A 40733-nucleotide genomic window follows, 5' to 3' on the forward strand; every position below is an offset into this window, starting at 1 on the left:
TCATCCTTCCATGCCCCTTCAGCTAGTGCCTCTAGATAACTTCTCATGGTTGTAAGAGGTGTACGCAGTTCATGAGAAACATTAGCGACAAACTCCCGCCTTTCTTGTTCGATCTTTTCTTGTTCAGTAATATCATATAAAACTGCAATTAACCCATTTATTAACCCAGTATCCTTCTGAATTGCAGAAAAACTAACTTTTATAATATAAGGCTTTGTACTTGTACTAAAGTCCAAAATAAGAGAATCTGTCTCATTTAATAGATCTTCAAGTGCATATTCATCTTCAATTCCTAGAACTTCAAGGATCGATTCAGACAAGACGGTTTCACGTGGAACATTCAACATTTCACACGCAGGGTCATTAACAAGAATGATCCTCCCTTTGCGATCTGTTGCAATCACACCATCTGTCATATGAGTTAAAACAGAACTTAATTTTCTTTTCTCACCTTCAGTAGTTGCATGAGCTTCTTGAAGTTTTTTTGTTAGATTGTTAAAGGTCAGTGCTAATTGCCCAATTTCATCATGACCATAAACCTTTACCTTACGAGAGAAATTTCCTTTGGCCATTTCTAATGCTTGTTTGCGCATATCAGACATCGGTCTTGTTATGGTCTGCGCTAAGAATATACCTAATACAGCCGTTATGGCTAGTGCAATAACTGTTCCAGTAACAAAAATCTGATTAATTTGCTTCATCTGGTCATAGACTTCTTCCATTGATGATTGTAAGTCTATTACCCCTAATACATTATCGTTATTTTTAATCGGAACAGTTAATACGAGCATTCGACCAATTTGGTTATCCAGCATAATCTTATCTGCAGCTCTTGAACCCGCTACTAACGCTTGTTTTACTGGTATATCAGTAATTCTTTTGCCTACAAGCTGCTGATTTTCTAAGTCTGACGTAGCTATAACACGACTATTACTGTCAATGACCTTAACTGTTGTTAACTCCTCTGAAAAGAAATCGTTGAGGATTGAATTCACTTCCTCTGCCAATTTCGGCATACTTTCATCTCGTTCAATTAACATTTCTTGACCAATGTTATATGCAATTAAGTCAACTCGTTCATTTATCGAATCAGAAAAGTTCGTCACAAGCTGTTCTTCAAGTTGACGTACAAAGTATACTCCGATAATTTGCATCGCAATTAAAATTAGAAGAACATATATGAGAACAAACTTAAAATGGATCGATTTAAAAAAACCGACTTTCTTCATTATTGTTTACTCCTGCTCTGCATTTCTTAGGTAATACCCGACACCTCTGCGTGTAACAATCCATATAGGATGACTCGGACTATCCTCAATTTTTTCACGTAATCTACGGACGGTTACATCAACCGTTCGAACATCACCATAATAGTCGTAACCCCAAACAGTTTGCAGTAAATGCTCTCTCGTCATCACTTGTCCGATATGCTTCGCTAAGTAATGCAATAATTCAAACTCCCGGTGAGTTAATTCAATTTCCTCTCCTCGTTTTGTTACAGAATAAGCATCTGGATGAATGATAAGTGAGCCAATTGAAATTTCATTTGTTTCAATAGCTGTTTCTGCAGAACTATTGGTATGATGCCTTCTCAAATTCGCCTTTACTCTAGCTAATAGCTCCCTAGAACTGAACGGTTTCGTAACATAATCGTCTGCACCAAGTTCAAGGCCTAACACCTTATCGATTTCAGAATCCTTCGCTGTTAGCATAATAATGGGCATGTCATACTTTTTTCTAACTTCACGACATACCTCCATTCCATCTTTTAAAGGAAGCATAATATCTAACAGCAGAAGATCAGGTTGGATTTCCTCTACTTTTTGAATAGCATCCAGGCCATCATATGCGCAGTAAACTTCATAGCCTTCTTTTTGTAAATTAAATTTCAAAATATCTGCAATTGGTTTTTCATCATCAACAACTAGTATTTTCTTTTCCATGGTCATGCTCCTCACATTTAATATAGAAAAGCTGTAGTTTCACCTTGTAGTCTACTATAACTTTACCATTTCCAACATATTAAATCATCTAATCTTAGTAGGGTGTTCTTACCATATTATTGAATATACGCTTTTTAAATTCCACTTTTATAATGCTTGCATTGAATTCTAAAAAATCCTCTAGCATGTATACTAGAGGATTTCATTCTTTATCTTAAATAGTTTCTAGGATTCACAAGGTTTCCGTTATGATATACCTCAAAATGCAGATGTACTCCTGTAGAGCTACCTGTTCTCCCCATAATACCAATACTTTGACCTTTCGTTACCGTTTGACCAACACTTACACTCATGGAAGCTAAGTGAGAATAGGTTGTCTTAAGTCCATTATTGTGATTAATAACGATGCGGTTACCATAACCACCATCATAACTAGCTGATACTACTGTACCGTTATCAGCTGCTAATATACTTCGATTGCTCGGTCTAGCAATATCAATACCTTTATGCATTCTTCCCCAACGTTGACCCATTTCACTTGAAACATAACCACCAACTGCTGGCCATCCTAATACTCCGGAACCACGGGATGGAATAACCTTTGTACCTTTTTCAACAATTTCATTTACAGGTTGTTTTACAACCTCTGAAGATACAATCTCTTGATTCGAAACTTGACCATTAACCTTAGTAATTAAGGAGTTTACTAGTTTCTCACCATTTTCCCCTTTTTGCTTTATCTTCTTATCGCCTTTATTCATCTCTTTATTTTCTACAATTTCACGTGAGAAAGTAATGCTTTCGCGTTTATATACTTCCTCTTGAATTGCTACATGTAAGTAAGACGTAAGTGCAGTAACATTTAGTTCATCACCAGGCTTGATTGTTGACTCATCTGTCATTCCTGGATTTATTGATAGAAGGTCTTGTAAAGCTAAACCATGCTTTTCTGCAATACTTCCTAGTACATCACCATTTTGTACCTGATATTTTTTTTCTTCTAATGTACCTTTAGATAAGTATGTAACTGCATCTTCCACAGTAAACAGTCTATCTGGAGTAACATGTTCTTTATTTATTGAAACTTTTTCAGTAAATGTAACGTCTAATATACGAGATTGACCTTCTTCAAGTGGTGGAAGTGTCGCTTCAGGATCTCTTTGTTCTATTTCAGTAAGGACTTCCTCTGAAACATATTTCAGTTTCATTTGTCTTAGTACGTCTTCTGCTTTTTCCTTTTTGTCAACATATGCTATTGCTTCATCATTTATGATAATTGAATAAGCTTCTGCAACTATTTCTAGATTTTCAGAGAGTTTGTTTAGAACCTCTTTGTTATCTACAACAGGTCTGAATACTTTTTCTGAAATGTACACGACATTATCATCTAAACTAACAGTTATGTCTGGTTGTGCAGCCAGTAATTGATTTTGTCTTTTTTCTATGTAGTCTTCTACGACCTTCTTGCTATCAATGGTACCTAATCGTTCCCCGTTTACGTATACGTGGTATACCGTATTAATTCCGCTTTCTGCTGACACCGTACCAATTGCTAATGATGATACAACTGCTGCCCCGATAGCTGTTCTTTTCATAAACCTCATCACGTCTTCATAACGTGATCGTAACTTATTATTCCCATGAATCACTGTTCTTCCTCCTAAACAAGGCTTCCTTTTATAGGGCCCTACTGTATATAAGTGTAACAGTCTCTATTAGTACATATAGACTAGCAAACTATTATTACGACTCTATTGAAAAAGATTATATATTCTTTTCCCTTTATTACTTTATCATAAAGTGATAGATATTAGGAGAAAAAATAGAAATATGTAATACAACTGTATCATTACTGTTATATTATGGTAACCACTTTGCGGGTAGTAGTGCTTTTATCACACGAAAAAAGACATACCTTTTTAGGTATGTCTTGGATGGCTCGGGACGGAATCGAACCGCCGACACAAGGATTTTCAGTCCTTTGCTCTACCGACTGAGCTACCGAGCCATATCATATATGTCCTTACCCATTATACTTGTACCTTTTATTTCTTACCGCATAGCATTCTCGAACTAGCTGTTGCGCTATAATTGCAATTTGTAACATCCTTGTTACATAATTGAAAAATTAAAGTAGTAATAAGTTAATCTTTCGACAATAGTTATGTATGTCCATTTTCCTAAAATGGCGGTCCCGACGGGAATCGAACCCGCGATCTCCTGCGTGACAGGCAGGCATGTTAACCGCTACACCACGGGACCATTATAATTAATTAAGCTATTACTATGCATCATGTTCCATCGTAAAACTAACTGTCCCTTCCTCTGAAAGAATATTCAGTGATGTTAATGCGTCGGGACAACTCGAAGCGTATCCATAGATGTGTTGCTCGTCCTACACCACGGGACCAGGATATATATTAGGAAATGGTGACCCATACGGGATTCGAACCCGTGTTACCGCCGTGAAAGGGCGGTGTCTTAACCGCTTGACCAATGGGCCACTTAAATTAAGTGGTGAGCCATGAAGGACTCGAACCTTCGACCCTCTGATTAAAAGTCAGATGCTCTACCGACTGAGCTAATGGCTCGTTATAATATTTCTCTAACGCACTCTGGTTTATCTTGACTAAAGACATACCAATCTCAGGAAGTTTACTCAAGATACACCTGAATTGGTATACTGATGTGAATTCAATGATGCATATTCTGTCGTGTTCTACCGACTGAACTAGTTATTTATCTAACAGACAAGTTATATAATAACATGGACAAATAAATTTATGCAATACTTTTTATATATTTTTTCAACCCTACTCACCATAAATTAAAAAGATTATATAAAGAAATAAAAAGCCCTTGTATCACCTAATACAAGGGCTCTAGAACAGCTTTTATTGTGGTCCATATACACTTCTTACTAAATTCGTTTGTGCGCGATCTGGACCCACTGAGAAGATTGATAATGGAATACCAGTTAATTGTGAAATACGTTCAATATAATGACGTGCATTTGCCGGTAGCTCATGCAAACTTTTCACTCCTGTTATATCTTCTGTCCAACCAGGAAATTCTTCATATACAGGTTCACATTGTGCCAATACTTTTAAGCTAGCTGGGAATTCTTCAATAATTTCACCATTATACTGATAGGCAACACATATCTTTAATTTCTCAATTCCTGTTAATACGTCAATTGAATTTAATGATAAATCTGTAATTCCACTAACTCTTCTAGCATGTCTCACAACAACACTGTCAAACCATCCTACTCTCCTTGGTCTACCAGTAGTTGTACCATATTCACGGCCAACTTCTCTAATTTGATTCCCAATTTCATCATGTAATTCAGTTGGGAATGGACCATCACCTACACGTGTTGTATAGGCTTTTGACACGCCCACTACATGCTTAATCTTTGAAGGACCTACGCCATTACCGATGGTTACACCACCTGCTATTGGGTTAGAAGATGTTACAAACGGATAAGTACCTTGGTCAATATCTAACATTACTCCTTGAGCACCCTCAAACAACACTCGTCTACCTTCATCTAACGCATCATTTAAGACGACTGACGTATCGACAACGTATTTCGCAATTTGTTGTCCATACTCATAATACTCATCTAATATATCTTCAATCTTTAACCCTTCAACTTCATAAAACTTTTCAAATAAGCGATTTTTTTCATTTAGGTTGTGAGCAAGCTTTACCTCAAATTCTTCACGATCTAATAAATCTGCAATACGAATCCCAGTTCTTGCCGCCTTATCCATGTAGGCTGGTCCAATCCCCTTTTTCGTAGTTCCAATTTTATTAGCACCTTTTCGTTCTTCTTCTACTTCATCCAACTTTAAATGATACGGTAAAATTACATGGGCTCTGTTACTTATACGTAAATTATCTGTACTTACGCCTAAGTCATGCAAATACTTAATTTCTTGAACTAATGCCTTAGGATCAATAACCATTCCATTTCCTAGCACACAAATCTTATCATGATAAAAAATACCAGATGGGATTAGGTGAAGTTTGTATTTCTGTCCATCAAATACAATTGTATGACCAGCGTTATTACCACCTTGATAACGAGCAACAACCTCTGCATTTTCTGAAAGATAATCTGTTATCTTTCCTTTTCCTTCGTCTCCCCATTGTGTTCCGACTACTACAACTGATGACATAAGCGCACCTCCATGTTTTTACCATATGTAACACATCTTCTTTCAACCATATGTAAGTATACTGACAAAAACTTAAAAAGTCAATTAAAACACGAACGTTTTGTTTATAATTTCACGTTTTGTTCGTTTTATACAAGTGAATCTGTTTTTATCTTTTCCAAAACAGCTAGAAAACTTGCTTATAAAACAAAAAGCTTATGGCGCACCGTTTAGCCCTAACAGCAAATGCGACCCGAGAGAATAAAAAGATGCACTTCCCTTTTCTTCTCTCCGGGTATTGACCTCTATGGACTGGTGCATGAGTTGGATTAAGAATACACAAATATATAAGATATACTCAAAAAATTTTATTTTACTTCTTAAACCTGCAAAAAACCACAGTTGGATAAACTGTGGTTAAAAATTATTAGGCACCCGCTGGTACACCAGAATCATCAAATCTTCGTTCTAAGTTTACGAATTTATTAAACTCTTTAACAAAAGCCAATTCTACTGTTCCAACAGGACCATTACGTTGTTTCGCAATAATGATTTCTATAATGTTCTTATTCTCTGATTCTTTATCATAATAATCATCACGATATAAGAATGCTACAATATCAGCATCCTGCTCAATTGATCCTGATTCACGAATATCAGACATCATCGGACGTTTGTCTTGACGTTGTTCCACACCACGGGAAAGCTGTGATAGTGCAATAACAGGGACTTGTAACTCACGGGCTAGTTGCTTAAGTGAACGAGAAATTTCAGAAACTTCCTGTTGACGGTTTTCACCAGAACGGCCGCTACCTTGAATTAACTGTAAGTAGTCGATTAAGATCATTCCCAGGCCACTTTCTTGCTTTAATCTTCTACATTTAGATTGAATTTCGTTAATTTTTACACCTGGAGTATCATCAATATAAATGCCGGCATTTGATAAACTCCCCATTGCCATCGTTAGCTTACCCCAATCTTCTGGTGTTAAACTACCCGTACGTAAGTTTTGTGCATTAATATTTCCTTCTGCACATAGCATACGCATGACAAGCTGTTGAGCACCCATCTCAAGACTAAATATCGCCACATTTTCCTCTGTTTTTGTTGCAACGTTTTGCGCAATATTTAAGGCAAAGGCCGTTTTACCTACAGAAGGTCTGGCTGCCACAATAATTAAGTCGTTTCGTTGGAAGCCTGCTGTCATTCGATCCAGCTCTTTGAATCCTGTCGGGATACCAGTAATATCTCCAACACGATTATTTAACTGCTCTATGTTATCATACGCTTCTACCAGAACATCTTTAATGTTTTGGAAGGCTCCACTGTTTTTCCTTCTAGATACGTCTAAAATGCTTTTCTCTGCTTCATTTAATAAAGCCTCTACTTCTTCATCTTGAGAATAACCTTCCGTTACAATAGTCGTTGCAGTACGAATCAAACGACGCAATAAAGATTTCTCTTCTACGATTTTTGCATAATATTCAATATTAGCAGCAGTAGGTACAGAGTTTGCTAGATCACTTAAATAAGAGACTCCACCTATTTCCTCTAATAGCTTCAAATCTGCTAATTCTGAAGTAACCGTAACAAGGTCAACCGGTTCACCTTTTTCTGATAATATAATCATGACATTAAAAATACGTTGGTGAGATGCACGGTAAAAATCTTCTGGAATTAATATCTCAGAGGCTTGTACAAGTGATGATGGCTCTAAAAATATGGCACCGAGAACCGCCTGCTCTGCCTCAATATTTTGAGGAGGGGTACGATCTGCAAAATAGTCTGTCATTCCTGAATTCCTCCTTACTAGTTGTCCATTAAATAGAAGGAGCAGCTAATGAAAGCTGCTTTGATCTATTGTTCTTTTACATGAACTTTTAAAGTTGCTATTACTTCAGTGTGTAGTTTAACGGGAACATTTGTAACACCTAATGAACGAATCGGTTCTTCTAGTTCCATCTTACGCTTATCAATTTTGATTTTATGTTTCTTTTGAAGCTCATCTGCTATTTGTTTCGTTGTAATCGATCCGAATAAGCGGCCGCCTTCACCAGACTTGGCTAGTAATTGAACCGTTAGCGCTTCAAGATTACCCTTTAATTTCTTAGCTTCCTCTAGTTCTGATTCAGCTTCTTTTTCAGCTTTTTTCTTTTGAGCTTCTAATGTATTAATGGCTGTATTATTAGCTTCAACAGCTAAGCCTTGTTTCAATAGGAAGTTATGTGCATAACCATCTGCTACATTTTTAACTTCGCCTTTTTTCCCTTTACCTTTAACATCTTTTAAGAAAATTACTTTCATGATTCATTTCTCCCTTCGAAGTACTCGTCAATAGCTCCTTTAAGCATTTCTTCAGCTTCTTCAATTGTTGCTTCCGTAATTTGGGTTGCTGCATTGGTCAAGTGTCCTCCACCACCTAAAGCCTCCATAATTACTTGAACATTAAATTCACCTAATGAACGAGCACTAATTCCAATTATGCCATCCTGACGATGTGCAATCGCAAATGAAGCAGTTACACCACTCATCGATAATAAAGCATCCGCCGATTGAGCAATAAGAATTTGTTCATAACGTTCCGTTTCTTCACCTTTAGCAATCGCAATTCCATTTTTATATAAATAAGTACTCTCTACAATTTTAGACCTTTTTACATATACATCAATATCTTCTTTAAGGAACTTTTGGACAAGTATGGTATCTGCACCATGTGCTCGTAAATAGGAAGCTGCATCAAATGTTCTAGAACCAGTACGTAGTGTAAAGCTTTTTGTATCTACGATGATACCAGCTAGTAGCGCTGTTGATTCTAACATATCAAGCTTCGAACGTTTTGGCTGATATTCAAGTAACTCTGTCACTAATTCAGCTGTTGAAGACGCATATGGCTCCATATATACAAGTAGCGGATTATAAATAAATTCTTCTCCTCGGCGATGATGATCAATAACCACAACACGTTCTAATCTTGATAATAACCGTTCTTCTATGACTAATGACGGCTTATGTGTGTCAACGACGACTAATAACGTGTCATCTGAAGCTATTTCCAACGCTTGTTCTGGTGTAATAAACCTTGACCAAAGCTCCGGGTATTGTTTAATTTCATGTATTAGACGTTGTACACCAGTGTCTAATTCATCTTTATCAATCACAATAAATCCTTCACGCTGATTTGCTTGAGCAACTTTTAAGATTCCAATTGAGGCACCGATTGCATCCATATCAGGATACTTATGACCCATAATGATTACCTTATCACTTTCAATCACTAGTTCTCTTAATGCATGTGATATCACTCGCGCTCTAACTCTCGTACGTTTTTCCATCGGATTCGTCTTTCCACCAAAGAACTTTACTTTTCCATTTTGTTGTTTAATGGCAACTTGGTCTCCTCCACGTCCTAATGCTAAGTCTAAGCCTGATTGAGCTAATGAACCTAACTCAGGAAGTAAAGATGAACCAATTCCAATTCCAATACTTAATGTTAAAGGAATGCTCTGTTTTGATGTACTTTCACGTACTTGATCTAGTATATCAAATTTGTTTTTTTCTAGTTGGTGGAGAATTTGCTCATTAAATACAGCAAGTAAACGCTCCGAGGACGTTCTCTTTAAGTACACACCGTTGTCAGTAGCCCATTTATTTAAAATGGATGTTACTTGACTGTTGATGTTACTTTTTACTTGATCATCCATTCCTTGTGTCACTTCATCGTAATTATCTAAGAAAATAACTCCAAGTACAGTACGTTCATCCTCATATTTCTTTTCAATTTCAGATTGCTCAGTAATATCCGTGAGATATATAAGTCTTTCTTCTCGTTTGTTTAAAATTTTTAATTTACGGCTATGAATGGTGACTGTGTCAGCTTCGATTTCTTGTTTAATAATAGGTATGAATGACTCAGCAAAATCTTGAAGAGAGTGTCCAATCACTGTTTCTTCCTTAAAAAAGGCAGTCATATATGGATTTGCCCACTCCACCTGGAATTCTTCATTGTATAGGATAATTCCAATCGGCATCTCCATTAATGCCTCTTCTCCGACCTTTTTAACCCGGTGTGACAATGTTGCAACATATTGTTCTAATTCATGCCTCATTAACATTTCAGCACGGAGTAAAAAGTAAAGGATAACTCCAAGAATAACAAAGCCAATAACCCCAAAAATCCATTGGAAATATCCAATAATTCCTATGAGAAAGGCTGTCACTCCTACTAGCGTATAAATAGGATAACGGAAAATTCGTTTCCGATAAAAGTTAGGCATGTTTTCAGCTCCTAAACATGTCTTCAAATTTCATGTAAATTTAACTACTCTTTTTCACTTCTTCTCTAATATTAAACCCTAAGTCAATTATACCTATAATCCGTACAATATAAAGTAGAAAAGGAAGGAAGAGTGATAGGATTAATATGGTAATTGGTATTCCGTTTGATAATTTTTTATGATAACTAAAGAAAAAGATGAACGAAAGACCTTGTATAACCATCAATAATTCTAATACAAAAAATAGATTGATGACCCCAACATAGAGAACAGATTCCTTATCAATAACCTGTGTCATCATTAAAATCATAACAATTAAATAGTACCAAATAATACTTCTAGGAAGCTTTATCTCTCTAAATGGTGGCCATTTTTCCACCTTGAAATTAAATCTTTTAAGTATAGGTGTTGAGATTAACTGTGTTACAAAAGCTAAAAAAGTAGCAAGTATTACTAATACTGTCGGAATAAGTAAAGGCGCTAATTCAAATGCTTCCTCGAATTGTTTAATTTGGTTTTCATTCAACGTTTGCCCCCAAACAGACATTTTGTCTTGAAAAGTTTGGAGAGAGTGTTGTGCACTCACGTTAAACTGTTCAATCGGCTTTATACCCATAAAGGAAACTAATATGCCATATAAAAGAAGCAAATTGACTATAAAGGCAATTGTACCAATTGCTAATATCTCATATCTTGATTTGTTTAGTTTATATAAGTATCCTATGATGACTCCGCTTGTTCCAAATAAGATTACAATAGGAATTGAGATCAATGAACCAATAAGAACAGTAAGAATGGTTGCTGCTATGAATAAGACTGACCCATTTTTCCAACCTCTTCTTGCTGTATAAACAACAAAAGGCAAAGCTAAAAGAAAAAAAGTAATAAGACCTAATATGGGCACGTACAAACTCATAAGTAATAATATGGAATATAGTGCCAGCGTCACTGCACTTTCCGTTAAAACACGGGTATTACCCAATACTTCTCACCTCATAAACATTCAGTTTCTGTTAGGTATTATAGCATATTCGAAATTTCGCTCCCACTTATATACCCTTTATTAAGTATCACTATAATTAGTTCCTATTAAACTTGTCATAGTGATAATCAGGCAAAATAAAAAAGCAGCAAGGAAATCCCTGCTGCATTTATCTATTACTCACCAGCTACATATGGAAGCAATGCCATTTGACGAGCACGCTTGATAGCAACTGTTAATTTACGTTGGTACTTTGCACTTGTACCTGTTACACGACGAGGTAAAATTTTACCACGCTCGGATACGAAACGCTTTAAAAGGTCAGTATCTTTATAATCAATAGTAGTAATACCATTAGAAGTAAAGAAACATACCTTTTTACGCTTAGCACCACGACCACCTTTACGGAATCCAGCCATGATATACCCTCCCTTCTTACTTGGAATTTTTAATTCCGGTCTATTTTAGAACGGCAAGTCATCGTCTGAAATGTCAATCGGTTGGCCATCATTAGCAAACGGATCTTCATCCACACGAGTGAATCCTTCGTTACGTTGGTTTTGATTTTGATTTTGGTTTCGTTGTCCAAAAGATGAACCTTCTTGTCCACCTTGTGAATATCCACCACGGTCACCACCGGCATTGCGTGGCTCCAAGAATTGAACGCTTTCTGCTAACACTTCTGTTACATATACACGTTTTCCATCTTGTCCTTCATAGCTACGAGTTTGGATTCTACCATCGACTCCTGCTAAACTTCCCTTTTTTAGGAAGTTCGCAACATTTTCTGCTGGCTTTCTCCAAATTACACAGTTGATGAAATCAGCCTCGCGCTCACCTTGTTGATTCGTGAAAGTACGATTTACAGCCAATGTAAATGTCGCAATTGCAACTCCACTTGGCGTATAGCGTAATTCTGGATCCTTCGTTAAACGGCCAACAAGAACAACACGATTCATCATATCAATACCCAACTCCCTTAAGATTACCTATTATCTATCTTACTTATCTTCTACATTTACAACCATATGACGGATGATGTCTTCGTTAATCTTAGCAAGACGATCAAACTCCTGAACAGCTACTGCTGGAGCATTAACATTTACAAGCATGTAGTAACCGTCACGGAAATCGTTGATTTCATATGCAAGACGACGCTTACCCCATTCCTTAACATTTGCTAATTCCGCACCATTTTCAGTTAAAACACCGTTGAAACGTTCAACTAGCGCTTTTTGAGCTTCTTCTTCAATGTTTGGACGAATGATGTACATAATTTCGTACTTTCTCATTTCTGTCACCTCCTTTTGGACTAAACGGCCCTAAATAGGGCAAGGAGCAATTAATAATTACTCACAATTATACATTATAGCAGAGATATTAGCCCTCTGCAAGGCAACTCGAGATAATGGTTATTTTTATACATTAAAACGGAAGTGAATGACATCTCCGTCTTGTACAAAGTATTCTTTACCTTCTAACCGTACTTTCCCCGCTTCTCTTGCAGCTCCCATTGTTCCTCCAGCAAGAAGATCGTCGTATGAAACAGTTTCTGCACGAATAAATCCACGTTCAAAGTCTGTATGAATAATTCCTGCACACTGAGGTGCTTTCATTCCTTTTCTAAACGTCCATGCACGAACTTCCTGCACTCCTGCTGTGAAGTATGTTGCTAAACCTAGTAAATGATAGGCAGCACGAATTAATTGATCAAGTCCAGATTCTTCGATCCCTAATTCTTCTAAAAATGCTTTCTTCTCTTCTGAATCTAATTCTGCAATTTCAGATTCAATCTTTGCACATACAACAATTACTTCTGCATTATCTGCCTTTGCAAATTCTTTTACCTTTGCAACATATTCATTACCTGAAGGATCTACAATATCATCTTCACTCACGTTCGCTACATATAGTACAGGTTTAATCGTTAAAAGGTGTAACCCTTTTACAATCTTCATTTGTTCATCTGTAAATTCAACTGTTCTAGCAGGCTTTTCATTTTCGAATGCTTCTTTTAACATAACGAGAATTTCATGTTCAGCAATTGCTTCTTTATCTTTTGATTTTAATAATTTCCCAACTCGTTCAATTCTTTTATCAACAGACTCTAAGTCAGCAAGAATTAGTTCAAGGTTGATTGTTTCAATATCATCAATTGGATCTACTTTTCCTGATACATGAGTAATATTCTCATCAGCAAAGCAACGTACAACGTGACAGATTGCATCTACTTGACGGATATGTGCTAAGAACTTATTTCCTAGCCCTTCACCTTTACTTGCACCTTTTACAATCCCTGCAATATCTGTAAATTCAAATGCAGTAGGAACTGTCTTCTTTGGCTTTACTAATTCAGTTAGCTTTGTTAAACGATGATCTGGAACTTCAACAATCCCTACATTTGGATCTATAGTACAGAACGGATAGTTCGCAGATTCTGCTCCCGCTTGTGTAATTGCATTAAATAATGTTGACTTCCCAACGTTAGGAAGACCTACGATACCAGCTGTTAATGCCATTTTCTTCACTCCTCTTTCCTAAAAACATAAATACTTCCGTAAACATATTAACCTTTCACAATTATAGATAGAACCACATAAAAAGACAAGCAATACTGTTAGGTAGTTGCTATAAAAAAGACACCTTTACAGGTGCCTTAGCATTTCTCAATATTGACTAAACAATCATATAATGTACTACCTAAACCATTATCAGATACTTCATCTGACGTTAACACATTGACACTTCCACCGAACGCCTTCCAATTCCCTTCATCTACATTAATGACTTTAGAATGAGATGTCTTTAAGATTTTGACAACCCCTGTTAGTTCTCCTCGATCATTAAAAATCTTTGCAGTATCATTTTCCTGAAGTCCCTTTTCTAGTGCGATATCCGTTGATACCTCAATTTTGTTTTGTTGCAGACCAGGAATGATGTGGTAATGCTGTGAATGGTTTGACCTTAATGGATGAATCGATAATAGGGTATATGGATATTCCTCGCCTAAAGGGCGGTTTGTGTGCATAGATTCCCTCGGTAACGATAAAGTTAGTTTTCCATTTTGACCTTTTTTCTCTGCTTTTTGAGAAGTGAATTCATATTTACCACTTGGTGTTTTAAACTGGTAGCTTGCCCAAGGAACATCTTTTACTTCTGGTAATTTCATATGTCCCTTTTGTTTAATCTGATCAAACGTCACGTTATTCCCAATTAATGAAGTAAGTCCCATTTTAATAAATTGTTCTCTTGTATATGAAAACTCGTCACCAAACCCAAGTCTATTTGCAAGCTCTGACCATATTTCAAAATCTGATTTTACTTCGCCCGGTGCCTCAACCAGTTTTGGACCATAATTCACATACCCATGATACATGGATGAATAATAAACATCTTCCACTTCAAAAGATGTTGTGGTTGGAAGGACATAGTCAGCTACCACAGCTGTATCTGTCATATATTGATCAATAACCACAATTGTGTCTACACGTTCAAAGGCCTGTTTTACTTTATTCGTGTCAGGTACTTGTGTTAAAGGATTTCCACATGTTACAAATATCATCTTTATTGGCGGTTCTTCAGCTGTTAAAATCCCTTCTGCTTGCTTCATCATTGTAAACGATCGAGTTGCTGTCTTTTTATCTGATAAAGTAAGGTTTCCTACATTAAAGCTTTGACCAACTTGAAGATTTCCATAGTTGGCTCCACCACCAGGAATTCCTACATTACCACTCATTGCTACTAATGCATCAATTGAACGGATTGTATTGCCTCCATTTTTATATCGCTGCATTCCTAGACCCATGTATGTCATAACAGGGCCATTACCATAAACATGAGCTAATTCAGTTATAATCTCTTCTTCTACCTCTGTGTATGCTACAATTTGTTCCATAGATATGGAAGAAAGTAGTTCTATAACATCATCAAATCCTATTGAATGATTTTGTATAAAACTTATATCTTCTAGTTTTAATCGTAAAATTTCTTTCATAATTCCGAACGCTAAAAATGCATCCATTCCAGGCTTTATTGAAACATAACGATTCGCAATTTTTGCTGTAGCATTGTGAATTGGATCAATAACCGAAATCGTCGCACCGTTACGCTTTGCCTCTTGCAATTTTTCGTATAAATGCATGTTTGTTCTCGCTACATTTCTTCCCCATATCACAATATGATTACTATTTAATACATCCTCTGGAGAATGGCTGTACGAGTCACCAAAGTCCCACATCTGTGCTTCAATTCCAGCTCCCCAACAAATACTTCCAGTAAGTTCTGTAACTCCACCAAAACAGTTGAAAAAGCGGCTATCTAAATTAATCAATAAACCACCATTAGCATAATCATGACTGTGTAAAACAGAAGTTGAACCAAATTCCTCTTTGACACTCTTCATCTTACCTGCAATTTCATCCAAGGCTTGTTGCCAAGAAATCGGATGAAATTGACCATCTATTTTCTTTAACGGTTGTGTGAGGCGATTAGCATTATTCGTTCTCTCTTCCAATAACCTTCCTCTCCCACAAATTTTACCTTTCGTAATCGGATGGTCTTTATCTCCCTCAATCTTACTAATTTTGCCGTCATTAATTGTGACTGTAAAACCACAGCTATCCCAACAATTTAAAGGGCATGCAGATTTCTTTATCTCTAGTGCCAACTCTCATCTCTCCTACTCTAGTTCATTCCCCTTCGTGTCTCACTAATACTTTTTTCATTTTCCGTGCAAATTCTCGTCTAGGAATCATGACACTATGGTCACAACCCTCACATTTAATTCGAATATCCATCCCCATTCGAATTACTTTCCAACGATTTGTGCCACATGGGTGCTGTTTCTTCATCTCAACAATATCGTTTAATCTAAACACTTTTTCCTCCATACGTCACCAATCCCTTATCCCTTCTGTTGCACATTTTCTGTGCCATCCAAACTTTCCTGTCTTGTATATGTTACGAGTTTCGGATATGGAATTTCAATACCATTTTCATCTAATGCTACTTTAATTTCTTTACGAAGTAACCTCGCTACTGCAAAATGTCTCATTGGTTTTACTTCTGATATGACACGTATGACAACCTCTGAAGCTCCTAATGTTTGAACCCCTAAAACTTCCGGTTGTTTTACCATATCTTCATTTTTGGAGAAAGTTTCTTCTAATAGCTCTTGAATTACCTTTTCGGCCAGTTCAATATTACTTTCATAGGCAATACTTATATCTACTATTGCAACACTGTTAGATATAGAATAATTTGTTACCTCTACAATACTTCCATTTGGAATAATATGAATTTCTCCTCCAACACTTTTTACCTTTGTAATACGTAGACCTATTTCTTCTACAGTCCCTTCAAACGTTCCTGTACGGATATAATCTCCAACAGAAAACTGATCCTCAAAGATGATAAAGAAACCAGTTATAATATCTCTTACAAGGTTTTGTGCACCAAACCCTATTGCTAGGCCCGCTACTCCCGCACCAGCTAACAGTGCTGTTACATTAATAGTAAAGACCTCTAAAATCATAATAAACGAAATAAAATAAATGACATATGTCAAAATATTTATTAATAGCTTGACTAATGTTGCTTCTCGGCGCTCTGTCACCCTAAGTGGACTTTTCGTCCTTATCATAAAGAACTTTTGAATCGCGATCTTTCCAATACGAATTAAGATTGTAGACATAATCAAGATTAATATGATTTTTAGAAAACCTTGACCAATTGTAATCCAAACCAGTTCATTAGTAATAAATTCTAGTATTTTGTCGTACGCATCATTAATTTTATTCATTGAAACTCCTTCCTTATTTCATAATTGTAATTCCTATTTTAACAGTAAACTACTCCCATTTGTAGCGATTTGCAATTGGATAAACCATAATTGCAACGAGTAAATATAAGTTTAATACAGCAAAAATAGGGTACAAAACAGCAATCAAGAATGAGAAACCAAGTTTTGTTAAAGGGACAATAATGACTAACAATAACAGCGCAGTTAGCCAAAGTGGCAATTTTATATACTCTCGTATTCTTGCAGTTAATCCAAATAACCCTGAAGCAGCTGTAGATACAACAGCTAACCATAATAGAATGGACATAAGTATGATTGCGCTATACGGAAAGTCTTTAATAATCGCAAACAGTGGAATATCATATAAAACAAGCTCACTGGATACTTCAATTAGCACTTCATTGTATATAAATGAAACACCTCCAAGAATTAAACCACTACCAATACTCGCAATCCACGCTTCCCCTTTATTTTTAATCTCCTTTCCTATCGCTCCTATTACAGCAATTAATGATAATACGTTTAAGGCCGTAAAAGTAAAAGAAGATGGCCAGTTCGATTGTTTATTCCAATCTCTAAAACTCAAAATAGAATGCCCGTTCGAAATGAAAAATAATAATGTCACCGTAAGTCCAACTACTAAAATAGGAATTAAAATATAATTTAGCGATACAAGTCCTTTTATGTTCCAAATAAACACAATAACAAGGATAGCTGATATAAAAAGTATCCCCAATGTATATGGAATATGAAACAATTCCCCCGTTGATCCACCACCTGCCAGCATAATGACTGTTGTTGTAAACAAATAAAAAATAATAATAACATCATAATATGTTGCAATCTTTTTCCCTACTAACTTCTGAAGTATGGGTAGAAAATGCTCTGTTTTTTCTTCATAACCAATTTTCATTACAATGTAACTTGAAATAATAAATAAGACAGTAAAAATAATAATAGCAAGTCCACTTTCTTCACCAAAAAATTGCCATAACTCCCTACCAGAAGCATAGCCTGCACCAATCATTGCTCCTAATATAATAAACATCCATTTTATCCCCGATTTTAACAAAACAAACACCCTCCTACTAATAACATGTATAGAATCATCTATTTCTCCGTATACTGTTACTACTATTACTAAGGAGTGGAATCTATGAATCTTAGACCGAAAATTTTTGAAAAACTGAGCGTGGGATCTAGAATTCTTTTTGATGATGATGAAGCAACGAGGAAAATTGCCAGTCAGCTTATGTCTCTCTTTCCCACTCAGTTAGACAAACAAATCGCTGTTGTTTGTATCGGTACAGATCGGTCTACTGGGGATGCACTAGGTCCATTAATTGGAACAAAACTAGAAGAGTCAGGTATATCCTTTATTCATGTGTTTGGAACGTTAGAGAACCCTATACACGCTGTGAATTTAGAGGAACAATTAACATATATAAAAGACAAGCTAAATAACCCGTTTATTTTAGCCATAGACGCTTGTTTAGGCAGATTAAAGAACGTAGGGTGTGTAACAGTTGCAACTGGCCCTGTGAAGCCAGGAGCAGGCGTAAAAAAGGAATTACCTCCTGTGGGTGACATACATATTACAGGAATTGTGAATGTAAGTGGTTTTATGGAGTATTTTGTTCTTCAAAATACACGTTTAAATCTAGTGATGAAGATGGCGACAACTATTTCTGATGGAATCTTAGAGGCTGACCGTTTGTTAAAACGCAAACAGTTACTAGCTAGGTATTCTCTAAATAAATCGAAATCTATATAAAAGGCACTTTTTGTAAACTTTGTTACTAAATCAATCAAGTTCTACAAATAGGTAAACAAAGTAGAATCTCTTATCCTTGACAAAAAGGAAAACAGCGATCAAAAAAACAACCTGAAAGAAATGAGAGAACCTCTTTCTTTCAGGTTGTTGATCATGACAATTGGTGAACTACTGTTACAAGAATTGCCACAATAACAATACTTGGCAACAAATTGGCCACTTTAATTTTAGTAATACCTAATAAATTCAGACCAATTGCCAAAATCATTAATCCGCCAGTAGAAGTCATTTCAACAATAAAGGAATCCATAATAGCAGTTGGAACAAAACGTTCGATTTGCGTAGCAAACAGTGCGATTGAACCTTGATAGAGCATAACAGGAATCGCAGACAACATTACTCCGACACCTAGAGTTGTAGTTAATATTAAACTTGTAAATCCATCAATTAATGACTTTGTATATAAAACTTGATGATCTTGTCTAATTCCACTATCTAATGAGCCGATAATTGCCATAGCACCGATTACAAAGATTAATGTAGCTGTAACAAATCCTTTTGCAATATCCCCTTTCGCCCTTTTCCCTATTTTCTTTTCAATCCATAATCCTAATCGATTTAATTTATCCTCGAGGTCTATAAACTCACCAATGACAGCACCAATTACAATACTCATAATTACGATAAGAAATTGTTCACTTTTAAGTCCCATCTGTATACCCAAAAGTGAGACAGAGAGACCAATCCCTTGCATCACTGTATTTTTTACCTTTTCTGGTATTTTCGTTAGAAAGCTTCCGATGAATGTTCCTAAAACAATACAAATCCCGTTTACAATCGTCCCAAGTAAAACCATATCTTTTTCTCCTTTTTTCCGTACTTCGGATTATCAAAATTTGCTAACACCAAGCCTTGCAACGCTGGAAGTATGCTTGAACCTAAAAAAATAAACCACAAAAGTGGTTTTATTTATTCGATTGCACCCAGTAATTCAAGAATCCGATTCAAATCATCTGGGGACATAAATTCTATTTCTATTTTACCTTTTTTCTTCGTTTGTTTAATAGAAACCGATGTACCAAACCTCTCTCTGAGTACAGTTTCTCTTTCCCTAATAAAGATATCTTTCTCCTTTTTAGGCTTCAATGTTTCACGTGAAACATTTTCATTTAATTGATGCACTAAATGTTCTAGTTGTCTTACATTAAGTTGTTCTTTAATAATCTTTTCTACAACCGCATTCAATTTTTCTTTCTTTCTTAAGCCAAGTAACGCTCTCCCATGCCCCATTGAAAGTTTACCATCAGAGATATAACCTCTTACTACCTCAGGAAGAGATAATAAACGTATATGATTCGCTATGTGAGGACGACTTTTACCTAGACGCTTAGCTAATTGTTCTTGCGTAAGATTTAACTGTTCAATTAATGATTGATAAGCTTGGGCTTCTTCAATTGGTGTTAAATCTTCACGTTGAAGGTTCTCGAGTAATGCAAGCTCCATCATCTCTTGTTCAGAAAGTTCCTTTACAACAACAGGAGCAACTTCTAATCCTGCTGCTTTTGCTGCACGAAAACGTCTTTCCCCTACAACAATTTCATAACCCTTTATACTTTTACGAACAATAATAGGTTGCAAAATACCATGTTGAATAATTGATTCCTTTAGCTCTTCAATTGCTTCCTCTTCAAAGTACTTACGAGGTTGGTATGGATTAGGGCGAAGATCCTTTAACTTAATTTCTTGAATAATTTCTTCTTTATTTAAGTCAACATTCGGAAAAAATGCATTTATCCCTTTCCCTAGTCCTTTAGCCATTCATCATCACTTCCTTTGCAAGGTCTAAGTATACTTCAGCACCTCTTGATTTTGGGTCATAAATAATGATTGGTTTTCCATGACTTGGCGCTTCACTAAGTCTAATATTACGAGGAATAATGGACTGATAAACCTTTTCTTGGAAGTATTTTTTCACTTCATCTATCACTTGAATACCTAAATTCGTTCTTGCATCAAGCATTGTTAATAATACGCCCTCAATCATTAAATCTGTGTTTAAATGTTTTTGAACAAGACGGACCGTATTTAATAACTGGCTAAGTCCCTCAAGAGCATAATATTCACATTGTACAGGGATTAAAACAGAATTTGAGGCTGTAAGTGAATTGATTGTTAATAATCCAAGAGATGGAGGACAATCAATGATGATATAGTCATACGCAGCTTCCACTGTTTCTAATGCTCGTTTTAATCTAACTTCTCTCGAAATAGTTGGTACTAACTCAATTTCAGCACCAGCTAACTGAATCGTTGCAGGTATTATATATAAATTCTCCACATCAGTTGGCTTAATAACAGTCTTTGCTTCTGCGTCTTCTACTAATACATCATAAATACACGCATCAACATCGGCTTTATCAATACCAACACCACTTGTGGCATTTCCTTGAGGATCAATATCTACTAATAGTACTTTTTTTCCTAAGTATGCTAAGCAAGCTCCTAAATTTACAGATGTTGTTGTTTTCCCAACTCCACCTTTTTGGTTTGCTATGGAAATTATTCTTGCCACTGTGTCACCTACCTTCAAAAATCTAGCAAATTATCTATCAACTATATTATTTTAACACGAATCGAAAAAAAAAGAGTTTTTTTGCTAATTTTTTTAAAGAAAAAAATAAACCCCTACAAAATTATAGGGATTTGATGTCTTATTTCTTTGGAATTTTAATTGTAATTTGATAAAAATCATCAAATTCTTCTTCGGTAGAATTTAACTCGACCCCATTATCTTGGACCATAGTCAGTGACTGCCTAATTGTATTCATTGCAATTCTCATATCTTTACTAAATGCTTTACGCTTAGGTTTAGGCTTGTCCATTGTTTCTTCTAACAATCTATTAACACGGTTCTCTGTTTGCTTTACATTTAGTTGAAGTTCTATAATCTCTTTTAGAAGTTTCACTTGCTTATCAGCACTTTTTAAAGGAATAAGTGCTCTAGCATGTCTTTCTGTAATCTGTTTTTGAAGTAATGCATCTTGTACTTCTTCTGGTAACTTTAATAACCGTAATTTATTTGCTACAGTTGATTGCCCTTTACCTAAACGTTGTGCTAATGCTTCTTGAGTTAAATTATGAAGTTCTAATAACTTTGCATAAGCAATTGCCTCTTCAATAACGGATAATTCTTCACGTTGTAAGTTCTCTATTAAAGCAACAGAAGCTGTTTCTGCATCATTAAAGTCCTTTATGATTGCTGGTATCGTATCCCAACCAAGTTTTGTCACAGCTCTAAAACGACGTTCACCTGCAATGATTTCAAATTTCCCCGATTCATATTCACGAACTACGATTGGTTGAATAATACCATGAGTATGAATAGTCAATGATAATTCTTCAATTTTCTCATTATCAAAAACTGTACGTGGTTGATATCTGTTTGGAACGATATCAGAAAGTGGAATTTTTTTGATTTCATCTCGATCTGTTTTCTCAATAATTTCGGCTACCTCTTTTTCCCCAATACCGAAAATTCTAGAAAAAGGACTCTTCATCCTTTACCCACCACCTTTAGGAAACTCCTCTTATATATATTCGTTATTATCTGTGACTTTCCTTCTATGAAAATGTTCCACGTGAAACATTTTATCTAGAAAAGGATTACATTTGTACTAATCTCTTATTGTATCGGTGTTTTATTAGGTGTACCAGGCTTTCTTGGATATCTTTTTGGTGTTTTTTGTGTCTTTTTAATAATAAAGATAGAACGATTGCTTTCTTCAGTAGGTAATTGGAACTGGTGTTCTTCTTTTAGCTCACCACCAAGTACTTTCAATGCTTTTCTTCCTTCTTCTAATTCTTCCTTTGCAGAAGCACCTTTCATCGCAACAAATTGTCCATTTACTTTTACAAGTGGAATACACAATTCACTTAAAACAGATAAACGAGCAACTGCTCTTGCAGTCACAAGATCAAATGATTCACGAAACTCTGTTTTTTGACCAAACGTTTCTGCACGATCATGATAAAATGTTACATTTGACAAGTTTAATTCCTTTGCTAAATGATTTAAGAATGAAATTCTTTTTTGCAAGGAATCCACAATTGTTACATGAATGGATGGAAAACAAATTTTCAATGGGATGCTTGGAAATCCTGCTCCTGCTCCAACATCACAAACTTTTATTTCTTGATTAAAGTCTGTATAAAATGCAGCTGATATTGAATCATAGAAATGTTTTAAATACACTTCTTCTTTCTCAGTAATAGCTGTCAAATTCATCTTATCGTTCCATTCAACCAAGACTTGAAAGTAACGCTCAAACTGTTCTATCTGGACCGGAGAAAGAGAAATCCCCTTCTCCTTAAGTAAAGTTACGAATTGTTCTTGATTCATGTTTAATCCTTTCTCCTATCGATCATTTCTGATTGGATACTCGTGCGATCTTACCTTGCTCTAAATAGATTAAAAGAATAGATATATCTGATGGATTTACCCCCGAGACACGAGATGCCTGACCAACAGAAAGTGGTCTAACCTCTTTTAACTTTTGTCTCGCTTCATTTGCAATACTTGAAATAGCATCATAATCAATGTTTTCAGGGATTTTTTTCGTATCCATCTTTTTCATGCGTTCAACTTGCTGAAGTGACTTTTCAATATAACCTTCATATTTTACTTGAATTTCGACCTGCTCAGCAATCTCTGCCTGTAAATCAACCTCTGAAGGTACGATTTCCTTTATATGTTGATATGTCATTTCTGGGCGTTTTAAAAGATCTGAAGCTCTAATTCCATCTTTTAATTCACTTCCGCCTGCATCTTTAATCATTTGTTGAACTTGTAGCGATGGTTTAATAATTACTTGTTTTAACCGTTCTTTTTCTTTTTCGATTTCTTCTTTCTTTTTAGTAAAACGTGCATAACGTTCTTCTGAGATTAATCCAAGTTTGTATGCTTTATCTGTTAATCGTAAGTCTGCATTATCATGTCTTAATAGAAGGCGATACTCAGCTCTTGAAGTTAGTAATCGATACGGCTCATTCGTTCCTTTTGTAACTAAATCATCAATTAGTACGCCGATATATGCCTCTGATCGATCTAAAATAACTTCCTTCTGTCCTAACGCCTTTGCAGCTGCATTAATGCCAGCCATTAATCCTTGACCTGCTGCTTCTTCATAACCAGAGGTACCGTTAATCTGACCAGCAGTATAAAGATATGGAACATTTTTGGTTTCTAATGTTGGCCATAGTTGTGTTGGAACTACTGCATCATACTCAATCGCATAACCAGCTCTCATCATTTGTGCTTTTTCTAAACCTGGAATGGTAGCAAGCATTTTGAGTTGAACTTCCTCTGGTAAACTTGTAGAAAGTCCTTGTACATATACTTCTTGCGTATTTCTACCTTCTGGTTCAAGGAAAATTTGATGTCTAGGTTTATCATTAAAACGAACAATTTTATCTTCAATAGAAGGACAATATCTCGGACCTGTTCCTTTAATCATTCCGGAATACATAGGAGAGCGATGAAGATTGTCATCAATTAATTGATGTGTTTCAGGACTTGTGTAGGTTAACCAACAAGGAATTTGGTCTGTAATATATTCCGTTGTTTCATAAGAAAAAGCTCTAGGTATATCATCACCAGGTTGAATTTCAGTTTTGGAGTAATCGATTGTATTACTGTTTACTCTCGGAGGCGTTCCAGTTTTAAATCGTACTAAATCAAAACCTAATTCTTGTAAGTGCTCTGATAATTTAATAGATGGTTGTTGGTTATTTGGACCACTTGAATATTGTAAATCACCAATAATAATTTTACCTCTTAAAAATGTACCTGTAGTAATGACGACTGTTTTAGAGGAGTACTTCGCGCCTGTATTCGTAATAACCCCTCTACATTCTCCATCTTCAACGATTAAACGCTCCACCATTCCTTGTAACAACGTAAGATTAGGTGTATTTTCAATTGTTTTTTTCATTTCATGTTGATACGAAAATTTATCTGCTTGCGCTCTTAAAGCACGAACTGCAGGGCCTTTTCCTGTATTGAGCATACGCATTTGAATGTGCGTTTTATCAATATTTTTTCCCATTTCGCCGCCTAGTGCATCTATTTCACGAACGACAATTCCCTTTGCTGGTCCACCAACTGATGGATTACACGGCATAAAGGCAACCATATCTAAATTGATTGTAACCATTAATGTTTTAGCGCCCATTCTAGCTGCTGCAAGTCCAGCTTCACAGCCAGCATGACCTGCTCCAACGACTATGACATCATACTGTCCACCGTCATACTGTTGCATTAAAAAACCTCCTATTTACCTAAACAAAATTGTGAAAATAACTGATCAATTAAACTTTCATGAACAGCATCACCGATGATCTCACCTAATAATTCCCAAGTCCTCGTTAAGTCAATTTGCACTAAATCAATAGGAACTCCGGTTTCAATACCATTTATCGCTTCTTGTATTGATTTTTTCGCCTGTGTTAGCAATGCAATATGTCTTGAGTTTGATACATAGGTCATATCTTGTGATTCAATTGAACCTGAGAAAAATAAGGTAGCAATAGCATCCTCTAATTGTTCTATTCCTTGATCTTCTAGTAAGGAAGTTGTAACGAGTGAATATTCACCAGCTATTTCTTTTACCCGATTTATATCTAGCTTTTGAGGTAGATCCGTCTTATTGACAATTACTATTACATCCATACCGGCTACCGCTTCAAAAAGCCTCTCATCTTCAATCGTAAGTTCATCATTATAATTAAGAACTAAAAGAATTAAATCAGCTTCCTTTAATACTTGCCTAGAACGTTCAACACCTATTCTCTCAACTATATCTTCCGTTTCACGAATACCAGCCGTATCAAGAAGGCGAAGCGGAACACCTTTCACATTTACATACTCCTCAATCACGTCCCGTGTAGTACCTGGTATATCTGTAACAATCGCCTTATTCTCATGAACTAAACTATTTAATAAAGAGGATTTTCCTACGTTTGGTCTACCGACAATTACAGTTGATAATCCTTCTCTTAATATTTTCCCCTGGTTTGAGGTTTGTAGAAGCTTTTCAATCTCTTTTTGGACTGAACTTGCTTTTTCTATTAATAATGAATGTGTCATTTCTTCGACATCATCATACTCAGGATAATCAATGTTAACTTCAACATGAGCAAGTGTTTCTAATAACTCCTGACGCAAACGTTGTATTAACTTCGAGAGACGTCCTTCCATTTGACCAATCGCAACACTCATTGCACGGTCAGTTTTTGCTCGGATTAAATCCATTACTGCTTCAGCCTGAGATAAGTCAATCCGGCCATTCAAAAATGCTCTTTTCGTAAATTCCCCTGGTTCTGCTAAACGTGCACCATTTTCAAGCGTTAACTGTAACACTTTATTTACTGATACTAATCCACCATGACAATTAATTTCCACTACGTTTTCTCTCGTAAATGTTTTTGGAGCCTTCATAACAGAAATCATTACTTCCTCAACTGTATCTCCTGATTCAGGATCAAAAATATGACCATAGTGAATCGTATGAGATGGTACCTCTGTTAACGATTTACCCTTAAATATTTTATTTGCTATCGCTAAACTATCGTCTCCACTTAATCTAACAATCGCAATAGCTCCTTCTCCCATTGGAGTTGATATTGCCGCTATCGTATCAAAATCCATGATTATGGTCACTCTTCTTCCTCAATATACTTACGTCTCTTTTAAGACATCTGATTATCATATCAAAACTTTTTTAGCTTGTCCTATATTCATCCACATGTTTATAGTATTACCCAAAAGGATACAATCAATCTTATCCACTTGTGGATATCTTCTCCGTTCATATGATCTACTCTTATTTTAACTTATCCACAACCTAAATGACAACTACTTCATACTTGTGCACAAGACAGAAATACACAAAAATAGACAAAAAAATAAAAGGGTAATTATACTCTTACTGAATCTCGTTAAAAAGTATTGCTTTTGGTAGAAGAATCCTGCCAAATCTCTCTCCATAATAAGTGATTTTTTTATTTACCTGACCTCATAGAAAGTTCTTTCCAAGCTCGGCGGAAATATAACAAAAAAAGTCCTAGACTGATTCATTCAGTCTAGGACTTTTAACTACTTTTTTATAATTGGTGAGATCACAAGGTGACGATGAGGTTCTTCTCCTGCAGAATAGGTCTTTACCTCTTTATTTTTCAATAATACCGTATGAATAACTTTTCGTTCATAAGAAGGCATAGGTTCAAGTGACACCTCTTGTTTCGACTTAGCAGCTTTATATGCCAATCGATGTGCAAGCTGCTCAAGTGCTTCTCTTCTTCGTAAACGATAATTCTCTGCATCTACGATGATTGTACGATATTGATTAGTAGAACGATTAAAGACAAGCTGAGCTAGATATTGAATGGAATTTAAGGTTTGACCTCTTTTCCCTATTAATAATGCAATATCTTTTCCAGATAAATGATAGATCACTTCTCGATCTACTTCTTTACTCTCAATCTTCACATCTAAACCCATTTTTTTCGTTATATCATATAAAAATTGTTCTGTATCTTTTTTTGCATTTTTCTTTAATGTTACTTTTATAACATAGTTCCGAGCACCAAAAAGACCAAATAACCCTTTTTTTCCCTCTTCTACTACATCTATTTCTACTTCTTCTCTTGATGCATTCATCTGAGCTAGTGCTGAACTTACTGCCTCTTCAAAAGTTGAACCTATAGCAGTTACTTCTTTCACTTTTTTGCTCCTCCTGCATTGTTTTCTTTAATTTCTGGACCTTTAATTACATACGTTTGTACAATCATGAAAAGGTTACCCACTACCCAATATAATGAAAGTGCTGCAGGGAAGTTAAAAGCAAATACTACAATCATAATTGGCATAATCCAAAGCATCATTGTCATTTGAGGGTTCGGTGGTGAACCTGCCATCATAATTTTTTGCTGAATGAATGTTGTGATACCAGCAACGATTGGTAAAATAAAAAATGGATCTGGAGAACCTAAATCTACCCATAAAAAAGAATGAGTCTTAATTTCACTTGTCCTCATAATCGCATGGTAGAATGCAATTAAAATTGGCATTTGAATTAAAATTGGGAAACATCCTGCAAGTGGGTTTACTCCATGCTTTTGAAATAAAGCCATTGTTTCTTGTTGCAGCTTTTGTTGTGTTTTTTGATCTTTTGAGCTGTATTGCTCACGTAATCTCTGCATTTCCGGCTGCAAAGCTTGCATCGCCTTTGAGCTCTTTGTTTGTTTAATCATTAATGGTAAAAGAACTAAGCGAATGATTAAAGTTACGATAATAATAGAAAGGCCATAGTTTTCATTAAATAATTCAGCAAAATACGTAATTAGCATTGATAATGGATAAACAAAATATTGATTCCAAACTCCTGTACTTTCAGCTGTAATGTCTTGATTTACTTCCATACAGCCTGTTAGAGTTGCTAGAATTGCAAGTATTGCCACAAATAATAATAACCGCTTCTTCACTTCTGTTATATCCTCCTTTATTTTCAAATCGTAAATAAATACGATTTAATATCAAAAACAAAAAACTAGTAAAACTAGTAATCAATAACTGTATTGTATCATCTTTCAATTAAAAATTCTTTCTATATTCCGTATTAAATTCATGACAAATTCAGCATTTACTATCGATATATTCTAGAAAATTGTCGAAACATAGAACTCTCTACTTTTTTGATAGAATCTTTGCTAATTTACAAACATGCTCTAATGATGATTTAAATTGATAATAATCCATTTCAGCTGTCGGTTTTCTTGCAATAATAATAAAATCCTTGCCTGGTTTAAGCTGATCGCTAAATTCATGAAGAACTTGTCTTATTAACCTTTTGATTCGATTACGAGCTACAGCATTCCCAATTTTTTTACTAACAGATAAACCTACTCGAAATGTTGGTTGACCAGGATTGTCCAATACATATATCACAAACTGTCTATTGGCAGTTGAAATCCCCTTTTTAAAAATCTCTTGAAAATCTTCATTTTTCTTGATTCTATACGTTTTCTTCATAGTTACACTCCATTTGCTGCATAAAGAAATAAAGTTCATGCACCTTTAAAAGTAACGTTTTATTGCACATTACAATTCTCGATTATGTAATATACGTGCTACTCTTCTTACAGATTTTCCAATTATGGTACAAATAAAACATACACCAAAACGTAAAGATGGTCCTATTTTTCAAAATTAGGCCGAAAAAAGACCACTGATTATTCAGTGGTCTTATGCTGATAATACTTTTCTTCCTCTTAGACGACGACGAGCAAGAACTTTTCTTCCATTTGCGCTGCTCATACGGCTACGAAAACCATGAACTTTACTACGCTTACGCTTATTTGGTTGGTAAGTACGTTTCATTCCAATACACCTCCTCATAGGATACTACTTGTAGTAGATCCTACTTGAATCACTACTATTAATAGTAAACTTTACACTTCCCTATATCATCAGGAGCTTAGTTATTACTTTTTTCTTAATCACTAAAAAGCAATTTACTTTTATAGGGATCGCGTTAATGAACAATCAACATACTAAGGATATTGTTCAAAAATCCTATTTAAAAAAAATGTCCAAAGACAGTCTTTATAATTATAGTGAAGGATACTATTAAATGTCAACTTGATTTCAAAAAAACCAATATTTTCCCTAAAACATGACTTTTAACCACTTGTGGATAAGTTTTTTAGACATCTTTCAACTTTTTCTCCAGTTATCGACAAGTTTTACACAGTATCTTGTGTTGTGGACAAAAAAAACCCACAAGTTGTTGTACTTGTGGATAACCTTTAAAAAACCGTTGCAACACTTATTTTTATTTGTTATTATATTAATGTTTTCACACTTAATAATCTAACACCCTACATATCACTATCCACAGACTGTGGATAAAATGTGGATAGTTTATTAAGAGGCTGTGAAGAATTTTGTCCACAAACCGTGAATACTGTCGAAAAGTCACTTTTCTACTATAATATATAACTAGTAACATCAGTTGTGGAAATGTATATTTATACTATTGTATTCGGCCGACTGTACAAAGGTTGTACAACGCAAAGAAATAGGAAAAGGAGGGATAGGATTGGAAAATATCTCGGACTTATGGAATAAAGCCTTAAAAGAAATCGAGAAAAAGCTGAGTAAGCCTTCCTTTGAAACATGGCTAAAATCTACAAAGGCACATGCTCTCCAAAATAATACGTTAATTATCACAGCACCTAATGAATTTGCTAGAGATTGGCTAGAATCACGATATTCGTCACTTATTGCTGATACAATCTATGACATAACTGGTGCAGAACTAACAATTAAATTTATTATTCCTCAAAATCAGTCCGAAGTGGATTTTGACCTCGAGCCACCGAAGAAGCAAATCGTAAAGGCCGATGATGAACCACATGAATTACCTCAGAGTATGCTAAATCCAAAATACACATTCGATACGTTTGTTATTGGATCTGGTAATAGATTTGCTCATGCTGCTTCACTAGCTGTAGCAGAGGCTCCAGCTAAGGCCTACAATCCTCTATTTATTTACGGGGGTGTTGGACTAGGGAAAACTCACTTAATGCACGCAATTGGCCATTATGTAATAGATCATAATCCTTCTGCTAAAGTTGTCTACTTATCATCTGAAAAATTCACAAATGAATTTATTAACTCTATTCGTGACAACAAAGCTGTCGATTTTCGTAATAAATATCGCAGTGTAGATGTATTACTTATAGATGATATTCAGTTCCTAGCTGGAAAAGAACAAACACAAGAGGAATTTTTCCATACGTTTAATACTCTTCATGAGGAAAGTAAGCAAATTGTCATTTCAAGTGATAGACCTCCAAAGGAAATTCCTACACTTGAAGATCGTCTTCGCTCAAGATTTGAATGGGGCTTAATTACGGATATCACCCCTCCAGACTTAGAAACGAGAATTGCAATCTTGCGCAAGAAAGCAAAAGCTGAAGGACTAGATATCCCTAACGAAGTTATGCTTTATATCGCAAACCAAATTGATACGAATATTAGAGAGTTAGAAGGAGCATTAATTCGTGTTGTTGCATACTCTTCATTAATTAATAAAGATATTAATGCGGATTTAGCAGCAGAAGCATTAAAAGATATTATTCCAAGTTCTAAGCCCAAGGTGATAACAATCCTTGATATTCAACGTATCGTTGGTCAACACTACAACATAAAGTTAGAAGACTTTAAAGCGAAGAAACGTACGAAATCGATTGCTTTCCCTCGTCAAGTAGCTATGTACTTATCAAGGGAATTAACAGATTTCTCATTACCGAAAATTGGTGAAGAGTTTGGTGGACGAGATCATACAACGGTGATTCATGCCCATGAAAAGATCTCTACCCTTCTTCAAACAGATTCACAACTACAAAGTCAGTTAAAAGAGATCCAAGGACTTTTAAAAAATTAATTTTTATACCTTAATAGTGTGAATAACTTGAACATGATTACACACAGTCTATCCACATGTGGATAGACTGTGTTTCCTTTCACTTTTCATGCTTATCCACAAATCCACAGGCCCTATTACTATTACTACTATTTTTTTAAATAAATTATTATTATATGATTAGAAAATTTACTTATGACAAAAAGGAGATTTTTATAATGAAATTTTCGATTCAAAAAGATTATCTTGTTCAAGGTGTTCAAGATGTAATGAAGGCCGTCTCATCAAGAACAACAATTCCGATTTTAACGGGTATTAAAATTGTTGCGACAAGAGAAGGTGTTACTTTAACAGGAAGTGATTCAGATATTTCGATTGAATCGTTTATTCCAGTTGAAGAAGCTGGAGATGAAATTGTAGAAGTGAAAGAAACAGGAAGTATCGTATTGCAAGCACGATTCTTTAGCGAGATTGTAAAAAAGTTACCGCAAGACAATGTAGAAATTGAAGTGGTAAACCAATTACAAACAGTCATCCGATCAGGAAAAGCTGAGTTCAACTTAAATGCTATTGATGCAGAAGAATATCCACACCTACCACAATTAAGTGAAGAACATGTTTTTACATTACCTGCTGATTTGTTAAAACATATTATTCGTCAAACGGTGTTTGCCGTATCAACTTCTGAAACTAGACCAATCTTAACAGGTGTAAACTGGAAAATTGAAAATGATGAATTGCATTGTATTGCAACAGATAGTCACCGTTTAGCTTTTAGAAAGTGCTCGATTGATACAAACAATCAATTACCTACTGCCAACGTTGTTATTCCAGGGAAGAGTTTAAATGAATTAAGTAAAATTTTAGATGATACAACCGATCATGTGGAAATCGTTATGACAGAACAACAAGTACTATTTAAAATGAAAAATATCCTATTCTTCTCAAGATTATTAGACGGAAACTATCCTGATACTTCAAGACTAATACCGACAGAAAGCAAAACAGATATTTATTTAAATAGTAAAGAATTCTTACATGCAATTGACCGTGCTTCCCTACTTGCTAGAGAAGGAAGAAATAATGTTGTTAAATTCAGTACATTAGAACAAGGGACAATTGAGATTTCATCAGATTCACCAGAAATCGGAAAAGTCACAGAAGAGATTCAAAGTGAGAAGATTGAAGGGGAAGACTTAAAAATCTCCTTTAGTGCGAAGTTTATGATGGATGCATTAAAAGCAATTGATGGATCAGATGTAAAAATTAGTTTTACTGGTGCAATGAGACCTTTCTTTATCCAACCAGTTAATGATGATAAAACATTGCAGTTAATTCTACCTGTAAGAACATACTAATCAAATAAGATACCGGCAATAATGTCGGTATCTTATTTCGTATTCATATTAAGTATTTAGATGAATAGGATGACCTTCTTTTATTGTTTTCAATAATTTAGTACAATAAGAAATAGTGTATACATCCTTCTAAAAGTAAAAACTTTTAGAAATGAACGAGGAGATGTCAATGTCAAAAAGAATTGAAATAAATACAGAGTACATTACACTTGGACAATTTTTAAAATTAGCAGGTGTAATCGATACAGGTGGAATGGCAAAGTGGTTTTTGTCAGAATACGAAATTATCGTAAATGGAGAAAACGATAATCGTAGAGGGAGAAAACTTCGAGATGGAGATACAATCAAAATCGAAGGAAAAGGATCCTTTACGGTAGCTTCTGTACCTGAATCCGTAGAAGATTAAACGTGTGGGGGAATACCCTTGTATATTGAAAATTTAACTGTGACGAATTACAGAAATTACGAAAAAACTGCCGTTGAATTTGAGAATAAAGTAAATGTTATATTAGGTGAAAACGCTCAAGGTAAAACGAATCTTATGGAAGCCATCTACGTTTTAGCTATTGCAAAGTCGCATCGTACCTCGAATGATAAAGACATGATACGTTTTGAGGAAGAGTATGCTAAAATAGAAGGTAGAGTTCATAGAAAGAAGGGGCCGCTCTCACTTCAATTAGTGATTTCAACAAAAGGTAAAAAGGCAAAATTAAATCATCTGGAACAGCAAAGGTTAAGTCAATATATTGGAGCGATGAATATTGTCATGTTTGCTCCTGAGGATCTTAATTTAGTTAAAGGAAATCCTCAAGGTAGACGAAGATTCTTGGATATGGAGATTGGACAGGTATCTCCAATCTATATGCATGACTTAAGTTTGTACCAGAAGATTTTAAGTCAACGAAATCACTATTTAAAGCAGCTTTCAAGACAAAAAGAAAAAAATCTTACTATGCTAGATGTGCTTACAGCTCAGTTAATAGAAGTAGCTGCAAAGATTCTAAAGAAACGATTTGAATTCCTGGATTTACTTCAAAAATGGGCAGAACCAATCCATAAAGGAATAAGTAGAGATCTAGAAACGTTAGAAATTCAGTATAAAGCTTCGGTTGATGTATCAGAGAACATAGACTTGTCGAAAATGATAGAAAGCTATGAGCAAAAATTTGATAAAATAAGAGATAGAGAAATTGATCGAGGTATGACTCTTGCTGGTCCTCATCGTGACGATCTTATTTTCTTCGTAAATGGTAAGGACGTGCAAAACTTTGGATCACAAGGACAACAACGAACAACTGCCCTATCCTTAAAGCTAGCTGAGATTGAACTTATCCACTCAGAAATTGGAGAATATCCGATTCTTTTATTAGATGATGTATTATCTGAGTTAGATGATTTTAGACAATCCCATTTGCTTAATACCATTCAAGGGAAAGTCCAAACATTTGTAACAACAACAAGTGTAGAAGGTATTGATCATGATACATTGAAAGAAGCTGCTCAATATTATGTAACAGCTGGTTCAATAGAGAAGTTAAAATGAGGTGATGATAGTTGTTTATACATTTAGGAGAAAACGTCGTTGTACCAATAGACGAAATTATAGCAATTCTAGATGGACAACTATACCACTCTTCGACGATTGTTCAAGAGTTCATTTACGGTCAACGAAAATCCAAAGAAATTATTGAAATATCAACAACAATGAAAACAATTGTTGTAACGATACATGATATTTATTTTTCACCGTTAGCCTCTATGACGTTAAAAAAGAGAGCTAACCAATTATTTGACCCAGTAGTAAATATCGATTAGAAAATTTGTGGTTCTTATAACTAGAACTAGATTGCAGGTGATTTGAATGGCAATGGATCAAAAAGAAATGGATCAACAACCATCATATGATGAGAATCAGATACAGGTATTAGAAGGATTAGAAGCTGTTCGAAAGCGTCCGGGAATGTATATTGGTTCAACGAGCGCAAAAGGACTTCACCACCTTGTATGGGAAATCGTTGATAACAGTATTGACGAAGCTTTAGCGGGATATTGTTCTGAAATCAATGTAGCAATTGAAGAAGACAATAGTATTACGGTAAGGGATAATGGTCGTGGTATTCCAGTAGGGATTCATGAAAAAATGGGTAGACCTGCTGTAGAAGTTATCATGACAGTACTTCATGCCGGCGGTAAGTTCGGCGGTGGAGGTTATAAAGTTTCAGGTGGTCTTCATGGTGTTGGTGCTTCAGTTGTTAATGCCTTATCAACAGTGCTAGAAGTTTATGTACATCGTGATGGAAAAATCCATTATCAAAAGTTTTTACGTGGAGTACCAGATGGGGATTTAGAGATTATCGGTGAATCAGATGAAACTGGTACGATCGTTCACTTTAAACCAGATGGGGAGATTTTCACTGAAACGTTAGAGTATGACTACGATACATTGGCTAATCGTATCCGAGAACTAGCTTTCTTAAACCGTGGATTAAAAATCACGATTGAAGATAAGAGACCAGAGCGAGAGCGTTCAAATGAATATATGTATGAGGGCGGAATTAAATCATATGTTGAGCATTTAAACCGTTCTAGAGAAGCAGTTCATGAGGATGTTGTTTATGTAGAAGGCGAGAAGGATAATATCGCAGTTGAAATTGCCCTTCAATACAATGACAGTTTCACAAGTAATATATACTCATTTGCCAATAATATTCATACGTACGAAGGCGGAATGCATGAAGTTGGCTTTAAGACAGCTCTTACTCGTGTTATTAATGACTATGCAAAGAAAAATAGTCTGTTAAAGGATAGTGAAAGCAACTTAACAGGTGAAGATGTTCGTGAAGGACTAACCGCAATTGTCTCTATTAAACACCCAGACCCTCAATTTGAAGGGCAAACAAAAACGAAGCTTGGTAATAGTGAAGCAAGAACGATTACGGAAGCTACCTTTGGGGAAACTTTTGAGAAATTCATGCTAGAAAATCCTTCAGTTGCTAGAAAAATTATTGAAAAGGGAATTATGGCTTCACGCGCTCGTATGGCTGCTAAAAAAGCGAGAGAGTTAACACGACGCAAGAGTGCTCTAGAGGTTTCCAGTCTACCTGGTAAACTTGCTGACTGTTCTTCTAAAGATCCAGCTGCTAGTGAAATTTATATTGTTGAGGGTGACTCAGCGGGTGGATCTGCGAAGCAAGGTCGTGATCGCCATTTCCAAGCAATTCTTCCATTACGTGGTAAAATATTAAATGTTGAAAAGGCGAGATTAGATAAAATTTTATCTAACAATGAAATAAGAGCTATGATCACAGCATTTGGTACGGGTATTGGTGGGGATTTCGATATTACAAGAGCTCGTTATCACAAAGTTGTAATTATGACAGATGCCGATGTAGACGGTGCCCATATTAGAACGTTATTACTAACTTTCTTCTATCGCTACATGAGACCAATCATTGAACATGGATATATATATATTGCTCAGCCACCTCTATATAAAATTCAACAAGGTAAGCGTATTGAGTATGCTTATAATGATCGTGAATTGGAAGAAACATTAGGAAGCATGTCTAGTCAACCTAAACCTGGCATTCAGCGTTATAAGGGTCTTGGGGAAATGAACCCTACTCAATTATGGGAAACAACAATGGACCCAGACACAAGAACATTACTTCAAGTAACTTTACAAGATGCAATCGAAGCGGATGAAACGTTTGAAATGTTAATGGGAGATAAGGTTGATCCAAGACGTAATTTTATCGAAGAAAATGCACAGTACGTTAAAAACTTAGATATCTAATATATGGATGAACATGAAACTCCTCAAGGAGGATTAATATGACTGAGAGTCGTAAATCACAAGTAAAAGAAATTAATATAAGTCATGAAATGAAAACTTCATTTCTAGATTATGCAATGAGTGTAATTGTTTCACGTGCCCTTCCTGATGTTAGGGATGGGCTCAAGCCTGTACATAGACGTATTTTATATGCTATGAACGACCTTGGAATGACGGCTGATAAAGCATATAAGAAGTCAGCACGTATCGTAGGTGAAGTAATTGGTAAGTATCACCCGCATGGTGACTCTGCTGTTTACGAAACGATGGTACGTATGGCTCAAGATTTTAACTATCGCTATATGTTAATTGATGGTCACGGAAACTTCGGATCTGTCGATGGAGATGCGGCAGCAGCAATGCGTTATACAGAAGCTCGTATGTCCAAAATTGCAATGGAAATCATTCGTGATATTAACAAAAACACGATTGATTACAAAGACAATTATGATGGTTCGGAAAGAGAACCTGTAGTTCTACCGGCACGTTTCCCGAATCTTTTAGTAAACGGTGCAGCGGGTATTGCTGTAGGGATGGCTACGAATATTCCACCTCACCAACTTGGTGAAGTAATTGATGGTGTACTAGAGTTGAGTAAAAACCCTGACATCACAATTGATGAATTGATGGAGACTGTTAAAGGGCCAGATTTCCCTACTTCTGGACAAATTTTAGGTAGGAGTGGTATAAGAAAGGCGTACCAAACAGGCCGTGGTTCCATTATTATTCGTGCAAAGGTGGAAATTGAAGAAAAAGCAAACGGTAGACAAACAATTATCGTAAATGAAATTCCATATCAAGTGAATAAAGCGAAGCTTATCGAAAAGATTGCTGAATTAGTTCGTGATAAGAAAATAGATGGAATTACTGACTTACGTGATGAGTCAGACCGTAATGGTATGCGGATTGTTATCGAGGTTCGTCGTGATGCAAATGCAAATGTTCTTTTAAATAACTTATTTAAACAAACAGCGCTTCAAACTAGCTTTGGTATTAATATGCTCGCTTTAGTAAACGGACATCCTAAGGTTTTAAATCTTAAGGAGATCCTACACCATTATTTAGAACATCAAAAAGTAGTTATTAGAAGAAGAACGCAATTTGAGCTTGATAAAGCAGAAGCCCGTGCCCATATTTTAGAAGGATTACGTATTGCTTTAGATCATTTAGATGAAGTTATTGCATTAATTCGTAGCTCCAGAACAACTGACATAGCAAAAGAAGGATTAATGACTCAATTTTCTCTTTCTGAAAAACAAGCACAAGCTATCTTAGATATGCGTTTGCAACGTTTAACAGGGTTAGAAAGAGAAAAGATTGAAGATGAATATAATGAGTTAGTAACTTTAATTGCTGAATTAAAAGCAATTCTAGCTGATGATGAAAAGGTATTACAAATTATTAGAGAAGAATTAATGGAAGTTAAAGAACGCTTTAATGATGTAAGACGTACTGAAATAGTAGCTGGTGGATATGAAATGATCGAGGATGAGGATTTAATTCCTGAAGAAAATATCGTAATCTCATTAACACATAACGGCTATATTAAACGACTACCTGCATCTACGTATCGCGCACAAAAACGTGGTGGTCGTGGTATTCAGGGTATGTCAACAAATGAGGATGACTTCGTTGAGCAATTGTTAACTACGTCTACTCACAATACAATTCTATTCTTTACGAACAAAGGAAAAGTATACAGAACAAAAGGATATGAAATACCTGAATTTAGTCGTACAGCAAAAGGAATCCCAATTATTAATCTCTTGGAGATTGATAAAGGTGAATGGATTAATGCGATGATTTCTGTAGATGAATTTTCGGATGATGCTTATCTTTTCTTTACGACTAAGCAAGGTATATCAAAGCGTTCTCCATTATCCTCCTTTAGTCATATCCGAAAAGGTGGCTTAATTGCTGTAAATCTTCGAGAAGGAGATGAACTTATCTCTGTTAAAAATACTGATGGAACAAAAGATATTATCATCGGTACGAAGAAAGGTATGTTAATTCGTTTCCATGAACAAGATGTAAGATCAATGGGAAGAACTGCAACTGGTGTTAAAGGTATAACATTAGACGAAGATGATGAAGTTGTAGGGATGGAGATTTTAGAAGACGGCTACGATGTTTTAGTTGTTACGAAAAATGGTTACGGAAAGCGTACACCAAAAGCAGAATATCGTATACAGAGCCGTGGTGGTAAAGGACTTCGTACGACTACCATTACAGAAAAGACTGGCTTCGTTATGTCAATTAAGACAGTAACTGGTGAAGAAGATATTATGATTATAACGGCAAGTGGTGTTATCATCCGTATGGCAACAGATGGAATATCACAGTTCGGAAGATACGCGCAAGGTGTAAGATTAATTCGTCTAGGCGATGAAGAAAATGTCTCGACAATTGCTGTAGTTGAAAAAGAAGACGAAAAAGATTTTGATGAAGAAGAATTAGAAGGAACAGAAGCTCCAGAAGTAACTTCAGATTCAGAAGAAAATCAAGAATAGAAAAAAATTTTAAGGAACACGTCGAAGTGTTCCTTTTTTTTTAGTAAAATATAAATAGGACAAGTTCTTGATCGAGAGGAGACAATTATGAAGGTTCCTATTACTCAACTTAGAGAAGGTTGTATATTGTCAGATGATGTCACCTCATTAACCAATAAACCACTCATTCCTAAAAAGACAATTATAAATAAACAACATATTCAATTACTTCAAGCTTTTTTAATTAATGAGATACAGGTTGAATCTACATTAGTTAATGGCAAACCATTTAGACCTTATGAAAGTCATGATGATGAATTAGAGAACGATGAAAATGCAAACATTTCATTCACAGCACATTATCTAAAATCAGTACAAGAATATAAAAAGATATTTCAAGATTGGCAATCTGGTTCCCAGGTTGATATTGTGAAGGTGCGGAAATTCTTTATTCCACTATTAGAACGTAGCCTGCGCTCGGGATCGGAAATATTTACTTTACATCATTATTCAACAAAAGAAGACTACTTATTTCACCATTCAGTAACTGTAGGTTTGCTTTCAGGCTTTTTAGGGAAAAAGCAGAACTATGAAAAAGGGCAATGGCTGCAAATTGCAATCGCTGGTCTATTATCAGATTGCGGGATGGCAAAAGTAAGCCCCAAAATATTAGATAAGCAAACAGCACTCTTACCTGAAGAATATAATGAAATCCGCTATCATCCAACGCATGGATATAAAATGCTTCAAAACTTACCAGTAATACGCGAAGGTGTAAAACTAGGAGTATTCCAGCATCATGAACGAACTGATGGAAGCGGATATCCTTTAGGGATTTCAGGGGAAAAAATCCATCCGTACGGTAAGATTATAGCAGTTGCAGATGTATATCACGCAATGACATCAGAAAGAGCATATCGTTCTAAACAATCGCCATTTAAAGTATTAGAGATGATTTTACAAGATAGTTTCGGACAATTTGATATTCAGGTTATTCAAGCCTTAACATCTGGACTTGCAAACTTCTCAATTGGAACAAAAGTAAGATTATCAGATGGACAAATAGGGGAAATTGTATTTGTAGAGTCAAAGTCACCAACAAGACCAATGGTGAAGTTAGAAGATAGGAATGAATTTATTCAACTATCAAATCGACTAGATCTCTTTATCGAAGAGATCATAACAGAGTGAGAGGAGAAACCTTCCACTCTTTTTTTCTAGATTCAATAAAAACGAATAAAATATGTTGACTTCATATATCCAGCATGATATATTAATAAAGTCGCTTCTAGGCGATAGCAGTTCTTTGAAAACTAAACAAAACGTCAAGCGTGTTGGTTTCTAACCAACGCAAAATTTTTAAAAACTATCTATTTAATAGATAGCCAGCAAGTAAATGAGCAATCAAACACTTTATTGGAGAGTTTGATCCTGGCTCAGGACGAACGCTGGCGGCGTGCCTAATACATGCAAGTCGAGCGGATTGATGGGAGCTTGCTCCCTGATATCAGCGGCGGACGGGTGAGTAACACGTGGGCAACCTGCCTGTAAGACTGGGATAACTTCGGGAAACCGGAGCTAATACCGGATAACTTCAAGCACCTCCTGGTGCTTGAATAAAAGACGG

At 35.6% G+C, this 40733-nt stretch carries 36 protein-coding genes, 4 tRNA genes and 1 rRNA gene (1 of these 41 only partly in view); 10 read left to right on the forward strand and 31 right to left on the reverse strand.

Features of this window, described 5'->3' with window-relative positions:
• The 20 genes from walK to JR050_RS04420 form a co-directional block, all read right to left on the reverse strand.
• Window positions 1–1229: the 5' portion of a cell wall metabolism sensor histidine kinase WalK gene (gene walK / locus JR050_RS04325; RefSeq protein ID WP_204202279.1), read on the reverse strand. It extends 595 nt beyond the left edge of the window; the window shows 1229 of its 1824 coding nt (coding positions 1–1229); its start codon is at window positions 1227–1229; its stop codon lies off the left edge, out of view.
• A 6-nt stretch (window positions 1230–1235) separates the two neighbouring features.
• Window positions 1236–1943 carry a response regulator YycF gene (yycF, locus tag JR050_RS04330; protein WP_204202281.1) on the reverse strand — a complete coding sequence of 236 codons (708 nt, stop codon included), beginning with the start codon at window positions 1941–1943 and terminating at the stop codon, window positions 1236–1238.
• A gap of 209 nt (window positions 1944–2152) precedes the next feature.
• On the reverse strand, window positions 2153–3592 hold the full coding sequence (locus JR050_RS04335) for a peptidoglycan DD-metalloendopeptidase family protein (RefSeq protein ID WP_346726708.1): 1440 nt from the start codon (window positions 3590–3592) through the stop codon (window positions 2153–2155).
• Between the two features lie 286 nt (window positions 3593–3878).
• Window positions 3879–3951, reverse strand: a tRNA-Phe gene (locus JR050_RS04340).
• A 178-nt stretch (window positions 3952–4129) separates the two neighbouring features.
• Window positions 4130–4205, reverse strand: a tRNA-Asp gene (locus JR050_RS04345).
• Between the two features lie 166 nt (window positions 4206–4371).
• A tRNA-Glu gene (locus tag JR050_RS04350) sits at window positions 4372–4446 on the reverse strand.
• 12 nt (window positions 4447–4458) lie between these two features.
• Window positions 4459–4534, reverse strand: a tRNA-Lys gene (locus JR050_RS04355).
• Between the two features lie 303 nt (window positions 4535–4837).
• Complete coding sequence (locus JR050_RS04360) at window positions 4838–6130, reverse strand: adenylosuccinate synthase (protein ID WP_204202283.1); 1293 nt, start codon at window positions 6128–6130, stop codon at window positions 4838–4840.
• Window positions 6131–6536: 406 nt separating this feature from the next.
• Window positions 6537–7901 (reverse strand): replicative DNA helicase, encoded by a 1365-nt coding sequence (gene dnaB / locus JR050_RS04365; RefSeq protein WP_204202284.1) that lies wholly within the window; start codon window positions 7899–7901, stop codon window positions 6537–6539.
• A 65-nt stretch (window positions 7902–7966) separates the two neighbouring features.
• Window positions 7967–8413, reverse strand: coding sequence for a 50S ribosomal protein L9 (gene rplI / locus JR050_RS04370; protein ID WP_204202285.1), 447 nt, complete (start codon window positions 8411–8413; stop codon window positions 7967–7969).
• The gene (locus JR050_RS04375; RefSeq protein WP_204202286.1) at window positions 8410–10383 is read right to left on the reverse strand and encodes a DHH family phosphoesterase; all 1974 of its coding nucleotides are present in this window, start codon (window positions 10381–10383) and stop codon (window positions 8410–8412) included. Before JR050_RS04375 ends, rplI begins: the two co-directional genes overlap by 4 nt.
• Before the next feature lie 40 nt (window positions 10384–10423).
• Window positions 10424–11365 (reverse strand): YybS family protein, encoded by a 942-nt coding sequence (locus tag JR050_RS04380; RefSeq protein WP_204202287.1) that lies wholly within the window; start codon window positions 11363–11365, stop codon window positions 10424–10426.
• 176 nt (window positions 11366–11541) lie between these two features.
• Entirely contained in the window at window positions 11542–11784 is a 243-nt protein-coding gene (gene rpsR, locus JR050_RS04385; protein ID WP_204202289.1) for a 30S ribosomal protein S18, read from the reverse strand.
• A gap of 45 nt (window positions 11785–11829) precedes the next feature.
• Window positions 11830–12327 carry a single-stranded DNA-binding protein gene (gene ssb / locus JR050_RS04390; protein WP_204202290.1) on the reverse strand — a complete coding sequence of 166 codons (498 nt, stop codon included), beginning with the start codon at window positions 12325–12327 and terminating at the stop codon, window positions 11830–11832.
• 39 nt (window positions 12328–12366) lie between these two features.
• Window positions 12367–12657 (reverse strand): 30S ribosomal protein S6, encoded by a 291-nt coding sequence (rpsF, locus tag JR050_RS04395; protein WP_204202291.1) that lies wholly within the window; start codon window positions 12655–12657, stop codon window positions 12367–12369.
• A gap of 126 nt (window positions 12658–12783) precedes the next feature.
• Window positions 12784–13884: a redox-regulated ATPase YchF gene (ychF, locus tag JR050_RS04400; protein WP_204202292.1), complete on the reverse strand. Its 1101-nt coding sequence runs from the start codon at window positions 13882–13884 to the stop codon at window positions 12784–12786.
• A gap of 137 nt (window positions 13885–14021) precedes the next feature.
• On the reverse strand, window positions 14022–16031 hold the full coding sequence (locus tag JR050_RS04405) for a molybdopterin-dependent oxidoreductase (RefSeq protein ID WP_204202293.1): 2010 nt from the start codon (window positions 16029–16031) through the stop codon (window positions 14022–14024).
• A 22-nt stretch (window positions 16032–16053) separates the two neighbouring features.
• Window positions 16054–16254 carry a DUF951 domain-containing protein gene (locus JR050_RS04410; RefSeq protein WP_204202294.1) on the reverse strand — a complete coding sequence of 67 codons (201 nt, stop codon included), beginning with the start codon at window positions 16252–16254 and terminating at the stop codon, window positions 16054–16056.
• 14 nt (window positions 16255–16268) lie between these two features.
• A complete protein-coding gene (locus JR050_RS04415; RefSeq protein ID WP_204202295.1) occupies window positions 16269–17165 on the reverse strand; it encodes a mechanosensitive ion channel family protein in 897 nt (298 codons plus the stop codon).
• A gap of 49 nt (window positions 17166–17214) precedes the next feature.
• Window positions 17215–18237: a YkvI family membrane protein gene (locus JR050_RS04420; RefSeq protein ID WP_204202296.1), complete on the reverse strand. Its 1023-nt coding sequence runs from the start codon at window positions 18235–18237 to the stop codon at window positions 17215–17217.
• An 84-nt stretch (window positions 18238–18321) separates the two neighbouring features.
• Between JR050_RS04420 and yyaC the strand changes: the two genes are divergently transcribed.
• A complete protein-coding gene (gene yyaC, locus JR050_RS04425; protein ID WP_204202297.1) occupies window positions 18322–18939 on the forward strand; it encodes a spore protease YyaC in 618 nt (205 codons plus the stop codon).
• A 151-nt stretch (window positions 18940–19090) separates the two neighbouring features.
• Here yyaC and JR050_RS04430 read toward each other — a convergent pair whose 3' ends face one another.
• The 11 genes from JR050_RS04430 to rpmH all read right to left on the reverse strand — a co-directional run bounded on the left by JR050_RS04430 (window position 19091) and on the right by rpmH (window position 29374).
• Complete coding sequence (locus JR050_RS04430; protein ID WP_204202298.1) at window positions 19091–19795, reverse strand: DUF554 domain-containing protein; 705 nt, start codon at window positions 19793–19795, stop codon at window positions 19091–19093.
• Window positions 19796–19908: 113 nt separating this feature from the next.
• Complete coding sequence (locus tag JR050_RS04435) at window positions 19909–20757, reverse strand: ParB/RepB/Spo0J family partition protein (protein ID WP_204202299.1); 849 nt, start codon at window positions 20755–20757, stop codon at window positions 19909–19911.
• Complete coding sequence (locus JR050_RS04440; RefSeq protein ID WP_204202300.1) at window positions 20750–21511, reverse strand: AAA family ATPase; 762 nt, start codon at window positions 21509–21511, stop codon at window positions 20750–20752. The genes JR050_RS04435 and JR050_RS04440 overlap by 8 nt, the downstream gene beginning before the upstream one ends.
• Before the next feature lie 139 nt (window positions 21512–21650).
• The gene (gene noc / locus JR050_RS04445; protein WP_204202301.1) at window positions 21651–22496 is read right to left on the reverse strand and encodes a nucleoid occlusion protein; all 846 of its coding nucleotides are present in this window, start codon (window positions 22494–22496) and stop codon (window positions 21651–21653) included.
• Between the two features lie 125 nt (window positions 22497–22621).
• Window positions 22622–23338 carry a 16S rRNA (guanine(527)-N(7))-methyltransferase RsmG gene (gene rsmG, locus JR050_RS04450; RefSeq protein ID WP_204202302.1) on the reverse strand — a complete coding sequence of 239 codons (717 nt, stop codon included), beginning with the start codon at window positions 23336–23338 and terminating at the stop codon, window positions 22622–22624.
• A 22-nt stretch (window positions 23339–23360) separates the two neighbouring features.
• Complete coding sequence (gene mnmG / locus JR050_RS04455) at window positions 23361–25256, reverse strand: tRNA uridine-5-carboxymethylaminomethyl(34) synthesis enzyme MnmG (RefSeq protein WP_204202303.1); 1896 nt, start codon at window positions 25254–25256, stop codon at window positions 23361–23363.
• Window positions 25257–25267: 11 nt separating this feature from the next.
• Window positions 25268–26644 (reverse strand): tRNA uridine-5-carboxymethylaminomethyl(34) synthesis GTPase MnmE, encoded by a 1377-nt coding sequence (mnmE, locus tag JR050_RS04460; RefSeq protein ID WP_204202334.1) that lies wholly within the window; start codon window positions 26642–26644, stop codon window positions 25268–25270.
• Between the two features lie 447 nt (window positions 26645–27091).
• On the reverse strand, window positions 27092–27718 hold the full coding sequence (gene jag, locus JR050_RS04465; protein ID WP_204202304.1) for an RNA-binding cell elongation regulator Jag/EloR: 627 nt from the start codon (window positions 27716–27718) through the stop codon (window positions 27092–27094).
• Entirely contained in the window at window positions 27715–28479 is a 765-nt protein-coding gene (spoIIIJ, locus tag JR050_RS04470; protein ID WP_204202305.1) for a YidC family membrane integrase SpoIIIJ, read from the reverse strand. The genes jag and spoIIIJ overlap by 4 nt, the downstream gene beginning before the upstream one ends.
• A 202-nt stretch (window positions 28480–28681) precedes the next feature.
• Window positions 28682–29026, reverse strand: a complete 345-nt coding sequence (gene rnpA, locus JR050_RS04475) for a ribonuclease P protein component (protein ID WP_204202306.1) — start codon at window positions 29024–29026, stop codon at window positions 28682–28684.
• 213 nt (window positions 29027–29239) lie between these two features.
• Complete coding sequence (gene rpmH, locus JR050_RS04480) at window positions 29240–29374, reverse strand: 50S ribosomal protein L34 (protein WP_149220711.1); 135 nt, start codon at window positions 29372–29374, stop codon at window positions 29240–29242.
• Between the two features lie 721 nt (window positions 29375–30095).
• Between rpmH and dnaA the strand changes: the two genes are divergently transcribed.
• The 9 genes from dnaA to JR050_RS04525 all read left to right on the forward strand — a co-directional run.
• A complete protein-coding gene (gene dnaA / locus JR050_RS04485; protein WP_204202307.1) occupies window positions 30096–31445 on the forward strand; it encodes a chromosomal replication initiator protein DnaA in 1350 nt (449 codons plus the stop codon).
• Window positions 31446–31642: 197 nt separating this feature from the next.
• The gene (gene dnaN / locus JR050_RS04490) at window positions 31643–32782 is read left to right on the forward strand and encodes a DNA polymerase III subunit beta (RefSeq protein ID WP_204202308.1); all 1140 of its coding nucleotides are present in this window, start codon (window positions 31643–31645) and stop codon (window positions 32780–32782) included.
• A gap of 169 nt (window positions 32783–32951) precedes the next feature.
• Window positions 32952–33188, forward strand: a complete 237-nt coding sequence (yaaA, locus tag JR050_RS04495) for a S4 domain-containing protein YaaA (RefSeq protein ID WP_204202309.1) — start codon at window positions 32952–32954, stop codon at window positions 33186–33188.
• An 18-nt stretch (window positions 33189–33206) separates the two neighbouring features.
• Window positions 33207–34325 (forward strand): DNA replication/repair protein RecF, encoded by a 1119-nt coding sequence (gene recF / locus JR050_RS04500; protein WP_204202310.1) that lies wholly within the window; start codon window positions 33207–33209, stop codon window positions 34323–34325.
• Between the two features lie 11 nt (window positions 34326–34336).
• Window positions 34337–34597 (forward strand): extracellular matrix regulator RemB, encoded by a 261-nt coding sequence (gene remB, locus JR050_RS04505; RefSeq protein WP_204202311.1) that lies wholly within the window; start codon window positions 34337–34339, stop codon window positions 34595–34597.
• A 67-nt stretch (window positions 34598–34664) separates the two neighbouring features.
• Entirely contained in the window at window positions 34665–36578 is a 1914-nt protein-coding gene (gene gyrB, locus JR050_RS04510; protein WP_430392853.1) for a DNA topoisomerase (ATP-hydrolyzing) subunit B, read from the forward strand.
• Between the two features lie 38 nt (window positions 36579–36616).
• Window positions 36617–39127: a DNA gyrase subunit A gene (gene gyrA, locus JR050_RS04515; protein WP_204202312.1), complete on the forward strand. Its 2511-nt coding sequence runs from the start codon at window positions 36617–36619 to the stop codon at window positions 39125–39127.
• Between the two features lie 87 nt (window positions 39128–39214).
• Entirely contained in the window at window positions 39215–40297 is a 1083-nt protein-coding gene (locus JR050_RS04520) for an HD-GYP domain-containing protein (protein WP_204202313.1), read from the forward strand.
• A gap of 222 nt (window positions 40298–40519) precedes the next feature.
• Window positions 40520–40733, forward strand: a 16S ribosomal RNA gene (locus JR050_RS04525); the annotation flags it as partial.

The sequence above is a fragment of the Bacillus suaedaesalsae genome (genome assembly GCF_016890225.1).
In the GTDB taxonomy this organism is placed as follows: Bacteria; Bacillota; Bacilli; order Bacillales; family SA4; genus Bacillus_BS; species Bacillus_BS suaedaesalsae.

What these genes read in the sequence shown, in the direction of transcription:
- yycF (WP_204202281.1), bottom strand. Translation starts at nt 1,943, where the DNA reads ATGGAAAAGAAAATACTAGTTGTTGATGATGAAAAACCAATTGCAGAT.
- JR050_RS04360 (WP_204202283.1), bottom strand. Translation starts at nt 6,130, where the DNA reads ATGTCATCAGTTGTAGTAGTCGGAACACAATGGGGAGACGAAGGAAAA.
- dnaB (WP_204202284.1), bottom strand. Translation starts at nt 7,901, where the DNA reads ATGACAGACTATTTTGCAGATCGTACCCCTCCTCAAAATATTGAGGCA.
- rplI (WP_204202285.1), bottom strand. Translation starts at nt 8,413, where the DNA reads ATGAAAGTAATTTTCTTAAAAGATGTTAAAGGTAAAGGGAAAAAAGGC.
- JR050_RS04375 (WP_204202286.1), bottom strand. Translation starts at nt 10,383, where the DNA reads ATGCCTAACTTTTATCGGAAACGAATTTTCCGTTATCCTATTTATACG.
- rpsR (WP_204202289.1), bottom strand. Translation starts at nt 11,784, where the DNA reads ATGGCTGGATTCCGTAAAGGTGGTCGTGGTGCTAAGCGTAAAAAGGTA.
- ssb (WP_204202290.1), bottom strand. Translation starts at nt 12,327, where the DNA reads ATGATGAATCGTGTTGTTCTTGTTGGCCGTTTAACGAAGGATCCAGAA.
- rpsF (WP_204202291.1), bottom strand. Translation starts at nt 12,657, where the DNA reads ATGAGAAAGTACGAAATTATGTACATCATTCGTCCAAACATTGAAGAA.
- ychF (WP_204202292.1), bottom strand. Translation starts at nt 13,884, where the DNA reads ATGGCATTAACAGCTGGTATCGTAGGTCTTCCTAACGTTGGGAAGTCA.
- JR050_RS04410 (WP_204202294.1), bottom strand. Translation starts at nt 16,254, where the DNA reads ATGGAGGAAAAAGTGTTTAGATTAAACGATATTGTTGAGATGAAGAAA.
- JR050_RS04415 (WP_204202295.1), bottom strand. Translation starts at nt 17,165, where the DNA reads ATGAATAAAATTAATGATGCGTACGACAAAATACTAGAATTTATTACT.
- yyaC (WP_204202297.1), top strand. Translation starts at nt 18,322, where the DNA reads ATGAATCTTAGACCGAAAATTTTTGAAAAACTGAGCGTGGGATCTAGA.
- JR050_RS04430 (WP_204202298.1), bottom strand. Translation starts at nt 19,795, where the DNA reads ATGGTTTTACTTGGGACGATTGTAAACGGGATTTGTATTGTTTTAGGA.
- JR050_RS04435 (WP_204202299.1), bottom strand. Translation starts at nt 20,757, where the DNA reads ATGGCTAAAGGACTAGGGAAAGGGATAAATGCATTTTTTCCGAATGTT.
- noc (WP_204202301.1), bottom strand. Translation starts at nt 22,496, where the DNA reads ATGAAGAGTCCTTTTTCTAGAATTTTCGGTATTGGGGAAAAAGAGGTA.
- rsmG (WP_204202302.1), bottom strand. Translation starts at nt 23,338, where the DNA reads ATGAATCAAGAACAATTCGTAACTTTACTTAAGGAGAAGGGGATTTCT.
- mnmG (WP_204202303.1), bottom strand. Translation starts at nt 25,256, where the DNA reads ATGCAACAGTATGACGGTGGACAGTATGATGTCATAGTCGTTGGAGCA.
- mnmE (WP_204202334.1), bottom strand. Translation starts at nt 26,644, where the DNA reads ATGGATTTTGATACGATAGCGGCAATATCAACTCCAATGGGAGAAGGA.
- rnpA (WP_204202306.1), bottom strand. Translation starts at nt 29,026, where the DNA reads ATGAAGAAAACGTATAGAATCAAGAAAAATGAAGATTTTCAAGAGATT.
- rpmH (WP_149220711.1), bottom strand. Translation starts at nt 29,374, where the DNA reads ATGAAACGTACTTACCAACCAAATAAGCGTAAGCGTAGTAAAGTTCAT.
- dnaN (WP_204202308.1), top strand. Translation starts at nt 31,643, where the DNA reads ATGAAATTTTCGATTCAAAAAGATTATCTTGTTCAAGGTGTTCAAGAT.
- yaaA (WP_204202309.1), top strand. Translation starts at nt 32,952, where the DNA reads ATGTCAAAAAGAATTGAAATAAATACAGAGTACATTACACTTGGACAA.
- gyrB (WP_430392853.1), top strand. Translation starts at nt 34,665, where the DNA reads ATGGATCAACAACCATCATATGATGAGAATCAGATACAGGTATTAGAA.
- gyrA (WP_204202312.1), top strand. Translation starts at nt 36,617, where the DNA reads ATGACTGAGAGTCGTAAATCACAAGTAAAAGAAATTAATATAAGTCAT.
- JR050_RS04520 (WP_204202313.1), top strand. Translation starts at nt 39,215, where the DNA reads ATGAAGGTTCCTATTACTCAACTTAGAGAAGGTTGTATATTGTCAGAT.